This window comes from Paenibacillus sp. GYB003, assembly GCF_036577625.1.
GTDB lineage: Bacteria > Bacillota > Bacilli > Paenibacillales > NBRC-103111 > Paenibacillus_AB.
On the sequence record NZ_JARBDC010000088.1, the window covers coordinates 115343 to 173013 of the forward strand.

40 protein-coding genes, 2 pseudogenes and 1 riboswitch (2 of these 43 running past the window's edge) are annotated in these 57671 nt (G+C 56.5%); of the genes and pseudogenes, 15 read left to right on the top strand and 27 right to left on the bottom strand.

Translation table 11 applies throughout. The annotated features are described in order from the left end of the window. Window positions 1-93: the 5' portion of a helix-turn-helix domain-containing protein gene (locus PV407_RS28115; RefSeq protein ID WP_332093324.1), read on the bottom strand. Its footprint begins 2166 nt before the window's first position; only the first 93 of its 2259 coding nucleotides appear in the window; the start codon lies at window positions 91-93; its stop codon lies off the left edge, out of view. Between the two features lie 336 nt (window positions 94-429). Here PV407_RS28115 and PV407_RS28120 point away from each other — a divergent pair, with 336 nt between their 5' ends. The 3 genes from PV407_RS28120 to PV407_RS28130 all read left to right on the top strand — a co-directional run bounded on the left by PV407_RS28120 (window position 430) and on the right by PV407_RS28130 (window position 4503). Then, complete coding sequence (locus PV407_RS28120; RefSeq protein WP_332093325.1) at window positions 430-2271, top strand: FAD-dependent oxidoreductase; 1842 nt, start codon at window positions 430-432, stop codon at window positions 2269-2271. A gap of 359 nt (window positions 2272-2630) precedes the next feature. Next, window positions 2631-3386 carry an SDR family NAD(P)-dependent oxidoreductase gene (locus PV407_RS28125; RefSeq protein WP_332093326.1) on the top strand — a complete coding sequence of 252 codons (756 nt, stop codon included), beginning with the start codon at window positions 2631-2633 and terminating at the stop codon, window positions 3384-3386. Window positions 3387-3402: 16 nt separating this feature from the next. Further along, on the top strand, window positions 3403-4503 hold the full coding sequence (locus PV407_RS28130) for an S-adenosylmethionine:tRNA ribosyltransferase-isomerase (protein ID WP_332093327.1): 1101 nt from the start codon (window positions 3403-3405) through the stop codon (window positions 4501-4503). Between the two features lie 446 nt (window positions 4504-4949). Here the strand turns inward: PV407_RS28130 and PV407_RS28135 are convergent, their stop codons facing one another. The 8 genes and pseudogenes from PV407_RS28135 to PV407_RS29705 form a co-directional block, all read right to left on the bottom strand. Further along, window positions 4950-6086, bottom strand: a complete 1137-nt coding sequence (locus PV407_RS28135; protein ID WP_332093328.1) for a response regulator — start codon at window positions 6084-6086, stop codon at window positions 4950-4952. A gap of 71 nt (window positions 6087-6157) precedes the next feature. Beyond that, window positions 6158-10876 carry an S-layer homology domain-containing protein gene (locus PV407_RS28140; RefSeq protein ID WP_332093329.1) on the bottom strand — a complete coding sequence of 1573 codons (4719 nt, stop codon included), beginning with the start codon at window positions 10874-10876 and terminating at the stop codon, window positions 6158-6160. A gap of 519 nt (window positions 10877-11395) precedes the next feature. Further along, window positions 11396-12406: pseudogene (locus tag PV407_RS29700) on the bottom strand (hypothetical protein); the annotation flags it as partial. Then, window positions 12306-12563, bottom strand: coding sequence for a hypothetical protein (locus PV407_RS28145; protein WP_332093330.1), 258 nt, complete (start codon window positions 12561-12563; stop codon window positions 12306-12308). The pseudogene PV407_RS29700 and the gene PV407_RS28145, both read right to left, overlap by 101 nt. Window positions 12564-12914: 351 nt before the next feature. Continuing rightward, a riboswitch (cyclic di-GMP riboswitch) is annotated at window positions 12915-13008 on the bottom strand. 381 nt (window positions 13009-13389) lie between these two features. After that, window positions 13390-16899: an Ig-like domain-containing protein gene (locus PV407_RS28150; protein ID WP_332093444.1), complete on the bottom strand. Its 3510-nt coding sequence runs from the start codon at window positions 16897-16899 to the stop codon at window positions 13390-13392. A 353-nt stretch (window positions 16900-17252) separates the two neighbouring features. Continuing rightward, the gene (locus PV407_RS28155; protein ID WP_332093331.1) at window positions 17253-20291 is read right to left on the bottom strand and encodes an Ig-like domain-containing protein; all 3039 of its coding nucleotides are present in this window, start codon (window positions 20289-20291) and stop codon (window positions 17253-17255) included. A 322-nt stretch (window positions 20292-20613) separates the two neighbouring features. Continuing rightward, a complete protein-coding gene (locus PV407_RS28160) occupies window positions 20614-22602 on the bottom strand; it encodes an Ig-like domain-containing protein (RefSeq protein ID WP_332093332.1) in 1989 nt (662 codons plus the stop codon). 117 nt (window positions 22603-22719) lie between these two features. Further along, a pseudogene (locus PV407_RS29705) lies at window positions 22720-24132 on the bottom strand (lectin-like domain-containing protein); the annotation flags it as partial. Window positions 24133-24917: 785 nt separating this feature from the next. Here PV407_RS29705 and PV407_RS28165 point away from each other — a divergent pair. Next, on the top strand, window positions 24918-25076 hold the full coding sequence (locus PV407_RS28165; RefSeq protein WP_332093333.1) for a hypothetical protein: 159 nt from the start codon (window positions 24918-24920) through the stop codon (window positions 25074-25076). 513 nt (window positions 25077-25589) lie between these two features. Here PV407_RS28165 and PV407_RS28170 read toward each other — a convergent pair. Then, a complete protein-coding gene (locus PV407_RS28170; RefSeq protein ID WP_332093334.1) occupies window positions 25590-26627 on the bottom strand; it encodes a phosphotransferase enzyme family protein in 1038 nt (345 codons plus the stop codon). 75 nt (window positions 26628-26702) lie between these two features. On the opposite strand from PV407_RS28170, the gene PV407_RS28175 reads away from it, so the two are divergent. Beyond that, window positions 26703-27590: a helix-turn-helix domain-containing protein gene (locus PV407_RS28175; protein WP_332093335.1), complete on the top strand. Its 888-nt coding sequence runs from the start codon at window positions 26703-26705 to the stop codon at window positions 27588-27590. A gap of 401 nt (window positions 27591-27991) precedes the next feature. Here the strand turns inward: PV407_RS28175 and PV407_RS28180 are convergent, their stop codons facing one another. From PV407_RS28180 to PV407_RS28195, 4 genes are all read right to left on the bottom strand, one after another. Beyond that, on the bottom strand, window positions 27992-28984 hold the full coding sequence (locus PV407_RS28180) for a zinc-dependent alcohol dehydrogenase (RefSeq protein WP_332093336.1): 993 nt from the start codon (window positions 28982-28984) through the stop codon (window positions 27992-27994). Window positions 28985-29074: 90 nt separating this feature from the next. After that, window positions 29075-29959 (bottom strand): carbohydrate ABC transporter permease, encoded by an 885-nt coding sequence (locus tag PV407_RS28185; RefSeq protein WP_332093337.1) that lies wholly within the window; start codon window positions 29957-29959, stop codon window positions 29075-29077. Window positions 29960-30027: 68 nt separating this feature from the next. Next, window positions 30028-30936 (bottom strand): ABC transporter permease, encoded by a 909-nt coding sequence (locus PV407_RS28190; RefSeq protein WP_332093338.1) that lies wholly within the window; start codon window positions 30934-30936, stop codon window positions 30028-30030. A gap of 71 nt (window positions 30937-31007) precedes the next feature. Next, window positions 31008-32666 carry an extracellular solute-binding protein gene (locus PV407_RS28195; protein ID WP_332093339.1) on the bottom strand — a complete coding sequence of 553 codons (1659 nt, stop codon included), beginning with the start codon at window positions 32664-32666 and terminating at the stop codon, window positions 31008-31010. Between the two features lie 309 nt (window positions 32667-32975). On the opposite strand from PV407_RS28195, the gene PV407_RS28200 reads away from it, so the two are divergent. Next, window positions 32976-35228, top strand: coding sequence for an AraC family transcriptional regulator (locus tag PV407_RS28200; RefSeq protein ID WP_332093340.1), 2253 nt, complete (start codon window positions 32976-32978; stop codon window positions 35226-35228). A gap of 193 nt (window positions 35229-35421) precedes the next feature. On the opposite strand, the gene PV407_RS28205 is transcribed toward PV407_RS28200, so the two are convergent. The 5 genes from PV407_RS28205 to PV407_RS28225 form a co-directional block, all read right to left on the bottom strand. Next, the gene (locus tag PV407_RS28205) at window positions 35422-36021 is read right to left on the bottom strand and encodes a DNA-3-methyladenine glycosylase (protein WP_332093445.1); all 600 of its coding nucleotides are present in this window, start codon (window positions 36019-36021) and stop codon (window positions 35422-35424) included. A gap of 294 nt (window positions 36022-36315) precedes the next feature. Continuing rightward, complete coding sequence (locus PV407_RS28210) at window positions 36316-37161, bottom strand: YitT family protein (protein ID WP_332093446.1); 846 nt, start codon at window positions 37159-37161, stop codon at window positions 36316-36318. 248 nt (window positions 37162-37409) lie between these two features. Then, complete coding sequence (locus PV407_RS28215; RefSeq protein WP_332093341.1) at window positions 37410-37754, bottom strand: hypothetical protein; 345 nt, start codon at window positions 37752-37754, stop codon at window positions 37410-37412. Between the two features lie 253 nt (window positions 37755-38007). After that, complete coding sequence (locus PV407_RS28220) at window positions 38008-38652, bottom strand: DedA family protein (RefSeq protein ID WP_332093342.1); 645 nt, start codon at window positions 38650-38652, stop codon at window positions 38008-38010. Between the two features lie 303 nt (window positions 38653-38955). Continuing rightward, window positions 38956-40203, bottom strand: a complete 1248-nt coding sequence (locus tag PV407_RS28225) for an MFS transporter (RefSeq protein ID WP_332093343.1) — start codon at window positions 40201-40203, stop codon at window positions 38956-38958. A 325-nt stretch (window positions 40204-40528) separates the two neighbouring features. Between PV407_RS28225 and PV407_RS28230 the strand changes: the two genes are divergently transcribed. Genes PV407_RS28230 through PV407_RS28240 form a run of 3 tightly spaced genes read left to right on the top strand, consistent with a single transcriptional unit; the run spans window position 40529 to window position 42016 of the window. Further along, entirely contained in the window at window positions 40529-40993 is a 465-nt protein-coding gene (locus PV407_RS28230) for an 8-oxo-dGTP diphosphatase (RefSeq protein ID WP_332093344.1), read from the top strand. 31 nt (window positions 40994-41024) lie between these two features. Beyond that, a complete protein-coding gene (locus PV407_RS28235) occupies window positions 41025-41570 on the top strand; it encodes a GrpB family protein (RefSeq protein WP_332093345.1) in 546 nt (181 codons plus the stop codon). Between the two features lie 38 nt (window positions 41571-41608). Continuing rightward, entirely contained in the window at window positions 41609-42016 is a 408-nt protein-coding gene (locus PV407_RS28240) for a zinc-ribbon domain-containing protein (RefSeq protein WP_332093346.1), read from the top strand. A gap of 1011 nt (window positions 42017-43027) precedes the next feature. Here PV407_RS28240 and PV407_RS28245 read toward each other — a convergent pair. The 5 genes from PV407_RS28245 to PV407_RS28265 form a co-directional block, all read right to left on the bottom strand. Beyond that, window positions 43028-44095 carry a Gfo/Idh/MocA family protein gene (locus PV407_RS28245; RefSeq protein ID WP_332093347.1) on the bottom strand — a complete coding sequence of 356 codons (1068 nt, stop codon included), beginning with the start codon at window positions 44093-44095 and terminating at the stop codon, window positions 43028-43030. 158 nt (window positions 44096-44253) lie between these two features. Beyond that, a complete protein-coding gene (locus tag PV407_RS28250; RefSeq protein WP_332093348.1) occupies window positions 44254-45108 on the bottom strand; it encodes a YitT family protein in 855 nt (284 codons plus the stop codon). 4 nt (window positions 45109-45112) lie between these two features. Next, window positions 45113-46360, bottom strand: coding sequence for a cation:proton antiporter (locus PV407_RS28255; protein ID WP_332093349.1), 1248 nt, complete (start codon window positions 46358-46360; stop codon window positions 45113-45115). Window position 46361: 1 nt separating this feature from the next. Continuing rightward, window positions 46362-46859, bottom strand: a complete 498-nt coding sequence (locus PV407_RS28260) for a cation:proton antiporter regulatory subunit (RefSeq protein ID WP_332093350.1) — start codon at window positions 46857-46859, stop codon at window positions 46362-46364. Between the two features lie 194 nt (window positions 46860-47053). Continuing rightward, complete coding sequence (locus tag PV407_RS28265) at window positions 47054-47404, bottom strand: hypothetical protein (RefSeq protein WP_332093351.1); 351 nt, start codon at window positions 47402-47404, stop codon at window positions 47054-47056. Window positions 47405-47756: 352 nt separating this feature from the next. Between PV407_RS28265 and PV407_RS28270 the strand changes: the two genes are divergently transcribed. Both PV407_RS28270 and PV407_RS28275 read left to right on the top strand, forming a co-directional pair. Next, entirely contained in the window at window positions 47757-48725 is a 969-nt protein-coding gene (locus PV407_RS28270) for a cation diffusion facilitator family transporter (RefSeq protein WP_332093352.1), read from the top strand. A gap of 313 nt (window positions 48726-49038) precedes the next feature. Next, window positions 49039-50319, top strand: coding sequence for an ABC transporter substrate-binding protein (locus PV407_RS28275; RefSeq protein WP_332093353.1), 1281 nt, complete (start codon window positions 49039-49041; stop codon window positions 50317-50319). A 93-nt stretch (window positions 50320-50412) separates the two neighbouring features. Here the strand turns inward: PV407_RS28275 and PV407_RS28280 are convergent, their stop codons facing one another. Then, entirely contained in the window at window positions 50413-51612 is a 1200-nt protein-coding gene (locus PV407_RS28280) for an MFS transporter (protein ID WP_332093447.1), read from the bottom strand. A 240-nt stretch (window positions 51613-51852) separates the two neighbouring features. Between PV407_RS28280 and PV407_RS28285 the strand changes: the two genes are divergently transcribed. The 4 genes from PV407_RS28285 to PV407_RS28300 all read left to right on the top strand — a co-directional run bounded on the left by PV407_RS28285 (window position 51853) and on the right by PV407_RS28300 (window position 55789). Then, window positions 51853-52182, top strand: a complete 330-nt coding sequence (locus PV407_RS28285) for a DUF2642 domain-containing protein (RefSeq protein ID WP_332093354.1) — start codon at window positions 51853-51855, stop codon at window positions 52180-52182. A 145-nt stretch (window positions 52183-52327) separates the two neighbouring features. Next, window positions 52328-52870 (top strand): RNA polymerase sigma factor, encoded by a 543-nt coding sequence (locus PV407_RS28290; RefSeq protein ID WP_332093355.1) that lies wholly within the window; start codon window positions 52328-52330, stop codon window positions 52868-52870. Window positions 52871-52904: 34 nt separating this feature from the next. Then, window positions 52905-54398 carry an extracellular solute-binding protein gene (locus PV407_RS28295; protein ID WP_332093356.1) on the top strand — a complete coding sequence of 498 codons (1494 nt, stop codon included), beginning with the start codon at window positions 52905-52907 and terminating at the stop codon, window positions 54396-54398. Between the two features lie 23 nt (window positions 54399-54421). After that, complete coding sequence (locus PV407_RS28300; RefSeq protein ID WP_332093357.1) at window positions 54422-55789, top strand: ABC transporter substrate-binding protein; 1368 nt, start codon at window positions 54422-54424, stop codon at window positions 55787-55789. 778 nt (window positions 55790-56567) lie between these two features. On the opposite strand, the gene sdhB is transcribed toward PV407_RS28300, so the two are convergent. Together sdhB and sdhA are read right to left on the bottom strand one after the other, a co-directional pair. Beyond that, window positions 56568-57320: a succinate dehydrogenase iron-sulfur subunit gene (gene sdhB, locus PV407_RS28305; RefSeq protein WP_332093358.1), complete on the bottom strand. Its 753-nt coding sequence runs from the start codon at window positions 57318-57320 to the stop codon at window positions 56568-56570. 4 nt (window positions 57321-57324) lie between these two features. Further along, window positions 57325-57671: the end of a succinate dehydrogenase flavoprotein subunit gene (gene sdhA / locus PV407_RS28310; RefSeq protein WP_332093359.1), read on the bottom strand. 1414 nt of this gene lie beyond the right edge of the window; only the last 347 of its 1761 coding nucleotides appear in the window; its start codon lies beyond the right edge, outside the window; it ends in the stop codon at window positions 57325-57327.

Sequence of the window (57671 nt, forward strand, 5' to 3'; positions counted from 1 at the left end):
CGCGCTCAATATAATGAACGGAATGGCGAAAATCAGGACGTGCGACAATAAAATTTGTTTGAACAAACGGGATCGGCCCCGGCTGCGCTTCACAGGCTATGCCCCCTTCCTTGTCCGAATTTGTCGATATGTCCATTATAAACGCAATGTTTCGATTTAGTAAAAGAAACATTTCTCCATGCGGTACGGAGACGAGCGACCTCGTTTCGGCGAGGTATGTTCGCCTTACGCACGATCGGCTATGGCAAACGATGTCGACGGGCGGACGGCGACGCCTTGTCGAAACGATACGGGTTTCACCGATAAATCGGCGGCTGCGCGGCGCGTTGGCGCGGGACCCGCTCCCCGTTGCCGGGTGCGGCGTTTTACCGTACAATAGAGGCGTACGTTACGCCTTCGATCGCATTAGTCGCCAAGGAGTTGCATCCAGTGAAAAAAAAGGTTTGGTTAGGGGCGCTGCTTGTCGTGACAAGCGCCTTGCTCATCGCCGGCTACCGGTTCATGACGGACGGCAAGGCCGATTTGGTCATTATCGGCACGGAGCTGGAAGGGATGTATATGGCGAGGAAGGCGCACGACCTCGGCCTTGACGTCACCGTACTCGAACCAAGCGAGAAAGTCGGCGGCCAATTGCTCCGCGGCGAAATGCTCTATTTGGACGAAACGTTCGACGACAAAGGCAATTCGCTGCTGCAGGGGTCGATCAAGCAGCTGTTCCAGGATTATTATGCCGGACATATACGCAAGCTCGGCGACTTTCAGGCTTATTTCCAGAAGCTGACGAAAGGCATCCGCATCGTCACCGAAGCCGCCCTGACCGGAGCGGAAAAGGCGGACGGCGCGATTCGATCCGTCACCTATACGACCGGAAGCGGCCGGACCAAGACGATCGAAGCGGACTATTTCGTCGACAATACGGATAACGCGGCGCTGATCAACTTGCTCGGGGTCAAGCGGTCTCCGGGATTGGAAGCGCTTTACCAAAATCCGACAAAAGAGTATATGAGCGCCACTTACATGATGAAATTCAAGGGCGTCGATTGGCAAACGTTTTACGGCTCGTTTTGGAAAATGAACAAGGCCGAACGGATGACGATGTACGGACCGGAAACGTACGTGGACGCCAACATCGCCTACGGCTTCCCGCCGATCGTGGCGCGCTACGAGCCGAAAAATCCGGACAAGGTCAACCTGCGCGGGCTGAACATTTTGAATCAGAACGACGGCGAAATCATCATCAACGCGCTGCAGGTGTACGACGTCGATCCGAGCGATCCGGAGACGGTGAAGCGGGCGATGGCTTACGCGCGCGAGGAAATGCCGCGCATTCGCGACCATTTGCGGCAGCACATTACGGGATTTCAAAACATCGAGCTGAACGGCGAGCCCGATTATTTGTACGTGCGCGAATACGACCATTTTCCGACCGAATATACGCTGCAGGCGTCCGACCTGCTCGGCGGCGAAATGTTTTGGGACAACGTCAGCGTCGGCGGCTACTTCATCGACATTCAGGGCTCCCGCTCCAACCGCGAAGGGTTCGCCATCGGCCGCCCGGACAAATACGGCATGCCGCTGCGAAGTTACTTGCTGAAGGACGCGGACAACGTCATCGTCGCCGGCAAGCTCGTCGGCGCCTCCCCGGTCGCCTACGGCAGCGCGCGCATTCAGCCGAACGGGGCGCTGGCGGCGGAAAGCATCGGGGTGCTTCTGGCGCGGCTCGAAGGCACGGGCGTCGGGCTGAAGCAGGTGACCCCGGACATCATGGGCGATTTTCAGCGGCACATGCGGGAGGCGTACGGCGTCGAGCTGCAGCCCGGCAAAGGCGCGAGCAAAATCGAGGGCATGTCGCCCGAGGATATCGCCGAGCTGAACGCCGGCCATATTACGCTGCTGGCGAACAAAAACCAGGCGCGGACGCTGCCGTTCATCCGCGTGTATTACAACAATGAGGAAGTCGTGTTCACGGCGCACAAGCCGGTCATTGTCGACGGCAAAACGTGGACGCCGGTCGAGGAGCTGCTTACCGCGTTCGGGGCGCGGAACATCCGCATCGACCTCGATCGCGGCGAAATCCAGTACAGGCACGTCGACGACCCGGACCGGCTGCGGACGATCGTCGCCCCCATTCATATTTTGAACAACCGGGTGCTCATCAACCTGCGCGAAATCAGCGATCTGTTCGGCTACAAGACGTTTTGGGACAACAAAAACCGGGTCATTACGATATACGGCGGGGAGCAAGCTTCCTCGGTCGCGGGACAATCGTAGGCCGCCGCGCCGAAAGCGACCGCGGCAGCTCGGGCGCTCCCGCGGACTGGCCGGGCGATAAAAGTCTTATCGGTTTTAAAAACCGGGCTGCGAGAACGAAAGACGCCCCGGTTTTTCTACGTTTCATCGGCATGTCGCCAGGACGCGGAGCCCTTCGGGACTCCGCTTTTCCATTGGCACTGAAGCGCGCGAAGCCCGGGACTCCTTCCCCTCCGCATCAAACTCTCTCCCTGCACTCGTCTATATTGAAATAATTCCAAAATAAGTATTGATTTCGTTCGAGAACGTGCATATAATAAAACCAACTTAACATACATTTTAGTTTATTAAGTTTAATAAAGGGACGGAGTGGTGAAACGATGAACGGATTCGAATCGAAGGTCGTCATGATTACCGGCGCGACGAAAGGTTTGGGCAGGTCGCTGGCGCTGGCGTTCGCGGCGCAGGGAGCAAAGCTGGCGCTGTGCGCGAGGGGAGCGGCCGGGCTGGAAGCGGTCAAGGCGGAGGCCGAATCGAAGGGAGCCTCCTCCGTGCTGACGGCCGTCGCGGACATTTCCTCGGCGCGCGACGTCGAACGGTTCGTGGCGCTGACGGAGGCGGCGTTCGGACGCATCGACGTCCTGATCAACAACGCCTCGACGCTCGGACCGAGTCCGATGCCGCTGCTGCTCGATTATCCCGAGGACGATTTCGCGGAGGTGCTGCGCGTGAACGCGATCGGCACGTTTCTCGTCACCCGCCGCGTCATCGCCGGCATGCTTCGCCGCGGAAGCGGCTCGGTCATCAACGTCACGTCGGAAGCCGGCAGCGTCGGCTATCCCGGCTGGGGCGCCTACGGCATTTCCAAGTTCGCCGTGGAGGGGATGACCGAAACGTGGGCGGCCGAAGTCGAAGGCAGCGGCGTTCGCGTCAACATGGTCGATCCGGGCGAGATGGATACGGAGATGCATGCTCTCGCCGTGCCGGATTGCGACTACGAGCTCGCCGATCCCGACAATTTGGCCGGCGCATTTCTGTACTTGGCGTCGGACGAGGCAAGCGGCGTCAACGGGCGCCGGTTCGAGGCGCAGCAATTCGGCGCGGCGGAGTCAATCGCCGACGCGGGTACCGCATAGAGAGGATGGTACGACTATGGAAGCACATGCACGCTCACATGCACATACACAACCGCATTCGTTCGCGTTCGAGCTGCCGGACAGCCGTCATGCCGGCGCGCCGCCGGAAAGGCGCGGCTTGCGGCGCGACCGCGTCAGGCTGCTCGTCCAGAGCCGCTCCGACGGCTCGTTCCGGCATTCGAGCTTTCACCGGCTGGCCGACCATTTGCGGCCCGGCGATTGCCTCGTCCTGAACGAAAGCCGGACGATACCGGCTTCGCTGAAGGCGGAGCGGCTTCGAGGCGGGGCGTTCGCCGACACGGTGGAGGTCCGGCTCGCCAGGCAAGTCGGAGACGGCGTCTGGGAAGCGCTGCTGCTTCAAACGGACGCGGCGACCGGAAGCGTCCTCCCCTTCCCGTCCCCGGCCAAGCCGATCGCCGGAGAGTCGCTGCGCTTCTCGGCGACTTTGGCGGCCGAGGTGGAGCGCCGTCCGGGCAGCCCCTTCGCCGCGCTTCGCTTCAACCGAAGCGGCTCCGAGCTGTTCGGCGAATTTTACGCGCTCGGCGAGCCGATCCGCTACGAATATACGGAGCGTCCCTGGACGCTCGACTATTATCAAACCGTTTACGGCACCGTCCCGGGCTCGGTCGAGATGCCTTCCGCCGGCCGGGCGTTCAGCTGGGAAATGATGTTCGGCTTGCAAGCGCGGGGCGTGCGCATCGCGTACGTGCAGCTGCACACCGGATTGTCCTACTTGTACGGCTCCCGTCTCGATCCGGCGCAAAACGCCGAAGCGTACGCCGTCTCCGCCGAAGCCGCGGCGACGATCAATCGCGCCAAAGCGGACGGCGGACGCATTATCGCGGTCGGCACGACCGTCGTCCGCTGTCTCGAAGCCGCCGCAGTCGGCGATGGCGCCGTCCGGGCCGGCTCGGGGCGGACGGCGCTGTATATCGACGAGTCGTACCCGCTTCGGGTAGCCGACGGCCTTATCAGCGGCTTCCACGAACCGGAAGCCAGTCACCTCCATATGCTGTCCGCCTTCGTCGGCGCGGCGGCGCTCGCGCGGGCTTACAACGAAGCGATTCGGGAACGTTACTTGTGGCACGAATTCGGAGACGCGCATTTGATGCTGTAAACGAATGCAAACCCGACCATCGGCGAAAGAATGGGAATGGGAGCCAGGGCGGCCCGTAAACGTTCCGCCCTGACCCGGACCCTATTTCTGACGAACCCCTGTATCGTTATCGGAGCCGAAAGCGGAGGATTGAATTTGTAACGAACTCCTGTAACGCTATTGCCGGAAATCGGACCGATTCCTCCTGCTTTCGGCTCGATAGCGATGTCCAGATTCGTCAGCCTGGAAAAACGGTCGTTTTTCCGCCAATAAGCATCTCACGATTCGTAAGCCGTGGCCCCCGGAATTAATCGTTGCCGAAGAGCGCCGGTAGTTCCAATGAAAGCTGCGGTAACGTTCCGTACGAAATTTGCTGCCGCCGCCATGACGAACAGATCATGTAGAGAAACGAAAGGAGAATATTACGCTTACGGTTGCAAGTCCGGTTCGGAAGTCGCACTCCGCAGCTATACCGATCGCTTCCAATGCTCGTACCATCGCTTGACAGGGTCGCTGACCGTCGAATCCAGTTCTTGCGCCATTTTGGACGCCAGAAGCGAATACTGCTCTTCTACCAGAGCGCCTTCATCTAACGAGGCATACAGTTTCATGAGCGTAAAATAGCTCTCCTCATACAGCGGGAACAACTGCTGAATGCGCTGGTTCACCTTCACTGCGGCAAGCGGCATCCGCCGGTCGATGTAGAAGCGGCTCAACCGTTGGGCATGGAACAGCCACAGGCTGCGAAGGCGCTCCCTCTCGTTTTCGGCCCATAAATATTCGTAATCGCCCAAATAGCTTCCCTCGTACATGTCCAGTACGCGCTCATATTCCCCGTAATTAGAGGAATCGATCGCATCCAGCCGCTTCACCATAGCTTCCCACTCCGTCGTGTCGATCCGCGCCTCGCCGACGGAAAGCTTGTAGCCCGCCTTCAAATCCCCGCTGCTGATGCTGACTGTCTCGAGCCTATACACTTTCAACGTTTGGCGAATATGATAAACGGTCGTGTACAGCTGCTTCATCGCGCCCGACGGTTCAAAATCCGGCCATAACAGCTCGATTATCGCATCACTGCCGACGGTTTGATCCCGGCAATTCAGCAAGTACGCGAACAGCTCCTGGGCTTTGCTCGTGCGCCATTTGACGGTCTGGGGCTGCTGACCGGGCAGTTGAAAACGGATTTGATTAAAGCAGCGAATCCACGGCCGCGCCGACGACAGGCCCGACTCCGCTTGCAGGCCCTTTCTCCGCTTCAGACGGTCCACCGTTTTTTTCAGTCGATCCAATTGGAACGGTTTCAAAATATAGTCCATTGCCGGAAGCTCGAAAGCTTTGAGCGCATACCGGTCGTAAGCGGTAACGAAAACGATCTCCGCGTCGGGAACAATGGCGCGAACTTGTTCGCCCAACGCCAGCCCGTCTACTTCGGGCATGTGAATATCGAGAAACAGGACATCCGGTTGACTTTCCTTGGCAATCGCCGGAACGGGTGCCGGATCCGTATACGTGCCGATCACTTCAATACCGCCAACGTCACGCTCCAGCATTTTTTTTAGTTGTGCAAGCGACAAATATTCATCGTCGACCAGTATCGCTCTCATTCACCCATCTCCCCGAAAAAAGAAACAACCACCGCCGACTTGAAAGAATCGGCAGTGGTTGTGCTCGCGCATTAGTCGATCAAGTTCGTGGATTGCAGCAATCTTCTCATAAGCGCCGCCGCTTCCGCGCGAGTCATCGTATCCTGCGGTTTTAAAAGCTGTCCGTCCCGGCCTTCGACGATTCCGGCCGCAATCATCCGGGCTACGGCTTCCTGCGCCCAACCGGATACGTTCGCCGCATCGCCGTAAGCGGACAGGATCGATTCGATTTCCGATTGGCTCTTCGAGCTTTTCGGTTCGACCAAATCGTAAGCCCGCGCAATCATGGCGATTCCCTGCTCGCGGGTAATTTGCCGATCGCCGTGGAACAAGCCGTCTTCGTAGCCGTTCACGATGCCGAACTCGCTCGCGATCGCAACCGCGTCATGATACCAGGAAGAACGCGTTACGTCGCCGAACGTCGTTCCGGCAACATTTTGACGCATCAAGCCCATGCCCGTCGCCACGATAGCCGCAAACTCGGAACGGATCACATTCCGATCCGGAGTAAACGTATTGTTTCCGGTTCCCTCCAGAACGAGTCTCGCAACGATCTCGTTCACGTCCGCTCTGGACCAGTGATTTCTCACGTCATCGAGGTCTTGCGGATTCCAGATGACGGAATACGTGCCGCTGCTGCGCAAATCGTTGATCAGCGCGAAGTACCGGTTATTGATTTTCGTAACGACCGTCGGTACATGAAATACGGTTCCGTCCGGATTGACGACGACACCGGTCGTAATCCGGTTCGGATCGATTCCTTCCGGCAGCGCGATATATTTCGGCGCATAGCCGTTCAAGCGATCCGCTTCGACCGTTTTTCCTCCGTTCGAGAAGCTCAGCTTCAGGTCGACCGGCGGAACGAGCAGCTCGTAGCCTTGAGCCGACGCTTTTCCTTTGGCTTTGTCGATCAAAGCTTCCGAAGCGCGTTTGATCCCGACATGGACCGCAATGTCCCCGAGTGCGGCATTGTTCAATTCCTTCGCAATGTCGCCCAAGTTCAGCTGTTCGCCCGGAATCGGATAAATCGCCAGCAAGCTGCCGATTTCCAGACTCGAGCCGGTTTCGGCCAACCGCCGGATAAGCTCGGCCGTCAATCCTTTCGCCTCGACATCCCCGTCGTTCGGTACGCGAACGGCGAGCTTCCGACCGTTACCTTGCGATAAAACGTTCGCCAGCTTATCGGGATCGATCGTAACGCGCGTCAGCGTCCGGTCGCCGGATTTTTCTTCGGTTCCCGTAGCGAAGTCCGAGTCTTTGCCGTCCACGCTCGATTCGATTTTTGCCGGGTTTGAAGTGCCGGTGCCGGTCCCCGTTCCGGTTCCTGTGCCTGTGCCCGTTCCGCCTCCCGGGTAGCCACCGCTCGAGGACGATCTTCTCGCTACCGTAATCGTATATTGCGTAATGCCTCCGTCGCGGTCCGTAACCTTGACGACGACCGTGTTGTAGCCCACCTGAAGCGGCAAAGCTTCGCTTGCCGTTCCGCTTGCGACGTGCGCGAAAGGCCCGCCGTTGACGCTGATCTCGATGACGGCCTGCGGGTCGAGCGCGACCGGCGTAAATTGAAGCGCGTATACGCTGTTCGCCACGTTCATGTAGTATGCGTCCTTGGCCGGATCGAAGGCCGGACTCATCGTATCGCTGGATGGCGTGAGCGATACGAGCTTGCCGGTAACGCGCATCACTTCGATCGTGTACACGTTCGAGCTGCCGTCCGGACCCGTCGTTTCCACTTTAATGACGTTAAGACCTTCCTTGAGCGGCAACTGGTTCCAGTCCGCCTCGTTCACCGGTTGACCGTTCAGCGTGACCTGGATCTTGCCGTTCGGATCGAGCGTCTTCGGCGCTATGCCGATCGCATCGACGTTATTCGGTACGACGGACTCGTAATTCAAATACTGCTTTCCGTCAAATGGCGGAGACAGCACGAGCGCGACCGGATTCCGGTTCCCGTCCAAGTAAACCGCATCCAGCACCGAAAGACCCGCCCCGGCTCTCACCAGATTGTTGCGTGCGGCAGTAAGGACGGCCAGTGCCGTATCGACTTCCTCCTGAGTAGCGTTCGGATCGCTCAGCACCGTCTCGGCCCGGACCAGCGCGTTTTTCAGCGCCGCCCAACTTTCCGGCGTGTAGTCCGTTTCCGTCAAGCCTTCGCCGCCCACGGCGTCTTTTTTCGCCTGCAGCGCGGTTTTATCGGCTGTCGGAACCAAAGCGGCTCTTGCCTTCTCCAGCTCGGACTTCGCCGCATCGACCTCGGCTTGCGTCGCGTCCGGATCGGCCAGTACGGCTTGCGCTTCGGTCAACGCTTGCTGCAGCGCCTGCCAGCTATCCGGCGTGTAGCTCTCCGGCTTCAGCTGCTCGGCGACGATTTCCGCTTCCTTGGCACGCAGCTTGCTCAAATCGACCAATGTGCCCCGCGCGAATTCCAGTGCGGACAACGCTTGTCCGATCTCGACCGGCGAAGCTTGCGGCGTGCGTTCGAGCAAAGCTTTCGCATCGTCCAGCGCCTTGGTCAGCGCCGCCCAGCTGTTTGTCGTGTAATCGCCCGGTTTCAATGTGCCGAGCGCAATCTCGTTGCGGATTTCGTCCTCTTTCGCTTTCAGCTTGTCGGCCACGCTGCTCAGGTTGGCCCGAGCGGCTTCCAAAGCGGCCAAGGCTCTATCAACTTGCTCCTGCGTGGAGTTCGGGTTGTTCAACACGGCTTCGGCATCGGCGATCGCATTTTGCAGCGCCGCCCAGCTTTCCGGCGTGTAGTTGGACTCCGTCAAGCCTTTCAGTCCGGTCAGTTTCGTTTGAAGGTCGTTTTTGTACACTTTCGCGAAGGTGAATACGGAACCGTCCGTCAGCTTGTCGCTGTTGAAAGTAGCTTGACCCGCCGCATCCAGCTTAATGCCCGAATTCACTCCGTCGATAATGAGATAGTACAGCACAGCCGGATTTTCAGACGTGATATCCAGCTTCAAGGTGATGTTCCGGTCTTGCCAATTCGTCTTTTGCACCTTGAACGTACGGTTCAGCTGCTTCAAAGTATGTCCCGGAGCTTCCGGCACGTTCGTTTCGTACTTGGCGGCTGCGCCGTTGTCGCTGAAGACGAAGAACGACGAATCGGCGTCGATCGTGTTGGCATTGGCTGCATTGGACGACTGCACGGCGTCGCCCAAAGCGATCGTTACCAGCGCGCCGGATTCCTGCGATTTGGACTGCTTTTGCAGCAAGTCGCTGCCGTCGTCCCGACCGATGCCGGTAATCCGGTTGCCGTAGCCGTTATTGGCGTCCGCCGTCCACATCTTGTCGCTGCCGTTGCTGGCCAAGTAATCCGTTTTGCCGCCGTTCAGCGTCAAGCCGTATTTCAAAGCCAGGTAGCTTTCGATCCGCTGTTTCTCCGCTGCGGTGCGGCTTGCCGGGAACAGAACGACTTCGGCAAGCTCTCCCTTATAGTGAGACCAGTTGTTCGGGTTCCCTCCGCCGAACGTGCCTCCGATAACCGGGGTAAAGTCGATTTGGTTAAACGAGTTGTCGCCCGCGACCGTTTGAGGCGTTCCGTTCAAACGGCCTTGAGACTGGATCGGAGCGGCTGCGTCAAAGCCGGCCAAATAGTACCGGGACGCGTCGTTAAACGAAAATCCGCGATAAGTGCCGGTCGCTCCGTTGCCCACGTACAATTTGCCCCACTTCGAGAAGATCGCGACTCCGTACCCGCCCGCGCGAGGGGCTGCCGAACCGACGATCGTCCCGTCCTTTTGCTTGAACACGGCATAGCCGTCCTGGTACGTAATCGGCTTGTCGCCGATCAAGTACTGGTTCGGATTTTGACTCGGCGTCGCCGTATTATCGAACGCTACGGCCGGATTGAAGTTGGCGGCTTCCGCCTTGTAAGCCGGCGCGCCTTTAACCTGGAATGCGTTCGTGCCCGTCTGATCGGTCCAGCCTGTCAGCTGTCCTTGCCCATTCGCCGCGGCGTCTTTATCGGCCTTCAGCCACAAAGTGGCTCCGTTTACGCCGCCGGGGGCTTTCGATGCGACGGTAGCCTGTGCGAACGTGAAGTAGGCGCCGTCAGCCAGCTCGGAGCTGTTGAACGTTACTTTTCCGTCAACGAGCTGCCCCGTTTTCAACGTTCCGGTAAAGCCCGGATTGTCGTCGACGACGATGTAGATCGGCTGGTCGGCTTGCGCGCCGTCGAGCTGCAGCGTAATAGCGCCGTCGTTCCAGTTCGTTTTGTCCACCTTGAATGTACGCGCCATCCGTTTCAGGTTCGAATTGGCGACCGGTACGTTGTAAGCCGCATCGCCGCCGTTATCGCTGAACGTCAGGAACGAGCGGTCGTTCGCAATGGTATTTGCCGGAAACGCTTCGTTGGACGCTTGGATATCGCCTCCTGCGGCAATGGTCACGAGCGCCCCGTTTTCCTGGGACTTGGATTGCTTTTGCTCCAAGCCGCTAGCGGTATCTTTGCCGATCCCGGTAATGCGCTTGCCGTAGCCGGCGTTATCCGCGGCCGTCCACATTTTGGTTCCGGTCGTACCGTTGAAGTCGCTGGCTAAGTAGTCCGTACCGCCGTTATTCAGCGTCAAGCCATACTTGAGCGCCAAATAGCTGTTTACTTTCTGTTTCTCCGTGTCGTCGAGCTTGCGATTGTAAACGACAATTTCGGAGATATCGCCTTGAAAGACGCTGAAATGACCGGCTCCGATGTAATATTTAGAAGCCGAAGGCGGATCGAAGTTGACGCTGTTGGACGTTGCTTGGAGCAACTGATTTCCATCGACCGAAAGTGCCCATTCCTGGTTGGATGCGAACATATCCAGCAAGCGAGGTTTTTTCAGGTCGATGTCGCCGACTCCGGCAGATCGAATAACTTCCGATCCGAAACGCGTTGCGATGTTCCCCTTGCCGTCCTTGTCGCCGTAAGCAGAATTATGTAAATTAATGTTGCCACCAAAATCCCATGGGAATCTGTTGGCTGTATCGCTTATTTTGCTGGTCTGCACCGAGAACACTTCCCGTTGCTGATCAGTAGTCCCAAACGAAGCAGCCTTATAATAAACGTTGCCCGGAGCTTGGATCCCGGCGTTAGAATTGATCGCCGCTGCATCATACTGCATAGTTGCACCGGACCAAGTTCTGGTAGGATCGGCCAAATCTTTCAGGCTACCGACTGCTGTCTTGTTATCGGCGCTCTTCTCTACATTTACCCACGAGACCAGACCGCCTGCCACTCCGCCGGGTACGCTTGTCGCTCCTGTCGGCGAGATCTCGCCTGCCGTCAGCGTAATCATCTTGAAAGCTACGACTTTGCCCAGTGCATCAATCTCGTAAATGCCGACGTACTTGTTCGTCGTCGCGTCCACACCGCCAATGTCCGCACCGGACGTATACGGGTTAATGACACCCGTTCCCGTAGGCGCCGCTTCTCCGATATTCGGAACGGCAATCGCAGCGTTCGATACGCGGGCGACTAATGTGTGGCCTGCTCCCGGAGGGCCGGCAGTTACCTTCGTCGTTCCAGGAGCAGCACCTGCCGTCGCAGTCGCGCTTAAGATCGGCGCGGGCGTATTCATGGCTCCCTGAGCCTGCTCTTGGGTAATCGGGCCGTCCCAAAATTTGATTGAGTACACTTTGCCGCCGGTCGTCTTCTCACCGGTAGTAGCATAGTCGTCATGGAAGAAACCGAAACGTACTTTCCCATTCACGATTTCCGGAACGGAATTGCTGTCCGCAGTTTCAATTTGCTTGGCAAAAACGCCGTTTACTAGCATATAGGCGACAAACTTTTTAGTCGTTCTATCTCTAGTAGCGATAATGTCCACTACTTGGTTGGCCGCTGTCGTCAGATTTCCAATAGACGTGGGATAAAAATTAAGTTTGCCGTTATTAAAATAAAATCCGTGATCCGAGGCTTTGTTTTTGTAGTCGATTATTTTTGCATACCCACCCGGTATTGAATCAAAAGAGAACCTCAACCCGATGCTGTAATGGTCGCTGATATTGGGATCGTCCAGATCGATCGTGAACCCCCCGCCGTTCTGTTCGTTGGAGGTCCACCGCCAGTAGGTGGAATCGGTAACGGATAAATCGGTCCCAAATGCGGACGTCGTATTGCCATAAGTTTTGCCCCCATAGGTGCCGGATACTACCGACAATTGGGAGTTGCCGAGACTATCCGAGAAATTCCCGCTAAAATCATAGCTCGCGACCAGATTCGCCGGACTTGCCGCCTCTGCCTCGAGCGGCGCAACGAGATTGGAGAAGCTTGCCGCCACCATGGCGATCAGAAGCAGCATTATGAACTGCTTTTTCCAGCGTTTGCGCAAATTCCGCAATGCCATTGCCATTCTTACATCCTCCAGTTTCAAAATAACAGACGGTGATCCGATCCGACTCCAGCACTATTCGGATGCGGTCGGGAAATTTCTGTTCTTTTCCTTCCTCCTGATTCATACCGGATCAAGGTGCGACCCTTCCTGCAACGATCTATCCTGTCCATGCACCTCCAAACTGTCTAATTCAATTGTTCACGGGCATCCCCCCTGCAAATGCGATCTATCGTCCTGCAACGTTTGCGACAGCAACCGCCACAATTCGATTAATAAATCCCCAGACGAGTATACCAGTCCAAACTATACAAAAAATATACAACAATTCCTTCGGGTTCCATGACTTGGGTCGCATTTTTAACGCGAGCGGCCTGGTCGCATCCCCCCTTTTAAAGTCTTATAAAAAAACGCAAAAAGCCTCTGTCCGCTTGGCGTGTAATGCATAGATAGAAAGGCGGACGGAGGCTCCGTCGTATTCGGCAACTGGCTGGCATCGCGGTGGAAAAAAGTCCGCATTAGCCCCTGCAGCTTTGCGTCGCCACTTTTCAGTGGGTTTGCCATTGTCGTACGATGTATTCAATTGTCGATAGTTTACTATTTTGACAATTCATTTGAATATACTTCGTTTCCCATTTATAGTCGATAGGCCTTCCGTTTCAAATTTCTGGGATAATAAACAAAGCTGTCGTCCGGCCGGCATCGGATTTCCTTCGGTAAGCGCTAAAGCCGGCAGCGGAAATATATTTGCATGTCGCCCGGAAGGCGACAATCTGGAGGGGCAGACACTTCACCAATTCCAGTCGCTACTTGGAAAAAGGCAATATGACGTTCTGTTTAAAAATGATTTTAACAGGTAGGCCCTGGAATGGACGAAACGACACCCGCATACCGGATCAAGAAGAAAAGCAAACACGTTCCTTCGAGAGGACGTGCTTGCTTTCCGTGTACGATCATGCTTTATTTTTTCTTCTCGTCAAAACCAAGCCCGCGAGCAAAGCGGCCAGCCCCACAGCGCCCAGGTTGTAAAAACTGGCGGCCGTGTTCGGCAATCGGTTCAGCGGCTTCTCCGGATCCGGTGTCTTGGTCGACGTTTCGTCGCCGTGCTGTACGGAAGGCGTTTCCGTCTCCGTATTTGTCGGCGTCGTGCCGGTTCCGGCATCCGTCGAAGGCGTTCCGTTGCCTTCGCCTGTCGACGGCGTTCCGTTTCCTCCGCCCGTCGACGGCGTTCCGTTTCCTCCGCCCGTCGACGGCGTTCCGCTTCCTCCGCCTGTTGAAGGCGTTCCGCTTCCTCCGCCCGTCGAAGGCGTTCCGCTTCCTCCGCCCGTCGATGGCGTTCCGCTTCCTCCGCCCGTCGAAGGCGTTCCGCTTCCTCCGCCTGTCGACGGTTCGTTCGGCGTTACGGGGTCAGGGTCCGTTCCTGGATCGGTTCCAGGGTCCGTGCCCGGATCCGTTCCTGGGTTCGTTCCAGGATCGGTTCCAGGGTCGGTTCCCGGGTCCGTTCCCGGATCCGTCACGTTGATCGTGACTTTCGTCGTGATCGAACCGCCCCGGCCGTCGCTCACCGTTACCGTGAAGCTGTCCGGGCCGACATAGCCCGGGTTCGGCACATACGTCCACGTCCCGTCCGGGTTCACCGTCACGGTACCGTGCTGCGGGTCGCTTCCTTTCGTATACGTCAGCGGATCGCCGTCCGGATCCGTGCCGTACACGCTTCCCGTTACCGACGTATCTTTCGGTGTCGTTACGCTCACATCCCGCGCGGTCGGCGGTTTGTTCGGCTTCTCCGTGACGCCGACCGTCACCGTCGATGTCGCCGTACCGCCCCGGCCGTCGCTCACCGTTACCGTAAAGCTGTCCGGGCCGACATAGCCTGGGGCCGGTACATACGTCCATGTGCCGTCCGGATATACCGTCACCGTTCCGTGCTGCGGATCGCTTCCTTTCGTATACGTCAACTCATCCCCGTTCGGGTCGGTTCCGCGCACGCTGCCGCTTACCGGCATGTGGTTCGGCGTCGTGACATTATAATTCGGTACCGTCGGCGGCTCGTTCGGCTTGTCCGTCACCTGAACCGTCACTGTCGACGTCGTGACTCCGCCCTTCCCGTCGCTGACCGTCACCGTGAATATATCCGGGCCGACGTAGCCCGGATTCGGCACGTACGTCCATGAGCCGTCCGGATTCAGAACGACAGTGCCCTGTTTCGGATTGCTTTCGATCGCATACGTCAGCGGGTTGCCGTCCGGATCCGTTCCATACACGCTGCCGGTTACCGATGCGTCCCGCTGCGTCGTTACGCTGTAATTCGGCGCCGTCGGCGGTTCGTTCGGCGGTTCCGTGACGCCAATCGTCACCGTCGACGTCGTCGTTCCGCCCTTCCCGTCGCTGACCGTTACCGTGAAGCTGTCCGGGCCGGTATAATCGGGATGCGGTACATACGTCCATGTGCCGTCCGGGTTCACCGTCACCGTACCGTGCTGCGGATCGCTTCCTTTCTCAAAAGTCAGCTGATCCCCGTCCGAATCGACGCCATAAACGCTTCCGGTCACCGACGTATTTTTCCACGTCGATTGTTCGAAGTTCGGTGCGATCGGCGTTTGGTTGGACGGGTATATCTTCACTACTTCTTCCGGCTTGTCCGGGGTGACGATATTGCCGCCATTCACCGCGGCTACATTTCGAATGTCTTGGCCGGCTTGACCTGCTTTGACGATCGTTTGAAATTGAACCGTATGCCAGATGGTGTCTGTAATGTCGCCGAGCTGTCCGACGACCTGACCTGCGGCATAATGCCCTTTGTCGTCCCCTTCCGCATCGGTGACGGTTACGCCGTCGACCTGCAAGCTGCCGGGCACGTAATCCAGACCTTCCGGAAGGTTGTCGGAGATGACCAGGTTTTTCACCAGACTGCCTTCTACCGTGTTTCGGGTCTTAATGGTATACAGGAGCGTATCTCCTACTTCAGCATGCTGCGCGTCCAAGTTGCCCGGTGCTTTTTTCTCAATCGTTACCGTTTTGTTGGACTCTAATAACGGATTCTTATTAACGGTGAAACTTGTATCTGTCGTTACCGGATCTAACCCATCGCTTTTTACAGTAGCAGCATTCTTAATGGTATTGCCCGCTTGAGTATCCAAAATTTTGGCTTCAAACGTAACGGTACGTTCGTCAGTGTCGGATACATGGCCGAAATTCGCCATGATTTTTCCGTTGTTGTATTCGGGAACAGCATGATGACTAGCCTTTAAAGTTCCTTCTACAATTTGCAGCCCTTCGGGTACGTCATCCTCTATTATTACATTCTTCGCCACGGTCTCATTTACTGTATTTTTAGTCACAATCGAATAGACAACCGTGTCACCGACTTCATAAAATGTCTTGTCTTTTAATTTGTTTTTTACACTCTTGCTGATTTCCAATTTTGGTGGAATTACTTCTAATGCCACCCCCCAAAAATGAGGGTTGTACGCATCAGAACTATCGGAATTTTGAGGTTCCGCAGTAAAAGTATGATCTATCCGATCTAACCCAGCTGGAAAATAAGGGGAACCAGTAAAGTCAAAGTTATAGATGTCCGTGTTAGCTGGAGTCCTATCCGGATCTCTTGTACTGACATTTTGTCCGTTTTTTGTTATGCTTCCATTCCAAAAGTTATTTTCTTCCCTAGTGCTATCACTTAAATACGAGTCATTAATGATTTGGTTATTTTTATACGAAGTAATTTTATATTGGTCATTGTATATAGCTCGATTCCCGCCGTATACACTAACCACCATACTCCCCTTTAAATTACCGACTTGCTTTGTCAAAATGGGCTGATCCGATAACGTTACTGTGAAACTGGAATTAGGTGTAGGACCGATGCCAGTATAATAATTTAATCGCGTCATCATTGGTGGTAAATTCTCATTTTTTTCGACAAATACGATATCCCAATTGGCTAAAGCATCCCAACCACCAGGAATCGAAAACTGATCTTTCAAAAACAGATTCTTTCCCCAGTAATATCCAGGCCCTTCTGCTCTAACAAAGTCTGTAATCTCGTATACGCCATTAATACTTTTATCAAAAAAGAATCTTCCGCCTTTCGGACCCTGGATAAAAGTTCCTAACGGACTGTCTGTTGAAGTTTTTATATTTGCAGGGGAAATATAAAGAAACGCAGCTTCAATCTCTCCATTAGGTATATATTCCATTGAACTACTACTGTAGGTGGCAGGATCGATATCTTCATCGATATATTGACCTTTTATATTGGGGTCAAGCGAAACGTCGTAACCATTAACATTACTACCGCCAATAGCTTGAAGATGATAGAATCCTATTTTATTGAATACTGTAATTTCATTTTCTCCATTAAAAGAATAGGATGGGACTTGGCTTGAAAACATATCACCTTCTGCTTTTGCAATACGGGTCATTGAAGGAAGTATCCCACCAGACATTGCAAGCACTACCATTAAGCATGTGAAAATATAATAAATCCTTTTCCTCGCTTCTCTTTTAAACCTCAAGTTATTTCCTCCTTTTTATTATTGAGCTTTAGTTCCGTTTCAATTACCTCCTTTTTCCCACCGTTTGACAATTTTCTGCGCGATATGAGAAATCCCTTCGAATTTCGATTAAAATAATCCATAATAACCAATTGTTCACACCAAAATGGCTAGAAATGAAATTGTAAATAGTAATAACATTCCAATAGAACGAAGAATATTGCAATTTTCGACTTTCGCAACTGCCTTTTCGATAAGTTCCCATATAAAATGCAAGCATGTTTCTCGCTGAACGGGAACATGCTTGCATTTTTGTGACATCAAGCTTTATTTTTTCTTCTCATCAAAACCAAGCCCGCGAGCAAAGCGGCCAGCCCCACAGCGCCCAGGTTGTAAAAACTGGCGGCCGTGTTCGGCAATCGGTTCAGCGGCTTCTCCGGATCCGGTTTCTTGGTCGACGTTTCGACGCCGTGCTGTGCGGAAGGCGTTTCCGCCTCCGTATTTGTCGGCGTCGTGCCGGTTCCGGCATCCGTCGATGGCGTTTCGTTTCCGCTACCTGTCGAGGGCGTTCCGTCTCCGCCTCCCGTCGAAGGCGTTCCGCTTCCTCCGCCCGTCGACGGCGTTCCGTTTCCTCCGCCTGTCGATGGCGTTCCGTTTCCTCCGCCCGTCGAAGGCGTTCCGTTTCCTCCGCCTGTTGAAGGCGTTCCGCTTCCTCCGCCTGTCGACGGTTCGTTCGGCGTTACGGGATCAGGGTTCGTACCTGGATCAGGGTCGGTTCCCGGGTCCGTTCCCGGATCCGTCACATTGATCGTGACTTTCGTCGTGATCGTACCGCCCCGGCCGTCGCTCACCGTTACCGTGAAGCTGTCCGGGCCGACATAGCCCGGGTTCGGCACATACGTCCACGTCCCGTCCGGGTTCACCGTAACCGTTCCATGCTGCGGGTCGCTGCCTTTCGTGTACGTCAACGGATCGCCGTCCGGATCCGTTCCGTACACACTGCCGGTCACCGATGTATCTTTCGGCGCCGTTACGCTCACATCCCTAGCGGTTGGCGGCTGGTTCGGCTTTTCCGTCACATTGACCGTCACCGTCGTCTTTACGGTGCCGCCCTTCCCGTCACTGACGATGACCGTGAAGCTGTCCGTCCCGACATAATTCGGATCGGGCACATACGTCCACGTCCCGTCCGGGTTTACCGTCACCGTACCGTGCTGCGGATCGCTGCCTTTCGTATACGTCAGCGGGTCGCCGTCCGGATCCGTTCCGTACACGGTGCCCGTCACCGACGTATTTTTCGGTGTCGTTGCGTTATAGGACGGTGGCACCGTCGGCGACTCATTCGGCTTCTCCGTCACCTGGACCGTCACCGTCGAGGTCACGGTGCCGCCCCGGCCGTCGCTCACCGTTACCGTAAAGCTGTCCGTGCCGACATAGCCCGGATTCGGCACATAGCTCCACGTGCCGTCCGGGTTCACCGTCACTTTTCCGTGCTGCGGATCGCTGCCTTTCGTGTACGTCAACAGATCCCCGTTCGGGTCCGTTCCGTACACGCTGCCGGTGACCGGCATATGGTTCGGCGTCGTGGCGCTATAGTTCGGCACCGTCGGCGCTTCATTCGGCTTGTCCGTCACTTGGACCTTGATCGTCGATGTCGTGACGCCGCCCTTGCCGTCGCTGACCGTTACCGTGAATAGATCCGGGCCGACGTAGCCCGGATTCGGGACGTACGTCCATGAGCCGTCCGGATTCAGAACGACAGTGCCGTATTCCGGATTGCTTTCGATCATATACGTCAGCTTGTCGCCGGTATCCGGGTCGGTTCCATACACGCTGCCGGTTACCGATGCGTCCTGCTGTGTCGTCACGTTGTAATTCGGCGCCGTCGGCGGTTCGTTCGGCGGCTCCGTCACCTGGACCGTCACCGTCGACGTCGTCGTTCCGCCCTTCCCGTCGCTGACCGTTACCGTGAAGCTGTCCGTACCGGTATACCCCGGATTCGGCACATACGTCCACGTCCCGTCCGGGTTCACCGTCACCATGCCGTACTGCGGATCGCTTCCTTTGGCAAACGTCAGCGGATCCCCATTCGGATCGGCACCATACACGCTGCCGGTTACCGACTCCGTGTTCCACGTCGACTCTTCGAAGTTTGGTGCTATCGGCGGCACGTTCACCCCGGACTCCACTACGCCCGATTCCCGAACTTCTTTTAGTCCGGTGAGCAAATTATCGTACTGGACGGCCGCTTTATTGGCTACATTCGTCGTTCCGGTTCCCGGGACCACTTTCACCTGAAATTGGACCGTCGTCCCCCCGGGCAGCTCGTCGGTATTCGGGATTCTTCCGCCTTGGGTTTGATCAGCCCCTACCCCCAGGCGAACAACAATCCGGTTATCCGCGGCCGAATATTCCCCTTGATCGTCTCCGGCGGCATCGGTCAAGGCTCCGCTGTTCGGTCCGGATACGATTTGAAGCGATCCCGGAACATATTCGGTTCCGGCGGGGATACTGTCCGTCAACAGCGCATGATCCGCTACGTCGCCTCCTTCGTTCTTAAACGTAACCGAATAGGTCAGGATACTCCCCTCCTGAACGCCGCTCGTCGGGGAAACGTTTTTGGTTAGAACGCCGCATGGCCCCGTTCCCAGAAAAACGTCGTCTAACAAATTTCCCCATAAAAGATTTCCATTTGAACTTTCAATAGCTTCAAACCCAAACCTCGTTAATATTTGTCCTTCAGGGACAGTGTAGGTTCCAGTATAATAAGTCCATTTATTATTGGTACTTTTCAATTGTTGAATAATCGGCAAACTGTTTGGCGGAATATTGGGCGAACCTATTCGAAGTTGCATAGTATCGTATCCAAATTCGCCTCGATGAGCCAGTCGCCAATAAATGGTTTGACCTGGGACAGTCACTACATCTTGATATAACATAGATGGTTGATTTGCGTTTAATTCCGCATATTGTTTTCCTTCTGCAGCAACAACAGGGATCGTTTGACCGTTTCCGCCAAGATTGGGACCCAGGAACTCGTTGGAGTTTTGCATGATTTGAATCCATTTATCTGTCGCAGTAGTCTTCCAACCAGGAACCTCATCTTCATGAAAATACATCCAAGCAGGCATATCACCGACATTTCGTGCCAATGGCGTCTCAAAACTACCATTTATGAGAGCTACCCGTCCTTGGCATACATTCAAGCCTTGCTCGGCCGCTTGTGCAGTCTCCATCCCGAAATTCGTAAACGGGAGGATCGGTAATAAATTGGATAGGATAAAACCGGTCGTAACAAGGGCTGCGGCTCGTTTGTTAAGCCAACTCACTTCATTCTCGCCTCCTCTACGATGTTCCATAAACTCACTCGCTGTCCAACTCCAAATCAAAATTTAGCGCCGCCTTTAGTTTTGTTTTTTCATCACCTCTTTTTGCCATCGTTTGACAAATTTCTGCGCGATATGCGAAAACCCTTTGCAATTTGATAAAAACAATCCATAATAACCAATTGTTCACAACAAATTAACTAGAAATGAAAATGTAAATAGTACAAACAATCTACAAAAATGAAAATGATTATAACTTCCGACTTTCCCGATAATATTTTGTATCTGCAAACCCTCATATAAAAAGCAAGCTGTTCCCGCTGAAGGGGAACATACTTGCTTTTTCCGTGTACGATCAAGCTTTATTTTTTCTTCTCGTCAAAACCAAGCCCGCGAGCAAGGCGGCCAGCCCCACAGCGCCCAGGTTGTAATAACTGGCGGCCGTGTTCGGCAATCGGTTCAGCGGCTTCTCCGGATCCGGTTTCTTGGTCGACGTTTCGACGCCGTGCTGTGCGGAAGGCGTTTCCGTCTTCGTATTTGTCGGCGTCGTGCCGGTTCCGGCATCCGTCGAAGGCGTTCCGTTGCCTTCGCCTGTCGACGGCGTTCCGTTTCCTCCGCCCGTCGACGGCGTTCCGCTTCCTCCGCCTGTTGAAGGCGTTCCGCTTCCTCCGCCCGTCGATGGCGTTCCGCTTCCTCCGCCTGTCGATGGCGTTCCGCTTCCTCCGCCCGTCGAAGGCGTTCCGCTTCCTCCGCCCGTCGAAGGCGTTCCGCTTCCTCCGCCCGTCGACGGTTCGTTCGGCGTTACGGGGTCAGGATTCGTACCTGGATCGGTTCCAGGGTCCGTGCCCGGATCCGTTCCTGGGTTCGTTCCAGGATCGGTTCCAGGGTCGGTTCCCGGGTCCGTTCCCGGATCCGTCACATTGATCGTGACTTTTGTCGTGATCGTACCGCCCCGGCCGTCGCTCACCGTTACCGTGAAGCTGTCCGGGCCGACATAGCCCGGGTTCGGCACATACGTCCACGTCCCGTCCGGGTTCACCGTAACCGTTCCATGCTGCGGGTCGCTTCCTTTCGTATACGTCAGCGGATCGCCGTCCGGATCCGTGCCGTACACGCTTCCCGTTACCGACGTATCTTTCGGCGTCGTTACGCTCACATCCCGCGCGGTCGGCGGTTTGTTCGGCTTCTCCGTGACGCCGACCGTCACCGTCGATGTCGCCGTACCGCCTCGGCCGTCGCTCACCGTTACCGTAAAGCTGTCCGGGCCGACATAGCCCGGATTCGGTACATACGTCCACGTGCCGTCCGGATATACCGTCACCGTTCCGTGCTGCGGACCGCTTCCTTTCGTATACGTCAACTCATCCCCGTTCGGGTCGGTTCCGCGCACGCTGCCGCTTACCGGCACGTGGTTCGGCGTCGTGACATTATAATTCGGTACCGTCGGCGGCTCGTTCGGCTTGTCCGTCACCTGAACCGTCACTGTCGACGTCGTGACTCCGCCCTTCCCGTCGCTGACCGTCACCGTGAATATATCCGGGCCGACGTAGCCCGGATTCGGGACGTACGTCCATGTGCCGTCCGGATTCAGAACGACAGTGCCCTGTTTCGGATTGCTTTCGATCGCATACGTCAGCGGGTTGCCGTCCGGATCCGTTCCATACACGCTGCCGGTTACCGATGCGTCCCGCTGCGTCGTTACGCTGTAATTCGGCGCCGTCGGCGGTTCGTTCGGCGGTTCCGTGACGCCAATCGTCACCGTCGACGTCGTCGTTCCGCCCTTCCCGTCGCTTACCGTTACCGTGAAGCTGTCCGGGCCGGTATAATCGGGATGCGGTACATACGTCCATGTGCCGTCCGGGTTCACCGTCACCGTACCGTGCTGCGGATCGCTTCCTTTCGAAAATGTCAGCTGATCGCCGTCCGAATCGACGCCATAAACGCTTCCGGTCACCGACGTATTTTTCCACGTCGATTGTTCGAAGTTCGGTGCGATCGGCATTTGGTTGGACGGATATACCTTCACTACTTCTTCCGGCTTGTCCGGGGTGACGATATTGCCGCCATTCACCGCGGCTACATTTCGAATGTCTTGGCCGGCTTGACCTGCTTTGACGATCGTTTGAAATTGAACCGTATGCCAGATGGTGTCTGTAATGTCGCCGAGCTGTCCGACGACCTGACCTGCGGCATAATGCCCTTTGTCGTCCCCTTCCGCATCGGTGACGGTTACGCCGTCGACCTGCAAGCTGCCGGGCACGTAATCCAGACCTTCCGGAAGGTTGTCGGAGATGGCCAGGTTTTTCACCAGACTGCCTTCTACCGTGTTTCGGGTCTTGATCATGTACAGCAGCGTATCGCCGACTTCCGGATGAGCCGCATCGGTATTACCGACCGCTTTTTGTTGAATGGCTGCCGTTTTATTTGATTCAAGCAATGGAGGATTAAGATTGACGTGAATCGTGATTGTCGTTTCTATCGTTCCGCCATGCCCATCATCAACAATGACCGTAAAAGTATCATCGCCAACATAGCCTGCATTTGGCGTATACGTCCATGTACCGTCCGGATTAACCGTTACCGTACCGTGGCTCGGCGAATTACCGGCTCGGTAGGTTAAACTGTCGCCATCCGGATCCGTCCCGCTTACTTGTCCCGATACCGGTGTATTTGCCGTCGTGGTCTTCGTATCGCCAGGCGCGGCCGGTATCTGGTTATTGGCCGGAATGGTTGCGGAATCGTTGGCGCAGCCGACGGTGGCCGAAATCGTAATGTCCTTGGAATGATCGGCATTTTTCAAGACAGCTTGAATCTTTCCGTCTGCACCCGATACTAGGTTCGTTACAGGCTCTCCGTTCGGTCCGGTCAGCACTCCTACGGTTGAAGTAAACGTATCCAGCGGCGCATCGGGAACCGGATGACCTAACGGATCCAGCAGAGCTACCGTAACACGATATTCCGACCGCTTATCGGTCGGCTCTGTCGTTAAATTCATACTGCTCGGTAACTGCTTGTAATTATTTTGCGGATCGAGCGTACTAATAGGTGCGTAATCATTTACAAAATACCAGCTATAAATATCGTGATTCTCGTAATTCGGGTACCCTGTCGAAGCGGTAAAACCGCCATAATACGGTTTTCCATCGAAGATGGCGCCAAGATCTATGTTGTTTACGTTTAATATTTCTTTAGCGCTTGCCCGGTCCGGCGAAGTACCTAGACGAACCTGAACATTCCGGGTTAAACCATTATAGTCGATCCATGTGTAATACCGGGTTCCGTCAGATAAAACAAAATGGGTGCCATTAACGGAATTATACTGATTCAAATCCGTAAACCAGCCGGCCTGATTTAAAATCTCCCCGTTTTCCGCAAGTCCGATGTAATTTGCAGAAGGATCTTTAGCTACCGCGTTTAGGAAGGTATCGTATTTAACGGCAAAACTGGTTTTAATACCGTAATAGCCCAAACCGCCTCCGATCGATTGCGGACTGGATGTATCGGCCTGGATCGTAAACGTCAGTCCGTCGCTTGCACCCGCGGCGCTTGGATTGCTCATTTTAAATGAAAAGGCTGTGCTGAAGGAATAATTGTTTTTAGGACATATCGCACTTTTGTTAAAAACGGCTCCGCTCTGTTCCGTAGTTGTCGGTGTCAATCGTATAAAATTCATCCCTACGGGAACTTCGGCAGAGCCGTTTTCTGCAAACAACTGACTAAAAGTATCGTTGGAGAATCCGTCAAATTTATGAGTCAGCCAATCCGCGGCAGCCGCCTTTGCATTTTGATGGTGCAACGGTAAAATCGGACTAAGTACGATTAGAAAAGCTGTCAAACCTTTAAAAATCCGATTCAGTATTGATTTTGGTTTCAAAGTGTACTCCCCTCCTTATTAGCCGCCTATATGTTTTTATTTTGCTGCGGGAGTATTTGCTTTTTGTTGGTTATTCCTCAAGATTTGCATCCGGGTCTTACATGCTCAAGCATGATTAGCGGTGTCGTTCGTTAAGCTGATCATTTCATTTCATTCTTCCTCCTCTATGATTCATGTCCAATTACCAAATCTAAAAATTGGCGCCGTATCTAGCTTCGTATGTTCATCACCTCTTTTTTCCCATCGTTTGACAAATTTCTGCGCAATATGCGAAATCCCTCTGCAATTCGATTAAAATAATCCATCATAACCAATTGTTCACAACGAATGAACTAGAAATAAAATTGTAAATAGTAAAAACAATCTAACTAAATAAAATTATATTTCCCGACTTTCGACTGGTACCATCGATCAGTTCTTAAAAACGGAAATAGCAAGCTGTTCCGTCCAAATGGGAAATCCTTTGTCCGATCGCGACAATCGGCCATAAACGTTTGCCGCCGAATCTAGTTCCGCGAGTTATTCTATTTTTATCATTTTTATAGAAAATCCGGTTTTGGCGGAGATCTCAAACCGAAATGCGGCCGGTCGTCCGCACCAATTTGCGCCGAAATTCCACGCATGCCGGGTCGAAAATCCGCTTATTCGTATAGCGATGACTAAACTTTATTTCGCTTTTCATAACGTTCATACAGTTTCAGATACGGGAGGTTTCGATATGGAAATCCGGTTATCCGTTCAAATGCTTCGACTTCGCCCGGTCGGCAGAGCTGTCCGACTTCGTCGTGCCGACGGACGCGCCCCGCTATTCCGAGCGGCTGCCGGAAACCGCTTCGCGGCTCGAAGCGAACCGGGAGCAGGCGGCGGAGCGTATGCGCAGGTACCGCACCCTATACCGGCCCCGCCTGGAAGTTCCGTTCGAGCAAAGCCTGTTTTTCGAATGATGCGTGCGCAAGTGCCGCCGGAAAAAACGCTCCGGCGGTTCTTTGCGCGCAGGCCCGTCCGCCGGCGCACGGGGAGGGAACGGGGCGGCCCGTCAAGACATTTCTTCCTAATCCGGCCCCTCCGATATCCTGGTGAGCTTTTCTCGACTTCATTCCGCTTCTTCACCTCTTCGGAAAACGGCTAACGAACCCCTGTATCGTTATCGGAGCCGAAAGCGGAGGTTTGAATTTGTAACGAATTCTTGTAACGCTATTGCCGGCAAAATCGGACCGTTTCCTCCTGCTTTCGGCTCGATAGCGATATCCAGATTCGTTAGCCTGGAAAAATGATCGTTTTTCCGCCAATAAGCGTCTCACGATTCGTAAGCCGTCGCCCCTGAATCGAAAAGCTGCCGAATAGCGACCGGAAGCTCCTATGAAAGCAATGGGTGCCGATTGTCCCCCGCCGCCCTTTAAAAAAGGGTCCCCTGCCGCCAAAACGGCCCGGGGACCCCTTCTTTTTGTCTCGCGCGCTCACAAGCGGCCCGCGATTCGCGCGGCAAGCGAGTCGCGGTTGTCGTCGAGCCATGTCAGCGGCGGCTCGATGCCGCCGGTCAATACGCCTATCGCCCGCTCGGGCGGTACTTTCGCCAGCGCCTGCACTCGGCTGTGCAGCAGCCGGGCGGCCATCAAGTCGGGAAGCGCCGCGGCTTCCTCCCCCGACAAAGCGTCCCCCGCCTCGCGCGCATAAGCCCGCAGCGCCGTAATCGCCCGATCGGCGTCGAACGCGCAGCTTTGCACGAGCGAATAAATGCTGCCGCCGTCCAGCGGTTCGGCGCGCAGCGCGGCGAAGTACACAACCAGGTCGGCGACGTCGCGCAAGCGGGGCTGCTCGCAAATCCAATCGAAATCGTACAAGGCGCTTACGGCCCCGCCCCGGAACGCGACGTTGGCGGGGTGGAAGTCGCCGTGAACGATCGTTTGCGGCAGTCCGCAGTACGCTTCGTCCGGGAGCCGCCGCTTCAGCCCTTCGGCATAATCGAGCATCCATTCGATCGTATGCCGCTCGGAGGCGGACATGTCCATGCCGTCGCGCAAAATCCGCTTCAACGCTTCCGCGATCGCGGCCGGATCGTCGAAGCGCGGCAGCCGCTTACGGGCGGTCGGGCGGAAGTCGGCGGCCGCCCGGTGCAGACGGCCGAGAAACGATCCCGCCGCTTCGAGCTGCTCCGTCCGAAGCGGCGCGTAAGCTTCCCCGCCCCTATACGGGAGCAGCTGAAACGTCATCCCCTCCGCCCCGCTACGCCGCGCCCCGTTCGCGCCCGGCAGCGGGACGGGGACGGGAATCCCTTTGCGCCCCATGTGCAGCAAATATTGCTCCTCGTAGTCGATCCACGCCTCGTCGCTGTACTTGGCGCTGCGCCTGCGCAGGATAAACGTTCGTCCGTCGCGGCGAACCGCGTAATTGCGGTTGGCCGTTCCCCCGGACAGCGGTTCGGCGGCCGCATTCGGCGGGAAGCCGTAAAAGCGCAGCGCCTCCCGAACCGCCCGGGCTTCGCGTTCCGTTTCCATTTCGTCATCCCCTCCACGAAACGATTGTGATATGCTGGTCCTGCAACGAATCCGCCATGCCAGGGAGGAATTCGCGTGAAGCTTGAAGCGACCCGCACTTTGTCCGTCGCGCGCTACGTGTACGACGAGGAATCGCGCGTAAGCGGCCACAGCCATAATTTTTACCACGTCCTCGTCGTCACCGGCGGCCGCGGCGCGCTTGCCGTCGGCGAAGAGCATTGCGAAGCCGTCCGGGGCGAAGCGTATTTCATCCCGCCGGGCGTCCGCCACGCGATCGACTCCGACGACGCGCTGCCGCTCCGTACGCTGGAATGGAAATTTTACGTCGACGACGCGCCGACGGACGAGCGGCTCGGCTGCATCCCGCTCCGCTTCCGCACCCGCGGCACCGGCGTGAAGGAGGCGCTGGAGACGATGGTCGACGAAGCGATCGCGCGACGGACGCTGTACAAGGAAGCGATCGCCGTCCGTTCGGCGTGGCTGCTGCTGGAGCTGGTCCGCATGCATGAAGCGGACGGACGCCGGTCCGCGCCGGGGCCGGCCGACGTCACCGGCCGCGATGACGGCGTGGCGGGCGACGGCGACCCGGCGGCGATCGCCGCCTACATCGAAGCCCGCTATGCGGAGCCGCTGACGATCGCCCAGCTTGCGGCGGCGTTCCATACGAGCTCGACCCGGCTGTCCGCCTCGTTCCGCAAAGCGTTCGGCCGGTCGCCGCTCCAATACGCGGGCGAGCTGAGGCTGAAGCGGGCGAAAGAGCTGCTCCTCGCCACCGACTGGAGCGTGACGGCGATCGCGGAGCGTACCGGGTTCGCCAGCGTCCACTACATGAGCCGCCTGTTTTCCCGCAAGGAGCGGCTGTCCCCGCTCGCTTACCGGCAGCTTGCCAAACGGCCGAGACATATCCGGGTCGAGGAACGGTACCGGATCGAAGATCATATGGCGGTGAAGGAGCCGACGTAAGCGGGCCGATTGCGGCCGAAATCCGGCGTCCGGCTCCGGCCGCTCGTCTGCCCGGCACGGCGGGCACGGCGGGCACGGCGTCCCCGAGCCCGCCTCGGCCGCCCGACAGGACGCCCTTTCAACTAAGACTACCACGGGCCGCGGAAATTGGATTTGCACGCGACTCCCGATTTTTTTGCACATTGCCGCTGACGGTCGTTTGCCGCCGATTCGCGCGAACGACAAAGACGCCTCCATCCCCCGAACGCGGCGGGAGCCGAGGCGTTTTTTCTATGAACTGATCCCTTAAAAACGAATCCCGGCGACTCTCCGCCGATTCCGGCGTTGTTCGCGAATTGTGCCGCCATAGTTGATTCGCGATCAGGCATGTCCGAACAGATCGCAAGCAGCCCGCTCTCTCATTAGTCGCCGAAGCGGATCAGCGTGCCCATCGTTTCCGCAGGCGCTTCGCCCGCCCGCTCGTACGCCTCCGCAAGCCGCTCCAGCGGGTAAACGCCGGTAATGAGCGGCTTCAAGCGAAGCCGGCCCGACGCCAGCAGCCGGGCGAACTCCTCCAGATTGCGCTGCAGCGTCCAGCGGACGTATCCGTACGGATAGTCTCGCCCTTCCTCCTCGTACGCCTTGTCGTAGCGCCCCGGCCCGCCCGCGCGCGAAATCGTGATATGCGCTTCCTTCGCGAACAGCTTGTTCCGGTCGAACTCGGTGTTCGTGTCGCCGACGATGACGATCTTCCCTTTGTCGCGAATCCATTCCAGCGCCAGGTCGATCAGCCGGTGCTCCTTCGTATTCGCGCAGATGAGCACGCAGTCCGCGCCGAAGCCCCGCGTCAGCTCGCCGACCCGCTCCGCCACCTGCTCCGGCGAGCGGCATACGTTCGCTATGCCCGCCTTCTCCAGCATCGCGCAGCGCGTCTCCATCAAATCCATGGCGACGACGCGGTACGCCGCCGCATTCGCGATTTGCGCGGCCAGCTGGCCGACGATGCCGAGCCCGAGCACGACGACCGTTTCGCCGAAGCGCAGGTCGGCTTGGCGCAGCCCCTGCATGGCGATCGTCGCGATGCCGGACAAGGCGGCCTCCTGCGGATCGACATGACCCGCCAGCGGAGCGATATGGTTGCGGTTCGCGAGAAAATAGTCGGCGTGCGTCCGGGCGCCGTAGCAGACGATCCGGTCGCCGACCCGGACGTGATCGACGTCGCGGCCGACCTCCTTGACGATTCCCGTCGCGCTGTAGCCGAGAAACGCGCTTATCCCTTTGCGCAGCACCATCAGCTCCGTGCCGGTGCTTACCGCCGAATATTCGGTCTCGACCAGGACGGAGCTGTCGGTCGTTTCCGGAACCGGGATGTCGGCGATTTCGAGCCGACCGCCCGCGCTTTTTGCCGCTTTCATGGCGTTCCCCTTTCCCCGGCGGCCGCTTCCTGTTCAGGGCGCCTACCGCCGTATCCTTTTCCTTCCATCGACATTCGCCAAACCGGACCGTCATCCTTTCACGCTGCCGAGCACGATCCCTTTGACGAAAAATTTTTGCAAAAACGGATAGACGATAATGATCGGCATCGCGCCGAGAAAAATTTGCGCCGCCTTGACCGTCTGGTTGGACAGCTGGCGCATCAGCTCGACGTCGCTGTCCGACATCGCGCTGAAATCCTGCTGGATGATGACCGTCTGCAAGTAGCTTTGCAGCGGGTAATTGGCCGGATCGTTCATGTAAATGAGACCGTCGAACCAGGCGTTCCAATGCCCGACCATCGTAAAAAGCAGCACGGTCGCCAGCACCGGCTTGGACAGCGGAATGTACACATTCCACAGCGTCCGCAAATGGCCGGCCCCGTCGATAAACGCCGCCTCCTCCAGCTCTCTCGGCAGGCTGCGGAAAAAATTAAGCACCAAAATGACGTTGAACACCGGTACGGCGCCGGGCAGCACGAGCGCCCAAATCGTATCCATCAGCCCCGTGTTTTTCACCGTCATGTACGTCGGCACGAGGCCGCCCCCGAATATGGCGGTAATGAAAAAGTACCAGACGTAGACGGTGCGCATTTTGAAATCGCGAACTTCCTTCGACAGCGGATAGGCGAGCACGACGCACAGCGTCATATTGACGATCGTGCCGAGCGCCAGCCGTTTCAGCGAGACGACGAACGAGGCGAGAAACGCCTCCTTGCCGAGCACGAACTCGTACGCTTTCGTCGTGAATTCGACGGGAAGCAGGCCGACCCGGCCCGCTTCGGCCGCGCTGCTCGAACTGAACGAAACGGCCAAAACGTGAACGAGCGGGAACAAGCAAACGAAAGCTAATAAAACCATCAGGCCGTAGTTCGCGGCAACGAACAGCTTGCGGCCCAATGACGGATTTTCGACCATAACGATTCCTCCACTGCAACTGACATGCTGTACGAGAGCCTGAAGCGAAGCCGATATCGCCGGCCGCGTTAAAAGATGCGATAGTTCGCCAGCCGATAGGCGAGCAAATACGAAACGGAAATGAGAACGAGCGAGACGACCGATTTCAGCAGGCCGACCGCGGTAGCGATGCTGTATTGGGCGTTTTCCAGCCCCATCCGGTACACCATCGTATCGATAATGTCGCCGCTTTCGTAAACGTACGGACTGTACAGGTTGAAAATTTGCTCGAACCCGGCGTTAAGCACTTGCCCGAGGCTGAGCGTCATGAGCAGGATGATGACGGGCCGGATGCCCGGCAGCGTAATGTGCCACGTTTGCCGCCACCGGCCCGCGCCGTCGATGACGGCCGATTCGTACAGCGCCGGATCGACGCCGGCGAGCGCGGCCAAATACACGATCGTGCTGAAGCCGAATTCCTTCCATTCGTTCGAGATGACGATCGTATACGGGAACCAGGCGTTGTCCCCGAGAAAAAAGATCGGCCCGATCCCGACCGCGCCGAGCACCTTGTTGACGATCCCTTGGCCCGGAGACAGTATGTCGATCAGGATGCCGGCGAGAATCGTCCACGACAAAAAGTGCGGCAAATAAATGAGCGTCTGCACCGTCCGCTTGAACGCCACCTTGCGCAGCTCGTTCAGCAGCAGCGCCGTGACGATCGGGACGACGAGCCCGGCGACGATTTTCATCACCGCGATAAAGATCGTGTTCCAAAACACCTCGAGCGTGCTCGGCAGGCTGAAGACGTACGCGAAATTGCGCAGCCCGACCCACTCCGAGCCGAATATGCCCTTGACCGGAATATATTTTTGAAACGCCATGACGAGCCCGAACATCGGAATGTAATGATAAATAAAGACGATGACGGCGGCCGGCAGTATCATCAGATGGAGCGGCAGCTCCCGGAGTCGTTTGGCGGCGCGAATCGATTTCATCTGACTCTCCTTTCGGTGCGAACCGCCGCCGGGGCCGGATGAACGGATCATCCGGCCGAAGGGCGCGGCGATTATTTGTTCTGGGTGGCGTACCAGTCGTTAACTTCCTTCGTAATGATGTCGCCGCCCTGCTTTTTCCAGTCGCTCACGTATTTGTCGAAGGCGTCGATGCCGAGATTGCCGGTCACGATTTTCACGAACGTTTCCGTGCGCAGCTTTTTGAGCTGCTCGTTCCGCTCGGCCATCGTCGCCGTCGGCGTCGTGTAAAACTGGTTCGGCACGAACCGGTCTTCCTTGATGATTTGGTCGATGATGCCGGCCGACCCGCCGGGCCCGTTTTGCGCGAATTCGCCCCACAAGTTTTTTTGGCCGCCCTTGTACAGCATGATCCGGTCGTACACCTTTTTCCGTTCCGGGGACAGCTCCTCGGGCTTCAGCTTGCCGTCCAGCACGGCGGTCGCCTGCCGGTAGTTCTCGATATTGTTGTCCGGCAAATAAATTTTGACCGGCGAATACGTCCAGATCGCCGACTGGTCTTCCTTGCTCGGCACGATATATTTGTAGTACACGTCCTCGGATTTGTTGTAGTAGTACGTTTGCAGCCAGAAGTCCATCATTTTGAAAATCGCTTCCGGGTTTTTCGTCCCTTTCTTGACGACCCAATAGTAGCCGAACGTATTGAGCGGCAGCTGCGCCATGAACGGCTTCCCGTCCACGGTCGGCATCGCATACGCCTGCCATTCCTGGTTCGGCGTCAGCGAGACGAGCGGCGAGTTGGCCGAGCCGCGGCCGCCGATCATCATCCCGATTTTGCCGGTGCCGATGCTTTCGTTCACCTTGTTCGTATCCTTGACGATAAACTCCGGATCGAAATGGCCGGCTTTGTACATCTCGTTCAGCTTCGTCAGCGCCTGCTTCATCTGCGGCTGAATATCGCCGTATACGAGGCTGCCGGACGAGTCTTTCAGCCAAAAGTCGTTGGTATAGGCGCCGAAGCCGTTCATAAAGCCGGCCGCCATATTCAGCTCTTTATCCATCGCGAGACCGAACGTATCGTCTTTGCCGTTGCCGTCCGGATCTTGTTTCGTAAACGCATCGGCGATCGCGACGAGATCGTCGATCGTCTTCGGATCGGGCAGCTTCAGCTTCTCCTTCCAGTCTTTGCGGATCCACAAAATGGCCGGCCCTTCCTTCGCCACCCCGGTCCACGGAATCGCCATCAGCTTGCCGTCGAACGTCGCCGATTTGAGCACTGTATCCCCGGCTTCGCGCATCACCTTCTTGATCGACTCCGGCGCATAATCGTTGTACAGCTTCGTCATGTCCTCGAGCTGCCCGGCTTCGTACAGCTGCCGGAACTGCTGCGGGGTCGCGGCGAAAAAGTTCGGAATGTCGCCCGAGGCGATCATCAGGTTCGTCTTCTTCTCGTATTCGGTCGACGGCACGTACCAGTTCGTTTTCACTTTGATGCCGTATTTCTCCAGCAGCGTGCGCGTCCAAATGTTGTTGTTGATGTCTTCCCCGTTGAAAAATTTCGTCGTCGGAAAGCTGTAGTTTACCGTCGTGAGCTCGATCGGCGGATCGTACTTCTCCGGCACCGACTTGGCCGCGCCGGGCTTGTCCCGGTCCGCCGGCGGCGCCGATCCGGCCTGGTCCGTTTTGCCGCAGGCGGCGAGCATTGGAACCGCTACCAAGCTGATGCCGACGAGCAGCTTCCATGTTTTTTTCATGCTGTTCGTTGTCCCCTTCCTTATATCGATATGGCGGATCCCGTCTGCGTGCGGGAATTCCTTACGCCCATCGTAGCTCCGCCCCAAGGCGCAGGCAACGATCCATTTCGCCGGACTTATTCCGAAACGGCGGTTTCGCGGCGGTTTGCGCCATTTTTGTGCTTTCCGGAATAAGAGTTGCGAAACGGAATATTCGCCGAAGATGGCCCAAAACCGCCGTATGCACTATAATACAAAAGAACCCCCCGTCATTTCCGTTTGAGCGCGGGGGAAACATGCAATCGCTTACGAGAAACGGGAGGAAACGACGTGAATCGACGCATCCGAATCAACGGGAAATCTTTATTCGCCAAGCTGCTGCTCGGATTTATAGTCGTCATCTTTATCTCCTTCGCGTTCAACGTATTCGCTTACCGGTTTTTTTACACCCAAATGCGCGATCAATTGATTCATTCCAGCTCGCTCGGCTTGTCCAAAACGGCGGACGGCTACGAGAAGCAGCTCGGTCAGCTCGACGACCTGCTCACCCGCTACTATTTCGACAACGTCGTTACGGCGCTGCAAAAAGGAAACATCGATTCCGACTTCCCGATCGTCAACGAGCTGGCGGACGATTTCAAGTCGATCGTCGGCAATTACAACCTCGACCTTGAAAACGTGTTCATTTATTTCAAGGAAAAAGGATTCGTCATCGACAAAAACGGTTATACGCGCGCGGAGGACATGTTCGGCAAATATTACGTCAGCGGCACGTACGGAGCCGACTTTTGGGCGAAGCAATTCGCCGAAGACTTTCATTTCCGCGCGTTCCCGTCGGCGGAGTTCCGCAAATTCCGGAGCGATATCGGCTCGCAGAACGGCCGCTACGTTCCGGTTATCGTCAAAAGCCGGATCGGCAGCCAATTTTATGTCGGCGCGCTTATCGATGCGGAGCGGATGTTCGCACCCGTCCGCGATCCGGCCGGCAATCCGTTTTACGTGCTGTCCGGCGACGGCCGCCTGCTTTACGGCACGGGGGATCGTCCCGGCGAACTGCCGCGGCTGGCCCCGGACGCTTCGTACATGAAGCACGGCGACGATTACTTTTTTTATCAAAAGGGCTCCGTATCCGGATTAACGTATGTCGCCGTCATCCCGAACGCGGCGCTCGCCTCGCAGCTGGCCAAAATGAACGTCCTGCTGCTGTCGCTGTTCGCGCTGTCCGTCCTGATCAGCGTCGCCATTTCCGTGCTGCTCAGCGTCCGCTTCAAAAATCCGGTGCAGCGCATCGTCGAGGCGCTGCGCCAGATGAACCCGGCGATCCGGCACGGCAGCTCGATCCACGAGTTCAACGTCATCAGCGAAGGGCTGGAGCAAATCATCGAGACGGTTCATCGCAAAAACACGCTGCTGCAAAAATACGGCTACCTCGACAAAATCAAAAGCATTCAGCCGGCCGATCACGATATGCAGACGCTCGTCGATACGCGGCGACCGTTTCATTTTATCATGTTCCACATCGATTATACGCGCGATTACGAGCGGCTCGGAACCGAACCTCCGCTCAAGGCGACGTATTTTTTGGAATTCATCAATTTGAACGTGACCGAAACGTTCCCCGACTCGGTCACGATCCAAATCGAGAAAGACCGCATTTTGTCGATCTTGTTCTCGGAGCGGGACGCTTCCGCCGAGCTGGCGGAAAAGCTGGACTATTTCAAGCGGGTGTTCGATCAGGACAAGGCGTACTACCATTTGACGATCGCCTGCCAGAAGCGGCTGTGGGAGCCGTCGGAGTTTACGTCCGCTTACGAAGCCGCGTGCGAGATGGTGCGCCGCCGCAAGCTGAACGACGAGACGCAAATCGTCGACGAGACCGGGCCGGCCGAGACGCTCGTCGTCTGGACGGCCGAGGAGGAACGATGCTTCGCCGCCCATTTGGAGGCGGGCAACGAGGGGCAGCTTCATTCGCTCCTGCACGGCTTGCTGCACCGGCTCGACAAAAGCGGAGCCACGGCCTGGCAATACAAGCAGTTCGCCGGCGACCTCATTTCGAAGACGCTCATGGCGCTGATGGCGCACAAAGTCGATACGCAGGCGCTCCGCTCCGACAGCTCGCCGTTCGACGAGATCGAGCGGTTCGTCTTCGCCTCGCAGTATGCGGCGTTTTTCGAACGGCTGCTCAGCCAGGCGGCCGCGCTCGTCCGGGAGAAGCGGGAGGCGCGCGACCCGATCGTCGACTTCGTCGTCGGCTTTATCGAGGAGCATTACGGGGACGATATTTACCAAGATTTGATCGCGGATAAGCTGAACATTTCGACCGGCTATTTGCGCAACTATTTCAAGGAGAAGACGGGGCAAAATTTGGGCGATTACTTGAACGAGTACCGGATCGGCAAAGCGAAGGCGATGCTGGAGCAGACCGAGGACAAAATTCAGGACATCGCCGCGAAAGTCGGCTACCAGAACGCCAACTCGTTCACGCGCATGTTCCGCCGGCTGACCGGCCTTACGCCGGGCGAGTACCGCCGCGACCGCATCGTATCGCCGAAAGCCGCCTCCCGAAGCGAGGCCGGCTTTTGAGGGGGCTGTTTCGCGGAGGGGCAGCGGCGCCCCCCTCCTTCGCTGAGCGGATAGTGCTCTTTCGCGCACTATCGGCCTCGCAGCAGCGGCGCCCCCCTCCTTCGCTGCGCCTATAGTGCTCTTTCGCGCACTATCCGGCCCAATCCCGCCGTTTTTCGTCGATCATAAAGATCCATGCAGTATCATCTATGTTTTATTTGTAGCCGAATCCTTTTTTCGGCACAAACGGGCTGTCCTTCTCCCAAAACCGCCATTCGTAATGCTTGGCTTCGCCGCTATTTTCGATACCGATTCTCGGACCGACGGAGATCGCCGATACTTTTCTCCCTTCCGCAATAAACAGAGGGCTTTCAAATAGCGGCCTGCCGTAATCTTCGATGCTGATGCCGAGGCATTTCGTCAATTTGCCGGGGCCGTTAGCGAGCTCCTGCAATTTCCGGTCGAAGCCGCGGCGTTCGCGCATCAGCTCGATTCCGGTATAAGGCTCGACGGAACGGATCAACACGACTTCCGGATGGCCGATTGGCCCGCTTACGACATTCAAAAGGCAGTGCGTATGCATCCTATACGTATAGGCAAACCCCGGAGGTCCGAACATGACCTCGGTTCGTTTCGTTCTGCGATTTCCGTAACTATGCGCGGCTCGGTCGCCGGGCCCGACGTACGCTTCCGTTTCGACAATCCAACCCGACGCCGTTCCCGCCTCCGTTTCTTTGACAAGCAGCATGCCAAGCAGCGATTTTGCCAAATCAAGCGTCGTTTGTCGGAAAAACGAAGGATCGACCGGTTGCATGTTCACAAGGGGACACCACCGTATGTTGGAATTATGAAATGCAAACTGCTGAAAAGCCTCCGGTTTTCCGGCGACATGCCATATCGTTTTTTGCACCGATGAAGAAGTTCGAGATTATGCTTTGCTTCCGAAGCAATAACTATGAATCGAATGATCGGTTCAAGGTCGCATATTAACGCCTTTTCGCGGCGATGGCATACACCCAGCGGCCTACCTGTCTTACGATTGCAAAAGCCCCGCCCTAGCCGGATCGGCCATGGCGAGGCTGTTTTCGCTTTCGCGCGGCGCGCGAAATCAGTGGATGTCTTTTTTCTTGAAGCGGCCGCCCTTGACGTCATGGATGTTGCCGACCGCGAGAAACGCCGAAGGATCGATCTCTTCCACGATCGACTTCATTTTCGCTTCCTCCAGCCGCGTAATGACGCAGAAGATGACCCGCTTCTCCCCGCCGGTAAAGGCGCCTTCGCCGTGCAAATACGTAACGCCCCGGCCGAGACGCTGGATGATCGCCTGGCCGATGTCGTCGTGCCTCTCGCTGATGATCCAGACCGACTTCGACTCGTCGAACCCTTCGATAATGACGTCGATCATTTTGTAGGCGATGAAATAGGCGATCAGCGAGTACATCGCGCGATCCCAGCCGAATACGAATCCGGCGCTCGCCAGAATGAACACGTTGAAAAACATGACGATTTCGCCGACCGAAAACGGCGACTTTTTCGTAACCAAAATCGCGACGATTTCCGTCCCGTCGAGCGAGCCGCCGAAGCGGATGACCATGCCGACGCCGACGCCGAGTATGATGCCGCCGAACACCGCGGCGAGCAGCGGATCGTCCGTCAGCGGTTTGACGGAATGGAGAAGCCAGGTGCCCGCCGACATGACGATTACGGCGTACAGCGTCGAAAAGGCGAACGTTTTGCCGATTTGCTTATAGCCCAAATAAAAGAACGGAATATTGAGAAGCAGCAGGAAGATGCCCAGCGGCCAGCCGGACAACGCGGACGCGATAATCGAGATGCCGACGATGCCTCCGTCGATAATGTTGTTCGGGACGAGAAAAATTTCCAGTCCGACCGAGAACAGCGCGGCGCCGAACGTGATGAACAGCACTCTTTGAACAAACTGCGTACGGGTCATTTGCGAATGTATGGGCTGCGGCTGCGTCTTGTGCAGCGATACGGTGTCTGTTTTCATCGGTAACCTCCCGGTAGCTTTTTCGCGGCAATTGCGACGAAATTCACAACTGAAATCGCAAAACGATATGCCTCGGCATGCAATGTACGGATCAAACGGCACGACAAATAAGCCTCTACGGCTGCGGCAAATTGACGTTTCGGCGGAAGCTTGTCGCTTCGCCAAAAATCGCGCTTTCGCGAACAGCGTCGCTAGACGGCGACGTAATTTGAAGTAAATTTGATCGGACGAAGCAGCATGCTCTTCATCAGGAGGGGAATGGCCCGGGTTATCCTAAGCCGAAAAGAGGAAACTTGCCGAACGAGCGAGAATACGGTGACGGATAACGCCGCGATCGGCAGCGCTTCGTCCGGCTTCTCGAAGCTTTGGTTCAGGACGCCGGCGATCAGGCAGCCGGACGTTCCCGAGGATACGGCGGGAATGGAACTGGAGACCGGGGTGACGACCGTTTCGATCGTCGGCATGAGGAACGACCAGAGAAGCGCGAATGCGACAATCAGCTTCAAGTAGTTGCGAATCGCTGCGGATGCAATCATAAGCTTCTCCCCCTCTGCCCGAATCTCTGTACTGCCATAATATCACAAATTCGTGCAATTTTCAAAGCAAACGAAGGCCGAACAGCACCTTTCACACCATTCGCTCCGCTTTTCTCCGAATATCACCCGATATGTCAGTTTTCGAGGACGCATCAAAACCCGGGCGCTTCGCGATGACACGATTCCCGCGGAGCGTCCGGGACGGATAGGAGCAGCGGGCTCCCTTTTGATGCCGGCTTTCGCAGCTCCTTGCTTAAGGGGCCGCGCACTCGGACCGATCTTGCCGGGCCTCGATCCGCTCTTTCTCCTTCAGCAGCTTCGCCCGGTGCTTTTTGACCAGCAGGACGGCTATGCCGACTGTTAGGAAGACAAGCGCCCGCCACGAGTAAGCCGAAACCGTATGGAGCAGCTGCTCGAGCTGCGGGCCGAATATACGGCCGATCGAAACGTAGAAAATGACCCAGACCAAAGCGCCCAAATGGGTGTACAGCAGGAAGGCGCCGCGACGAACGTTCAAAATGCCGGACACGTAGCCGGTAAAATGCCGCAAGCCGGGAACGAAGTAACTGACCAGAATGAGCTTGTTTCCGTATTTGCCGAACCATGCGGCGAGCTTATCGATTCGCTCCCGGCTCAGAAACACGTACTTGCCGTACGTTTCGAAAAAAGGCGTCCCCAGCCTGCGGCCGAGCGTGTAAGTCAATACGGTGCCGATTACGGCGCCCGTATACGAAGACAGCATGTCGAGCGGCAAAGAGGAAGTTCCCAGATAAGCGGAATGACCGGACAGCGCCATCGCCAACTCGCCGGGAAACGGCAGCGCGAGAGACTCCGCAAACAAACCGAAGAAAAGCAAATAGTAACCGTACTGCTCAAAAAGCGCGTTCATCCATTCCATGCATGCAGCTCTCCGATCCGCGTTGTATAAGCCGTTAACGTTGCTTCAGGCTTCAGTATAGCGGAATCGCCAAGGTGCGTTGAACGGACCGGGGGTTGGATGTTTTCCCGGACGATAGTCTTGCAAGGCCCCCGCCCTGCACGTGGAATTTCGTCCCTCCCGCTGCCGATTTAACCAAAACGCAGCCTTTCGGTCGCAAATAGCGGTCCCGAACGTCCGCTATATTCGCAACCGGCAGCGGAGACGCCAAAAAAAGCTAAAGGCATCGACCTCGACGGCGAACGCCTTTAGCTTTTATTGCTGCTATGTCCGCCTGCGCCGCAGCACGCGGCCGAATACGAACAGCAGCGGCGACAGCAGCGCGGCGGCGACGACGAGCGACGCCCGGATCGAGTAGCGCTCTCCGACGAGTCCGACGAACGGGCCGCCCGCCGTTTGCCCCAGCGCATCGGACTGGCCGATCATCGAGAGCACGGTCGCGCGCACTTTGCCGTCGATGTTGGCGTTCAGCCAAGTATCGTAAATCGGCCCGCCGAGCGCCCGGACGATGCCGAACGCGAGCACGGAGCCGAGCGCCCAGGCAAAGCCGGGCGAAAACGCAAACGAAACGATTGCGGCGATCCGCAGCCCGGTCAGCACGAACATGCCCGTTGCCACTTGCTGGCTGTCGCCCATATCGAGCCGCTTCTCGGCGATCCGAACGGCGAGCAGGCTGAGCACCGTAGTCAGGACGGAGATGACGCCGAACCATACCGCCATCGACAGCGGAACATGGTCCGGAAAACCGATTTCGGCGATCAAATGCGCCTCCCACAGCCGGTCGTAGCCTTCCGAAGCCGCCCCGCCGAGCACGCTGACGACGACGATCGTCATCAGCACCGGCTTCGTGCGTACGACGCGAACCCCGGACAGCCACGTCGTTTTCATTTCGCGGAAATACGAGGAGCCGTCGGCCCGCTCCGCTCGTTCGAATTTCGTTTCTTTCATATAGACGACAAGCACGAAGCCCAAACCGGCATACAGCATGCCGCCGACCAGAAACGGCAAATGCGGCGCCATAACCGACAAGCCGACGCTGAGCGCGATGCCGGCCAACGCGGCGAGCAGCGAGTGGCGATTCGCGCGCATAAACAGGCGCCCGACCTGCTCCTCGCCCGCCTCGTCGGCGATCCAAGCCGTCTGGGCCCCGCTGATGAACGTTTCGCCGATGCCGAATACGACTTGCGAGATCAAAATCCAACCGAGCACCGGCATAACGGGGATCGCCGCCTCGAGCCAAGGAACGCCCCCTTGCAGTAAGAAGCCGGCCCCGAGCGTAAACATCCCGCAAATGACCGACAAACGCCGGCCGGACGTGTCCGCGACTACGCCCGTAATGCCCTCGAACAGGAGCACGGTTATTTCCAGCACGGTCCCGACAAGCAGCAGCTCGAACGGATTCAACCCGAGCGTTCCGATATAATACAGGGCATAGGTCGTAAACATCGTACTGTTGGCGAGCGAAGCCGTAAATCTCATCACCATGTATAACTGCGACGCGCGATTGATCATACTGTCTTGTTCCGCCTTTCGGTTTCAGGCAGACGGCACGCCGCACGGATATTTCGGACTGCACGTTATGCGTTTCTTTTTAACCCGTTCGTTCGCGCCGTCCTGCCGTTCTTTCTTTTTCCTTGCTCTGGTTTTGAATGCGTCGGCATAGTTTTGACATGATCGAGCACCTCCGTTAATCGTTACTGTCCAGTGTACCTTTCCGAAAGCGGAAGTAAAGAGAAACTTACGATATATTCGAAGTGTACGACTATAAAAATCCGAATGGCTGAAACGATAATGCCCGATGTGGTATGTTTAATTAAACGAAATCTATCAACCAGGGGTGTTGCGCTTGCCGAATGTTACGCTGACCAATATGTGCATGATATACGATCCGGACACAAACCGGGTTTTGGTCCAGGAACGAATCAAATCCTGGAAAGGACTTGCGTTCCCGGGAGGGCATATCGAGGACGGGGAAAGCATTATCGATTCCACCGTGAGGGAAATTCGCGAAGAGACGGGCTTGATCGTATCGAACCTTGAATTGTGCGGGGTTATTTATTGGTTTAACGAAGACACCCGCGACAAATATTTGGTTTTCAGCTACCGGACGCAAACCTTTTCCGGCCGACTGCTGGAGCAATCGGAAGAAGGCAAGCTGCGCTGGGTCCATAAAGACGAGCTTTCCGCTCTCCCGCTTGCGGAGGGATTGAAGGAACGGTTGCCGATGTTTTTCGATAAAACATACTCGGAGGGCTTCGGGATATTCGGCAAAAACAGTAAGAGCGAAATGAAATGGCAGTGATCGTCCTGAATGGGATAAAGGAGAGATTGCGATGGAAGACCAATGGAGAATTGCGAAATACGATCCCGAGTGGAACATTTTGTTTCGGACGATCGGCACTCGGCTTAGAGAAGCGCTTCGGGAAATCGCGGTTCGGATCGACCATGTGGGCTCGACGTCCATTGTCGGGATGGAGGCCAAACCGATCATCGATATCCAAATTTCGGTTGCAAACTTCGAAAACGAAGATCGCTATATTACAATAATGGAAAACCTCGGCTTCGTGCTGCGAAGAGATAATCCGGATCGAACCAAGACATATTTTCGGGAAGCTCCGGGAAGCCGAAGAACCCATATTCATGTGAGGCACACGGGCAGCTTTTCGGAACAAATGACCTTATTGTTTCGGGATTACTTGCGGGAACATCCGGGGGATTGTTTGAAATATGCCGGGGAAAAGCACCGGCTTATGGGATTGTTCAAAAACGACCGCCCCAAGTACGTCGAAGGCAAAGGGCCCGTTGTCTGGGAAATCATGCGGAACGCTCATCGTTGGTCCCAAGAAACAGGATGGGAACCGGGGCGATCGGATGCGTAAGGCGGCAAGTTGAAGTATACGTAGAAGGGGGTTCTTTCATGAAAAGCATAAAGCCCGGGCGCGGCCCATCCGCAATGGGGGCGATCGGAAGCGTTGCCGTAGGGGTATTCGGGATCGTCTGGACCATTGCGGCGGCCAGTATGGGAGCCCCGGTTTTTTTCGTCTTGTTCGGGATCGTTTTCGTCGGGTTAGCCGTTATTCAAGGCATCTATCATCTCAAAAATGCGACCGGAGCGAACCGGATGTCTTTGTTCGACATAACCGAAAACAACGAAGAACCGGATCCATTGGATCGGTTTCATATGGAATCTTCCAATCGAAAGCGCAACAGCTTTGCGGATAACCAAAACCATGATGAAGTGAATTACTGTCCTTTTTGCGGTCATAAAGTGAGCGATGCTTCCTACCGGTTTTGCCCTAAATGCGGAAAAGAAGTAAGAAAGTAAGAAAAGCTTCTATCGACGTATTTCGAGGATGAGCGAAAACAGCGGCTTCCGAAACGTAACGGACGCCACGGCGCTTATTTCGCGAAAATCGGCCGTTTTCCAATCGTAACGGACACGGTTGCGCTTATTTGCTCCGAACCGCCGTCCAAAAGGGGGTTTTTCGCCAAATAGGTGCGCCTGTGTCCGTTAGAAAAAAATAAGCCGAAATGAGGCTCATTAGCGGCCGCCATGTCCGTTAGACACTTAGGTTGGGCCCGTCCCGCCGCTGACCCGTGCTCGCCCTCTCGCTCCAACTCCCGACGACGCCGGCGCAGGTCAACCGAGCCGATCTCGCCGTTTCCCGCCACGGCAGCAGGAAACCCGCTCCGGCTTCGGCGCTTAAGCGAAGGTCGGGACGGACGGTCTTTTCCGTGCAAAGGTTGTGCCGAAACGATAGCGGAGCAGGGAGCGAGATGGAAATGTTCCCGTTATTTTCGGTCAATTCCCGCTTGCGGGCAAAACAACGGGAAAACATCCCGCTAAATTCGTGCAAACCGCGCTTTTCGCCGATACTATGCCATTTTATCGGGAGCTTCTCCCGGTATTTCGACACCAAACCTAAACGAGAGCGGGTTAACCGGAGGTTTTCCCGTTCATCCATTCCGACGGCCCGGTAGGATACCGAGAAGCCGGACGCAGAAACGAAAGGCGCCGCTCGCCTCATGCTTTAACGTTCTTTTCGTTTGCTATCAAAAAGCTTCAAAAGGCCCGCATCCATACCACGGGATGATGCTTCTATCGAAACCTTTCGATGATGTGCATCCGTGTTTTAGCGGTAGCTTGTTCTTGTAAACAATGTCGCCCTTCGCTTCAGTGCGTTAGCGAAGGTAGACTTTCTTTATCGATAAGCAAAAACCCACCCCAGGTTAGCGCCGACGGGGGTGGGTCTTTACTTCCGCAGCCTGGAAGGGATTGACCCACCCAAGCCGACTCTATAGCCGAATGTTCGCCGCACTCGGCTCCATCATCTCCTTACCGCCCCGAACCGACGGCCCGCCAATCCTCATCCAACCCGAGCCCGCGCAGGTCGGCGACCGTGTTGTTCCGCTCGGCCTCGTACAGCCTCCAGATGACGCGCAGCCCTTGCAGGCTGCCCGGTCCGTCCGTAATCGGACGCGAGCCGGCGGCGATGCAGTCGAGGAAATGCTCCAGCTCGTGATGGGTGAACTTGCCCGACGCGTCCGCCTCGTACAGCACTTTGGTGCGCGATTCGGTGTCGAGGTTCGCCCTCTCTTCCTTGATGTGCGTATGCGCGTACAGCTTTTTATCGGCCAAGTTGATTTCGAGCATCCCTTCGGTGCAGTGGGCGTGGATGCTCCAGCCGAGCTTCGTGCCGCGCGCCCCCCAAGTGCCGAAATGGTAGCCGAGCGCGCCGTTTTCGAATTCGATCGTTACGTTGCTCGTGCCTTCCTTCTCCATCCACGGCGTCCCGAAGTTCGTCCCGATATGCGTGCCGCGAACCGGCCGGCCGAGAAACCAAAGCAGCAGATCGACGTAATGGCAGCCGTGGCTGAAAAACTGGCCGCCGCCGAGCCGCGATGCGGAATGCGCCCAATGGCCGTCGTGATAACGGGTAAATTGCTCCGTCCAGACGGACATTTGGAAGCAGTCGCCGTACGCTTTCGAATCGATCAATTCCTTCAGCTTCAGAACGATCGGCCAAAAGCGGACCGGATAAGCGGTCATCAATACTTGGCCCAAGCGGTCGGCCGTCTCGATCAGCTCGATGCATTCCGCCTCCGTATTGCACATCGGCTTCTCCATCAGAACGTGCTTGCCCGCCTTCAAGCAGGCCATGCCGACTTCGAAGTGCAAATCGTGCGGCAGCACGACGAGCACCGCATCCACGTGATCGAGCAGCTCGCGGTAGTCGGTTACGGCGAGGGAGGCCCCCGTTTTTTCCGCCGCTTGTTTCGCGCGTTCCGGATCGATGTCGCAGGTCGCCGCGATTTCCACCCGGTCCGCCAAATGATGAAAGCCGCCGGAATGCGAGCCGGCCATCCCGCCGCAGCCGATAATGCCAAGTCGAATTTTGCTCATACCCCAAATACCCCTCTTCCGCGTATGTGTCGTCAGGCGATTCGTTTCATGGTTTCATCTTAAACGGTCCGGGACGAACAATCTTTATCTTCGCGGTCCGATGTTTTGCACTTTTTGAAACGAACCGGCCTGCAAATCCGCGAAAAAGGGGCGTGTCGCTATCGATACACTTCGTCCCGCACGCTGTCGAACGGCGTCATGCTGACGGTCGCCGACGGATCGGTATCGCGCACCAGCTCGAGGATGCGCGCTTCCTGCTCCCGGGCGACGATAACCGTCGTTCCTTCGTCGTCCGGAGCGACGAACGGGCAGTCGGGGCCGAGCAGCCGGCGCAAATCCGACCGGATCGCCTCGCGGCGGCCGCCGCGTATGCGGACGACCGTATAGCGGTGCCCGCCTCGCATCGTATAACGCAGCGACTTGTAGGCGACGAAATAGGCGATGACGGAGTACAGCGCCTGGTCCCAGCCGAACAGCAGCCCGGCGATCGCCAGGATCGACAAATTGATCAGCATGACGAGCTCGGCGATGGAAAGCCGGATTTTCCGCTTGAGCCAAAACACCGCCTCGTTTACGCCGTCCGTGTAGCTTCCCGTCCGGACGATCAGCCCCGCGCCGCAGCCGAGGGCAAGCCCGCCCAGCAGCGAGGCGGCGAGCGAATGCTCCGTCAGCGGCGGTATCGGATCGAGCAGCAGCGTCAGCACGGCGATGGCGCCGAGCGCGGCCAGGCGGACGACGGCGGAGCCTCTCGCCTTCCCCGCTCCCCCCGCAAACACGAACGGAACGTTGACGACGAACAAAAACAAGCCGAGCCGCATTTCCGTCATATGCGACAGCAACACCGAAATGCCCTGGGCGCCGCCCGGCACGAGCCGGTTCGGCTTCAAAAACAGCTCGAGCCCGACGGCGACGAGTATCGCCCCGGCGGCCAAAGAAAGCAGCGACAGCAGGCCGAACCGGAGCGGTCTCCCGAAGCGGTACGGACGTCCACAGGCGTTCATCGCTCCCCGCATCGGCTCACCCTTCCCGCCGTTCGGGCTGGGCCCGTTCGACCGGCTGCTTGGCGCCTTCCTTCGTTCCGGCTCGCGACCGTCCGGCGTAGAGCAAATTGTAAATCCGTTTCGACTCCTTCGTCAGCAGCGGACCGAGAATCGCCAAAATGAGCACGTACAAGGCGGCGAACGGCTGCAATATCGCCAACAAGCCGCCGGCTTTGCCGAGATTCGCCATGACGATCGAAAATTCGCCGCGGGAGACGATCGTCAGCCCGATATTGACCGACGCCTTCGGCGACAAGCCCGCGCTTCGTCCGGCGAGCAAACCGGCGACGAAGTTGCCGACAAGCGTCAGCAGCACCGCCCCCAGCGACAGCCATACGGCGCCGCCGAGCGTCGTCGGGTCGATCGTCAGGCCGAAGCTGAAAAAGAACATCGCGCCGAAAAAGTCGCGAAACGGCAAAATGAGATGCTCGATCCGTTTCATATGCTCGGTTTCCGCCAGCACGAGGCCGACGAGCAGCGCGCCGATCGCTTCCGCGACGTGAATCGTTTCGGAGAAGCCGGCGACGACCATCAGGCCGCCGAAAATGACGAGCAGAAACAGCTCGTTCGAGCGAATGTCGAGCGCCTTGTTCAGAAGCGGCACCGCCTTGCGGCCGATCACGAGCACGGCGAGCATGAAGACGAGCGCCACAAGCGCCGAAACGGCCACTCCGGCGAACGAGGTCGAGCCGCTGAGCACGAGTCCGGACAATATCGAAATATAGACGGCGAGAAAGACGTCCTCGAACATAATGATGCCTAGAATCATTTCCGTTTCCGGATTCGCCGTCCGCTTCAAATCGACGAGCACCTTCGCCACGATGGCGCTGGACGATATCGTCGTAATGCCGGCGACGACGAGCATTTCCTTGAACGGCAGCGAAGCCAGCAAGCCGAACGCCAGGCCGAGCGTAAAATTGATCGCGATATAAATCGTGCCGCCGACGACGATCGAACGGCCCGACTTGATCAACCGGCCGACGGAAAATTCGAGTCCCAAATAAAACAGCAGAAACAATACGCCGAGCCGCCCCATAAATTCGATAAGCGGCGCGCTGTCGATAAAGCGGAAGTCGAACACGCCCCATTTCGGAGCGTGCGGTCCGACCGCCATGCCGACCAAAATGTAGAAAGGGATGACCGAAAATTTGAGCTTGGCCGACAACAAGCCGGCTACGGCGATCAATACGACGGCGAGCCCGATCTCCAGCACGAGATGGTCCATATTATCGACCTCCGTGCGTCAGCAGCTGCTTGAGCACCTTGAGCTGGTTCCGTTCGCCGGCGACGACGAGCGTGCTGCCGCCCTTCAGCTTATACTCCGGACCCGGATTGATTTGATGCGTTTGGTCCGGATAGACGACGGCGATAATGCTCGCCCCCGTTTTGCGGCGAACGTCCAGCTCGCCGATCGACAGCCCGACGGACGGATAGTCGCCGTCGATCCGGTACCATTCGATGATCAGATCGTTCAGCGCCACTTCGATCGTTTCGAGCGCCTTCGGTTTGTAGTTCATGCCGCCGAGAATCGCTCCGATCGCCCTCGCTTCGTCGTCTTGGAACGTCGCGACGGAAACCGTTTCGTCCGGATCGTGCGGATCCGGCGTATAAATTTCGCGTCGGCCGTCGTCGTGCACGACGATGACGAACCGCTCCCGCGACTGCGTTTCGATTTCGTATTTACGGCCGATTCCCGGCAAATCCGATTCCCTGATTGGTTTCATTCGATTCCTCCGATTGCGTGATGGGATCAGCTGTGCCGCCGACAAGTGCAATCGGATAGGGGCGATGCCCGGCTCTTTATTCGTTTTTGCGGGCATGCCGAAAATACCCGTTGCCCTACGCAGCCTAGCTATCGTACGCTGTTATCTTTTTCCTTTCAACAACGTTTCATGCGAAAAAAAGGCAGAGCCGAACATCAGGGATGGACATAAATCGAAGTGAACTTGAGGGGTCGCAAAAGAAGCTGCTTGCGAAGCAGCGATATGGGCGGGGCGAATCGCTTCAAGCGGGCGCGAACCGGCTCGCTTCCGGGCATAACGCCGAACGGGCAGAAGATAACGACAAGCGGCAGCAGCACGCGCAGCTTCTGCACGATCTGCGCGGGAGCTCCGAGCGGCGAATGGATCGACGAGGGCGCGGATACGGCGGGGATCGATTGGGAAACGGGCGTCACGACCCGTTCGGCGGTAGGGATCAGAAACGACCATAGAAGGGCGAACGCGACGGACAGCAGTCCGATCAAGCGGACGACGGGGCGCAAGATCATGGCAACATCCCTCCCTTCTTCGTAGTCTGATTCCATTTTAACAAAAATTCAGGCGTTTTTAAAGCTGTGATCGCTTTCTTTTGAAAAATAATGACGATTGCTCCCCGTATCTGACAATAGCTATCGATATCGTTAAAAATCGTCGTTTCTTTTATCCGCTTTCCCTCTCGCCCGCCATTGATAACGATAACCATTCTCTCTTATTTATAATAATTTTAAATAAGTATTGATTTCAATGAACTGAGGTGTATAATGAAAGACACGGATGAACTTAACTTTGTTTCATCCCTGAATATTGCAAATTTCGAAAGCTCGACATGTCCTGTCGTTTTCGGGAAAGCGGGTGACCTCCATGTACGATTATCATCATTTACGCCATGTCAAAGAACAAGCTACGTCCAAACGGGCGCTCTGGATTACGCTGCTCCTGACCGCCTTCTTCACGGTCGTCGAGATTATCGGGGGCATCGCCTCCAACTCGCTCGCCCTGCTGTCCGACTCGGCCCACATGGTGTCCGACGTCATCGCGCTCGGACTGAGCATGACGGCGATTTATTTGGCTTCGCGCCAGCCGAATGCGAAATATACGTTCGGCTACTTGCGCTTCGAAATCGTCGCCTCGTTTCTGAACGGATTCGCGCTCTGCATCATCGCGCTCGGCATTTTTTACGAAGGCGTGAAGCGCGCCCTCAATCCGCAGGAAATCGATCTGAGCCTGATGCTGACGATCGCTTCCATCGGCTTCACGGTCAACCTCGTGCTGACGTTCGTGCTCAGCCGCAGCATGAAGGAAGAGGAAAATTTGAACGTCAAAAGCGCATTGTGGCATTTTATCGGCGACCTGCTCAGCTCGATCGGCGTCATCGCGTCCGCGATCATCATTTATTTTACCGATTGGGGCTGGGTCGATCCGCTCATCAGCGTCGTTATCGGCGGCATCATTTTTACCGGCGGCTCGAAAATCGTCAAAGAGTCGTATTTGATCCTGATGGAGTCGGTGCCGGAAAAGTTCGATCTGGACGATATCCGCAAATCGATCGCCGAGGTCGAAGGGGTCGAGGACGTGCACGAAATGCATTTGTGGGCCGTTTCGACGGACCATTATTCGCTGACCGCGCACGTGTTCATTAACGAGCACATTCAGCCGTTCTGCATTATCCTCGCGATCAACGAGACGCTGGAGAACAAATACGGCATCACCCATTCGACGATTCAGATGGAGCATGCCACCATTCATCCGCACGGCGAGTACGGCAAACAGTTTTTGCGGCACAAGGAAGAGGAGGAAAAAGCGCGGGAACGGCTTTCGTTGAACGTATGACGGCCCGTCCGCCCGCAGGGCTGCGAAGGTACGGCCATCGGTCGGCGGCAGCCGCTTCCGGAGCTCATCCGGCGGCGGGCCGCTTTTTTTTTACGCAAAATGGCAAAAATGAATGAAATCGAAAGATCGGTTGTGATCGACTAAGATCGATTTTATTTTTCGAGCAAAAGAGGGCGATAAGAAACATTGTTACAACGGGCGAAACGCAGCTATAATGAAGTCATTTATTGCCAGTCGGTACATAAATGGCGGGCTTCATGCAAACCGAAAGTTCGGCGGTAAAGAGAACACCCATTCGAACGGAGGATGCTTGATGAAAAGAAGCTTGTTGGCGCCCATTCTTTTCACCTTTGTAATCGCTTTCACCGGATGCTCGAAAAGTCAGGAAGCCGGAGTCGCTCCCAAGACGGAAAAACCGCTCGAACCCGTTACGCTGCGCGTCCATCAACTGGGCGGGTATTTTACGGAGCAGGATTTCAACGAATTGATCGCCGAGCCCGTCAAAAAGAAATACCCGCACCTCACCGTCACGATGGACAAAACGACCGAAGATTTGCCGGAATTGCTCGCCAAAGGGGAGGCGATCGACTTCCTCGTCACGTACCACGGGCGGCTCACCGCCTACAAGGAGCTGGGCGTTTACGTCGACCTCCTCCCGCTCTCCAAGCAGTACAACTTCGACCTGAGCCGGTTCGAGCAGGGCGCGCTGGACACGATCGTCGCGAACTCGGACAAAGGCGAGCTGTACGCGCTCCCGTACGCCAACAACCTCAACGCGCTTTATTACAACAAGGACATTTTCGACAAGTTCGGCGTCGCTTATCCGAAGGACGGCATGACGTGGGAGGAAACGATCGACCTCGCGAAAAAAGTGACGCGCATGGACAACCAGACGCAATACCGCGGCATCGAAATCGACGATATCAACCGGCTGCTGTTCCCGCTGCAGCTCAACATCATCGACGCCAAAACGGATAAAGTGATGGTAAACAGCGAGCCGTACAAACGGGCGATCGACATCGCCAAACAAATTTATTCGATTCCGGGCAACGACTACATCGGCGGCTCCCCGATCGACCGGTTCATGAAGGACCGCAACGTGGCGATGATCCCGACGATCAACCTGTATTTGCGCTTCCGCCAAGTGACCGGCTTGAACTGGGACGTCGCCCAGTTTCCGAGCTACAGCGACAAGCCGAACGTTTACGGCATGTACGACCTCCACTGCATGATTCCGATGGTCGCCAGCAAACACCGGGACGACCAGATGCGCGTCCTCGAGGTGCTGTTCTCCGAAGAAGTGCAGATGACGATGTCGAAAAAATCGGCGAAATTTCCGGTCATGAAAGATCCGAAATTCAAACAGGCGTTCGGCCAGGAATTGCCCGAGCTGAAAGGCAAACATATCGAAGGCGTGCTCAAAAGCAAAACCGAGCTCGCGCCGCCGAACTCGCTCTACTATTCCAAAGGACTCAGCCTGCTGAACGCCGAATACGCCAACGTGATGAAAAATACGAAGGACCTCAATACCGCCCTGCGGGACGCGGAGGAGCAAATCAAGCAGCATATCGCGACCGAGAAAGCGAAAAAATGACGGCAGGCCCGCGCCGTTTTGGGAGCCCCGATTCGTTCGGGGCTTTTCGCGTTCGCGGCGGACGTTCGCCGGCGATCCGCCGGCATCGCTCCGCTAAATCAGCTCTTTGCGCTTTTTCAACACGCGATACAGGATGCAGCCGAACACGGCGCATAAGGCGGCGCACGCGCCGATGAAGCCGTAGCCCGCCTGGAGTCCGCGAAGCAAACCGGCAGGCGTGCCGGCCCCGTATCCGTTTTTGACGAATTCGATGATGAATCCGATCGCGTAGTTGCCGATGACGCTGCCGAGTCCCATCAGCGTTACCGTAAACGTAATGGCCGTATCGCTGCCGTTCGGATACCGCTTGGCAATAAAGGCCATGACGGTCGGGTAAATCATCGCGATGCCGATCCCCGCCGCGGCGAACAGAAACGCCAGCCTCTCCCCTCCCCCGATCGCGGCAAACGTGCAGATCGCGGAAAATCCCGAGAACACGATCAGCGACAAATTGAAGCCGATTCGATCCGTGACCGGTCCGAGCACGAGTCTGGCGAGCGCAAAACAGAGGAAAAAGGCGGACAGCATGCCGGAAGCCGCAACGGCGTCCCAGCCGTACGCTTTTTCCAGGAAGTTGACGAGCCAGCCGCCGACGGCCAGCTCGGATACGACGCCGAACGTCAAAATCAGCACCATCAACCAGAGCACCGGGTCCCGCAGCAGCAAGCTCAGCGGGATTCGATCCTCGTGCGGAAGCTCGTCGCCCGGGAACGAGCCGCACAGAGCGAATACGATCGGAACGACGGACAGCAAAAGCATGACGAGGTACATGCCGCGCCAATCGAGCGTAACGCCGAATACGGTCGCCGACATGAGACCCGTGGCCAGCAAAGGGGCGACGGTGGAGCTGAGTCCATAGAAGCCGTGAGACAAATTCATCATCGTTCCCGTATTCGTCGTGAAAATGCGCGCCCCCAGGACGGCAAGCGCGATTTCCAGCATTCCGTTCCCGATGTACATGAGGAAATAGGAGGAGGCGAACATCGGATAGCCGTGAAACAAGTAAATCAGGATGCCCGAAGCCGCCATCGTTCCGAAAGCGGCGACCGTTACGATTTTGATCCCCCAGATCCGGGTCAGAAACCCGGTGAACGAGCAAGCCAGCAAATAACCCAGCGCATTGAGCGACAGCAGCGTGCCGAGCTGCGATTCGTTCAGCATGAAATCGAACTGAATGCGCGGGATCGCCGGTCCTTTCGCGTTTTCCGACAGACCGAAAACGACGAAGCCCGCGAATATCGTCGCCAGCTGCATGACATAGACCGCATTCCATTTTTGAAGCCTCTTCCCCACGGGCATTTCGTTCCTCCCCGGCTGCGAGCCCTGTCTCGATACTTACAGAACTATAACATAAACGCACCCGCGCACCAAGGCTTTGCTGCGGATTCATGGACGCCGTTTCGCACAGGGATAAAAATTTCAGTAACCAACTACTGGGTGTTCGTCATATGGTGTAGAAGTGTTTTGCCCAATACGACTGAGGAGCTGTCATTCATGAATAGGCCGATGTATTACAACTACGCTTCGCAAGTTTATGCGCCGATCCCGAACCGGCAATATTACCGGAGTGAAGAAGAGCCGAGAAAAGAAGTCCCGGTTATTCCGAAAAACGTCATGTACACGACGGCCGTCGAGCCCAAATTTACCGAGCATTTGCTCGCGCACAAAGGGCAGCCGATTTGCGTCGTCACGACGGTCGGGAAGCTGGAAGGCACGCTGAACGACGTATTCGTCGATCATATCGCCCTCGTATCCCACGGAAAAATGCAGCATATCCGGTTATGCGAAATCGTTTATTTCGAGGCGGACGGGGCGAAAAAGTAACGGGTTTGTAAAAGCAAACGGCGAAAAACCGGGACATCCCGGTTTTTCGCTGTTATTATTTTGATAATGCCTGTTCGGAGTCTTGCGAACCATTTAGGGAACCGTTTCGCGCGAGGGCTCGTCCAATGATCGAGGTGAACGAAAAGTGGGTTTGGATTATTTGAGCGCGCTCTGCGAAAGCACGGACAAAAACATCATCCTGAGCGATCTGATGGACCGCTACGGCAACGACGTATGGAACTATGCGTTTTTCCTGACGAGCCGTTTCGATCAGGCGGACGACATTTTCCAGGACGTTTTCCTGAAGGTGTACCGCAGCATGCTTTCGTTCCGCGGGGAATCGAGCGTCAAGACGTGGCTGCTCGCGATTACGCGCAACGTCGCCAAGGATCACCGCAAGTCGGCATGGGCCCGCCGGGTGCTCCTGATGGCGTCGGTGCGAAGATCGGAAACGGCTTCCTCGACGGAGAAAGAAGTGCTGAGCCGGATGGTCAACGGCGACATTTGGAAAGCCGTTATGGATTTGCCCGAGAAGCTGCGCGAAGTGCTGCTCTTGTACGCCCACCACCAGCTATCCATTCCCGAAATCGCCTCCATGCTGAACATTTCGCCGGGCACCGTCAAGTCCCGGCTGCATCGGGCCAGAGCGAAAGTGCCTGTTATTTTGAAGGAGCAGTTAACCGATTAGCGACGTCGGACAGCGGGGGAGGCGATTGCATACGATGAGGAAATATACCGAATGGGAAAAGGAGCTCCGGCATTTTCCTTTGAATCCGAAAGGCGTGCCGGTCAAATTGAAGCAGCGCGTGGAGGAACGAGTCGCCATGGGAGCTCATACGAAACGAAGCAAAGGCAAAGCATGGGTCGCCGCGGCCGCCCTGCTCATCGCCTCGACGATTGTATTCATCCAGCGGGAGCCGATCTTGAGCTTTTTCATGAAAGACGCGGAGCTGGCTCCCTTCGACGACAAGTCGGAGCGCAGCATCAAAGTGCAGTGGTTCGACGGCATGTCGTTCATGAGCTATTACGGAGACGCGTTCATTATTCAGCATCCGAACATGGATGTGGAAACGATCAACTCGCCGCCTTACGACCCGCAGAAGGATCGGGCCGTCCAATACGAGGAGATGATCGCGAGAGACAAGCCCGATCTCGTCTACTTGACATCGGACGTCTACCGCAAGCTGGCGGCGGAAGGGAAGCTGCTGCCGCTCGATTCGTACGTCGCCAAAGACAAGTACGGCTTGAACGCGTTTCGCGACGGGATCGTCGAAACGATCCGCGAGGCCGGAGGCGGTACGCTGTACGGACTGACGCCTACGTTTACGGCCAATGCGCTGTATTACAACAAAACGATTTTCGACAAATACGGAATCGCGTACCCGACCGACAAAATGAGCTGGACGGACGTGTTCCGTCTGGCGCAGCGGTTCCCCGCCGAAGGCGATAACCGAATATACGGTCTCGTCCCGGACCTCGCCTCCCCTTACGGAGCGGCAACCGCCGCGGCGCGCACGGCGAGGCTCGACATTACGGACGCGGACGCTTCGAAAATGACGGCGAACACGCCGGCGTGGCGCGCCATATGGGAGTTCGTCGCCGACGGGATGAGGAAAGGCTGGCTGTACGAAGCGAAGCCTCGGACGGGCAGCATATCCGGCATCGACTTTTACAAGCGGAATCCGTTTTTGACCGGCAACGCGGCGATGATGGTCTCGACCCAAAGCCTCGCCGAAGATTTGCTGGAGGCCAAAAAGCGGTACAATCTCGCCGGGTTCGCCTGGGATATCGTGACGGAGCCGGTCGATCCGGCCAACCCGAACGTTTCGTCCTCGATCCGGTTCGACGGCATCTACGCCATTCCCGTCGAATCGCCGAACGCGAGAGACGCCTGGGAGCTGATCAAGCTGATCCACAGCGAGCCGATCGCGAGAAAGATGGGCAGCCGGATGGGCATGAGCACGCTGAAGCCGGCCGCAAATGCGGCGTCGCCGTACCGCAGCGAAGCGTTCGCCCTTCTGAAGCCCGATGCGGACGGCGCGCCGGGAATGAGCCCGAATATGACCGGGACGCTGTACCAGACGTTAAACGAGCTCGTAAGCAAAGAAATCAAAGCCGCCGCGGCGGGGACGAAAACGATCGACGCCGCGATCGAATCGATCCAGCAAAGCGGACAGCAGGCGCTCGATCAAGCGAAAGCCGCGAGAAAACCGTGATCGGGATGGAGGCCGAACGAAAAATGAAGCATAATCGCATACCGCAGTCCCGGCTCGCCCGCGGCGCCCTGACCGCCCTGCTCGCTTTTCCGGTAGCCCTGTCCGCCTGCGGCAAAGCCGCGGACAAGCCGGAGAAGGAAGTGCTGCGCATTCCGTTTGGCGACGAGCAGTCGTTCCAGCATACGTACGGCAACTACTTCGCCGTCAAATTTCCGGACGTAGAGGTCGAGATCATCCCGACCTCGGGGCTGTTCGGGCCCGGCAAAAATTATTACGAGGAATACGAGAAGCTCATTCGCGAGCAAAAACCGGACCTGGTGATCACCTATTCGACGGAGCAATACCGGCAATGGGCGAACGAAGGGCTGCTTCTCGACCTGGAGCCGTTCGTCCGGAAGTCGAAGTTCGAATTGGACGGCTTCACCCCGGCCGCCATCGCGCAGCTGAGGGAAAACGACGAAGGAAAGCTGTACGGACTCGCTCCGGAGCTGACGAGCTCCGCGCTGTATTTCAACAAAGATTTGTTCGACAAATACGGCGTGCCGTATCCGACGAACAAAATGTCGTGGGACGACACGATGCGGCTCGCCCGCCGTTTCCCGGTCGATCCCGATCCGGAAAAACGGATTTACGGCATTCATAAAAAATATTCGACTCCGTTCGATTTCGTCTACGATATCGCCAATACCGAAGGCGCCGATTTCATCAGTCCCGACGGCAAGCGGATGACGCTCGAATCCGACCTGTGGAACAAAGCGTTCCGGCAAGTGCTGGACGGCTTCAAAAGCGGCAACCTGTACTACTATTACAAGGACGGCAAACGGGTCAATTACGGGCCGGAGGAAACGAAGCAGATGGATTTGTTCAGCTCCGGGAAAGCGGCGATGATGATCAGCGGCACCGAACAAATGTTCCGGATGAAGCAATGGGGCGAAGCCGCGCTGAACTGGGACGTCGTCACCGTTCCGGTCGACCCGGCCAATCCCGAATATACGCGATATTTCAACGTCGCTCCGATCTACGCCATAGCGGCGAATGCGGAGCATGCGGAAACGGCGTGGAAAGTCGTACGCTATTTCAACGGCGAAGAAGCGGCCAAAGTCAGCCAAAAAACGAGCGACGTGCTGTCGACCCGGACCGCCTTCGCGAAAACGAAAGACGGCCGCAGTCTCGAGCCGTTCTATATGCTGAAAGCGAAAAAGCAGGACCAAGGCTCGTACACGGTGATGCCCCCTACGTTTTACCAGACGTTCGAATCGCTCGTCATCCGCGAAATCGACGAAGCGGTCAAAGGCCGCAAAACGATCGAGGAAGCGGTACGCTCGATTCAGACGGACGGGCAGGCGGCGCTGGATAAAGCGTGGGCGGAGGAAGCGGCCAAGGGCAAGTAGGATGGGAAGCAACAAGCGGAAGCACGTCATGCGGAAGAGGCCGGCGCCGGCCTCTTTTCCGTTGAACCCGATATAAACCGTCGGAACTGACGGTTCTGTGCAAACCGATCCTTTTAGTACCTGCAAAATCGGGATACACCGGAGACGTAACGCTCTTTTTTTCGTCCGAATACTACGAGATTAACGGCTTCCGGAACGTAACGGACGCCACGGCGCTTAATTCGCGAAAATCGGCCGTTTTCCAATCGTAACGGACACCATAGCACTTATTTGCTCCGAATCGCCGTCCAAGAGGGGATTTTTCGCCAAATAGGTGCGCCTGTGTCCGTTAGAAACAAAATAAGCCGAAATGAGGCTTCTTAGCGGCCGCCATGTCCGTTAGACACTCACCTGGGCCGTCCCGCCGCCGCCGCCCCATGCTCGCCCCCCGCTCAGCCGCCGGTATATTCGCGTTGTCTTGATTCGATCATAGAGCCCTAACGGCTAACGGACCGAGCGATCGTTATCGGGCCCGAAAGCGGATGTTTGAATTTGTAACGAACCCCCATATCGCTATTGCCGGCAAATCGGATCGTTTTCTTCGCTTTTCGGCTCGATAACGATGCACCGATTCGTTAGCGTTGAAAAACGATCGTTTTTCCGCCTATAAGCCTCGTAAAGTTCGTTAGCCATCGATCCGGCCCAGCCCGGCCTCCCTTCGCTCCGATGCTTTAGCGACGTTAAACGGTCTGTAACGACAAAAAGAGAACGCCGCAGCGTTCTCCCTGATTTGTTCGGCTTACATGCTGAGCCATTTTTTGAACAAGTGCTTCGTCGTTTCCGCATTGATCGCCGCGATCGACGTCGTCAGCGGGATGCCCTTCGGACACGAGCGGACGCAGTTTTGCGAGTTGCCGCAGCCCTCGATGCCGCCGTCTTCCATGAGCGCCTCGAGACGCTCGTGCTTGTTCATTTCGCCCGTCGGGTGCGTATTGAACAGGCGCGCTTGCGAAATCGCCGCCGGACCGATGAAGCTGGAACGGTCGTTGACGTTCGGGCACGCTTCGAGGCAGACGCCGCACGTCATGCACTTCGACAGCTCGTACGCCCATTGCCGCTTCGATTCCGCGAGCCGCGGACCCGGGCCGAGATCGTACGTGCCGTCGATCGGAATCCACGCCTTGACCCGCTTCAGCGCGTTGAACATGCGTTCGCGGTTGATGACCAGGTCGCGCACGACCGGGAACGTCCGCATCGGCGCGACGCGAATCGGCTGCTCCAGCTGGTCGATCAGCGCCGAGCACGCTTGGCGCGGCTTGCCGTTGATGACCATCGAGCAGGCGCCGCATACTTCCTCGAGACAGTTCGACTCCCAGCATACCGGGGTCGTTTTGTCGCCCTTGGCCGTTTTCGGATTGCGTTGAATTTCCATGAGCGCGCTAATGACGTTCATGTTCGGACGGTACGGAATTTCGAATTCTTCCGTATACGGCTGCGAATCCGGGCCGTCCTGACGAGTGACTATCAGCTTGATGGTTTTCGTCTCAGCCATTGAATCAGTGACCTCCCGTCTTCTTGCTCGTCGTGTAGTCGCGCTTGCGCGGCTCGATCAGCGAAACGTCGACGTCCTCGTACGAAATTTGCGGTCCGTCCGGGGTCCATTTGGCGAGCGTCGTCTTCATGAACTTCTCGTCGTTACGCTCCGGGAACTCCGGCTTGTAATGCGCGCCGCGGCTTTCATCGCGCATGAGGGCGCCGAGCGTCATCGCTTCGGACAGCTCCAGCATGTTCCACAGCTGACGGGTGAAGGCGACGCCTTGGTTGTTCCAGCGCGCGGTGTCGGTCATGTTGATTTTTTGATAACGGGCTTTCAGTTCCTTGATTTTGTTGATCGTTTCCTGCA

What these genes read in the sequence shown, in the direction of transcription:
- PV407_RS28270 (WP_332093352.1), top strand. Translation starts at nt 47,757, where the DNA reads ATGTACGATTATCATCATTTACGCCATGTCAAAGAACAAGCTACGTCC.
- PV407_RS28170 (WP_332093334.1), bottom strand. Translation starts at nt 26,627, where the DNA reads ATGGAAACGGAACGCGAAGCCCGGGCGGTTCGGGAGGCGCTGCGCTTT.
- PV407_RS28295 (WP_332093356.1), top strand. Translation starts at nt 52,905, where the DNA reads ATGAGGAAATATACCGAATGGGAAAAGGAGCTCCGGCATTTTCCTTTG.
- PV407_RS28125 (WP_332093326.1), top strand. Translation starts at nt 2,631, where the DNA reads ATGAACGGATTCGAATCGAAGGTCGTCATGATTACCGGCGCGACGAAA.
- PV407_RS28235 (WP_332093345.1), top strand. Translation starts at nt 41,025, where the DNA reads ATGGAAGACCAATGGAGAATTGCGAAATACGATCCCGAGTGGAACATT.
- PV407_RS28190 (WP_332093338.1), bottom strand. Translation starts at nt 30,936, where the DNA reads ATGAAATCGATTCGCGCCGCCAAACGACTCCGGGAGCTGCCGCTCCAT.
- PV407_RS28135 (WP_332093328.1), bottom strand. Translation starts at nt 6,086, where the DNA reads ATGAGAGCGATACTGGTCGACGATGAATATTTGTCGCTTGCACAACTA.
- PV407_RS28215 (WP_332093341.1), bottom strand. Translation starts at nt 37,754, where the DNA reads ATGATTGCATCCGCAGCGATTCGCAACTACTTGAAGCTGATTGTCGCA.
- PV407_RS28265 (WP_332093351.1), bottom strand. Translation starts at nt 47,404, where the DNA reads ATGATCTTGCGCCCCGTCGTCCGCTTGATCGGACTGCTGTCCGTCGCG.
- PV407_RS28205 (WP_332093445.1), bottom strand. Translation starts at nt 36,021, where the DNA reads ATGCAACCGGTCGATCCTTCGTTTTTCCGACAAACGACGCTTGATTTG.
- PV407_RS28180 (WP_332093336.1), bottom strand. Translation starts at nt 28,984, where the DNA reads ATGAAAGCGGCAAAAAGCGCGGGCGGTCGGCTCGAAATCGCCGACATC.
- PV407_RS28285 (WP_332093354.1), top strand. Translation starts at nt 51,853, where the DNA reads ATGAATAGGCCGATGTATTACAACTACGCTTCGCAAGTTTATGCGCCG.
- PV407_RS28210 (WP_332093446.1), bottom strand. Translation starts at nt 37,161, where the DNA reads ATGACCCGTACGCAGTTTGTTCAAAGAGTGCTGTTCATCACGTTCGGC.
- PV407_RS28185 (WP_332093337.1), bottom strand. Translation starts at nt 29,959, where the DNA reads ATGGTCGAAAATCCGTCATTGGGCCGCAAGCTGTTCGTTGCCGCGAAC.
- PV407_RS28155 (WP_332093331.1), bottom strand. Translation starts at nt 20,291, where the DNA reads ATGGAACATCGTAGAGGAGGCGAGAATGAAGTGAGTTGGCTTAACAAA.
- PV407_RS28225 (WP_332093343.1), bottom strand. Translation starts at nt 40,203, where the DNA reads ATGATCAATCGCGCGTCGCAGTTATACATGGTGATGAGATTTACGGCT.
- PV407_RS28245 (WP_332093347.1), bottom strand. Translation starts at nt 44,095, where the DNA reads ATGAGCAAAATTCGACTTGGCATTATCGGCTGCGGCGGGATGGCCGGC.
- PV407_RS28130 (WP_332093327.1), top strand. Translation starts at nt 3,403, where the DNA reads ATGGAAGCACATGCACGCTCACATGCACATACACAACCGCATTCGTTC.
- PV407_RS28260 (WP_332093350.1), bottom strand. Translation starts at nt 46,859, where the DNA reads ATGAAACCAATCAGGGAATCGGATTTGCCGGGAATCGGCCGTAAATAC.
- PV407_RS28280 (WP_332093447.1), bottom strand. Translation starts at nt 51,612, where the DNA reads ATGCAGCTGGCGACGATATTCGCGGGCTTCGTCGTTTTCGGTCTGTCG.
- PV407_RS28145 (WP_332093330.1), bottom strand. Translation starts at nt 12,563, where the DNA reads ATGAATCAGGAGGAAGGAAAAGAACAGAAATTTCCCGACCGCATCCGA.
- PV407_RS28275 (WP_332093353.1), top strand. Translation starts at nt 49,039, where the DNA reads ATGAAAAGAAGCTTGTTGGCGCCCATTCTTTTCACCTTTGTAATCGCT.
- PV407_RS28195 (WP_332093339.1), bottom strand. Translation starts at nt 32,666, where the DNA reads ATGAAAAAAACATGGAAGCTGCTCGTCGGCATCAGCTTGGTAGCGGTT.
- sdhB (WP_332093358.1), bottom strand. Translation starts at nt 57,320, where the DNA reads ATGGCTGAGACGAAAACCATCAAGCTGATAGTCACTCGTCAGGACGGC.
- PV407_RS28240 (WP_332093346.1), top strand. Translation starts at nt 41,609, where the DNA reads ATGAAAAGCATAAAGCCCGGGCGCGGCCCATCCGCAATGGGGGCGATC.
- PV407_RS28255 (WP_332093349.1), bottom strand. Translation starts at nt 46,360, where the DNA reads ATGGACCATCTCGTGCTGGAGATCGGGCTCGCCGTCGTATTGATCGCC.
- PV407_RS28300 (WP_332093357.1), top strand. Translation starts at nt 54,422, where the DNA reads ATGAAGCATAATCGCATACCGCAGTCCCGGCTCGCCCGCGGCGCCCTG.
- PV407_RS28220 (WP_332093342.1), bottom strand. Translation starts at nt 38,652, where the DNA reads ATGGAATGGATGAACGCGCTTTTTGAGCAGTACGGTTACTATTTGCTT.
- PV407_RS28250 (WP_332093348.1), bottom strand. Translation starts at nt 45,108, where the DNA reads ATGCGGGGAGCGATGAACGCCTGTGGACGTCCGTACCGCTTCGGGAGA.
- PV407_RS28150 (WP_332093444.1), bottom strand. Translation starts at nt 16,899, where the DNA reads ATGGTAGTGCTTGCAATGTCTGGTGGGATACTTCCTTCAATGACCCGT.
- PV407_RS28160 (WP_332093332.1), bottom strand. Translation starts at nt 22,602, where the DNA reads ATGATCAAGACCCGAAACACGGTAGAAGGCAGTCTGGTGAAAAACCTG.